Source organism: Paenibacillus rhizovicinus, assembly GCF_010365285.1.
In the GTDB taxonomy this organism is placed as follows: domain Bacteria; phylum Bacillota; class Bacilli; order Paenibacillales; family Paenibacillaceae; genus Paenibacillus_Z; species Paenibacillus_Z rhizovicinus.
The window spans coordinates 4590172-4647842 of the sequence record NZ_CP048286.1 but is presented as its reverse complement, the minus strand read 5'-3'; the positions used below and the strand labels follow the sequence as shown (position 1 = coordinate 4647842).

At 56.1% G+C, this 57671-nt stretch carries 46 protein-coding genes and 1 pseudogene (1 of these 47 running past the window's edge); 16 read left to right on the top strand and 31 right to left on the bottom strand.

The window, feature by feature from the left end:
• Nucleotides 1-143: 143 nt before the first annotated feature.
• A complete protein-coding gene (locus GZH47_RS20805) occupies nucleotides 144-422 on the bottom strand; it encodes a DUF6171 family protein (RefSeq protein WP_162642848.1) in 279 nt (92 codons plus the stop codon).
• Between the two features lie 6 nt (nucleotides 423-428).
• Nucleotides 429-1916 (bottom strand): alpha-N-arabinofuranosidase, encoded by a 1488-nt coding sequence (locus GZH47_RS20800; RefSeq protein ID WP_162642846.1) that lies wholly within the window; start codon nucleotides 1914-1916, stop codon nucleotides 429-431.
• A 300-nt stretch (nucleotides 1917-2216) separates the two neighbouring features.
• On the opposite strand from GZH47_RS20800, the gene GZH47_RS20795 reads away from it, so the two are divergent.
• The gene (locus tag GZH47_RS20795; protein WP_162642844.1) at nucleotides 2217-2996 is read left to right on the top strand and encodes a phytanoyl-CoA dioxygenase family protein; all 780 of its coding nucleotides are present in this window, start codon (nucleotides 2217-2219) and stop codon (nucleotides 2994-2996) included.
• A gap of 193 nt (nucleotides 2997-3189) precedes the next feature.
• Here the strand turns inward: GZH47_RS20795 and GZH47_RS20790 are convergent, their stop codons facing one another.
• Entirely contained in the window at nucleotides 3190-4068 is an 879-nt protein-coding gene (locus GZH47_RS20790) for a helix-turn-helix transcriptional regulator (RefSeq protein ID WP_404823698.1), read from the bottom strand.
• A 175-nt stretch (nucleotides 4069-4243) separates the two neighbouring features.
• Between GZH47_RS20790 and GZH47_RS20785 the strand changes: the two genes are divergently transcribed.
• Entirely contained in the window at nucleotides 4244-6286 is a 2043-nt protein-coding gene (locus GZH47_RS20785; protein WP_162642840.1) for an alpha-amylase family protein, read from the top strand.
• Nucleotides 6287-7500: 1214 nt separating this feature from the next.
• Here GZH47_RS20785 and GZH47_RS20780 read toward each other — a convergent pair.
• The 7 genes from GZH47_RS20780 to GZH47_RS20750 form a co-directional block, all read right to left on the bottom strand.
• Nucleotides 7501-8445 (bottom strand): SRPBCC family protein, encoded by a 945-nt coding sequence (locus tag GZH47_RS20780; RefSeq protein ID WP_162642838.1) that lies wholly within the window; start codon nucleotides 8443-8445, stop codon nucleotides 7501-7503.
• Between the two features lie 24 nt (nucleotides 8446-8469).
• On the bottom strand, nucleotides 8470-9543 hold the full coding sequence (locus GZH47_RS20775) for an ABC transporter substrate-binding protein (RefSeq protein WP_162642836.1): 1074 nt from the start codon (nucleotides 9541-9543) through the stop codon (nucleotides 8470-8472).
• Nucleotides 9540-10370 (bottom strand): ABC transporter permease, encoded by an 831-nt coding sequence (locus GZH47_RS20770; RefSeq protein WP_162642833.1) that lies wholly within the window; start codon nucleotides 10368-10370, stop codon nucleotides 9540-9542. Before GZH47_RS20770 ends, GZH47_RS20775 begins: the two co-directional genes overlap by 4 nt.
• A 6-nt stretch (nucleotides 10371-10376) precedes the next feature.
• Nucleotides 10377-11216, bottom strand: coding sequence for an ABC transporter permease (locus GZH47_RS20765; protein WP_162642831.1), 840 nt, complete (start codon nucleotides 11214-11216; stop codon nucleotides 10377-10379).
• The gene (locus tag GZH47_RS20760; RefSeq protein WP_162642829.1) at nucleotides 11213-12313 is read right to left on the bottom strand and encodes an ABC transporter ATP-binding protein; all 1101 of its coding nucleotides are present in this window, start codon (nucleotides 12311-12313) and stop codon (nucleotides 11213-11215) included. Before GZH47_RS20760 ends, GZH47_RS20765 begins: the two co-directional genes overlap by 4 nt.
• A gap of 136 nt (nucleotides 12314-12449) precedes the next feature.
• A complete protein-coding gene (locus GZH47_RS20755) occupies nucleotides 12450-13022 on the bottom strand; it encodes a hypothetical protein (protein WP_162642827.1) in 573 nt (190 codons plus the stop codon).
• The gene (locus GZH47_RS20750; protein WP_162642825.1) at nucleotides 13019-13531 is read right to left on the bottom strand and encodes a GNAT family N-acetyltransferase; all 513 of its coding nucleotides are present in this window, start codon (nucleotides 13529-13531) and stop codon (nucleotides 13019-13021) included. Before GZH47_RS20750 ends, GZH47_RS20755 begins: the two co-directional genes overlap by 4 nt.
• A gap of 246 nt (nucleotides 13532-13777) precedes the next feature.
• Between GZH47_RS20750 and GZH47_RS20745 the strand changes: the two genes are divergently transcribed.
• On the top strand, nucleotides 13778-14266 hold the full coding sequence (locus GZH47_RS20745) for a chromate efflux transcriptional regulator ChrS (protein ID WP_225446149.1): 489 nt from the start codon (nucleotides 13778-13780) through the stop codon (nucleotides 14264-14266).
• A gap of 253 nt (nucleotides 14267-14519) precedes the next feature.
• On the top strand, nucleotides 14520-15068 hold the full coding sequence (locus GZH47_RS20740) for a chromate transporter (protein ID WP_162642822.1): 549 nt from the start codon (nucleotides 14520-14522) through the stop codon (nucleotides 15066-15068).
• Nucleotides 15069-15219: 151 nt separating this feature from the next.
• Here the strand turns inward: GZH47_RS20740 and GZH47_RS20735 are convergent, their stop codons facing one another.
• From GZH47_RS20735 to GZH47_RS20710, 6 genes are all read right to left on the bottom strand, one after another.
• The gene (locus GZH47_RS20735) at nucleotides 15220-17880 is read right to left on the bottom strand and encodes a carbohydrate-binding protein (protein ID WP_162642821.1); all 2661 of its coding nucleotides are present in this window, start codon (nucleotides 17878-17880) and stop codon (nucleotides 15220-15222) included.
• Between the two features lie 77 nt (nucleotides 17881-17957).
• Complete coding sequence (locus GZH47_RS20730; protein ID WP_162642820.1) at nucleotides 17958-19724, bottom strand: alpha-L-fucosidase; 1767 nt, start codon at nucleotides 19722-19724, stop codon at nucleotides 17958-17960.
• 166 nt (nucleotides 19725-19890) lie between these two features.
• Nucleotides 19891-21513 (bottom strand): ABC transporter substrate-binding protein, encoded by a 1623-nt coding sequence (locus tag GZH47_RS20725; RefSeq protein ID WP_162642819.1) that lies wholly within the window; start codon nucleotides 21511-21513, stop codon nucleotides 19891-19893.
• A gap of 29 nt (nucleotides 21514-21542) precedes the next feature.
• Nucleotides 21543-22424, bottom strand: coding sequence for a carbohydrate ABC transporter permease (locus GZH47_RS20720; RefSeq protein WP_162642818.1), 882 nt, complete (start codon nucleotides 22422-22424; stop codon nucleotides 21543-21545).
• A gap of 24 nt (nucleotides 22425-22448) precedes the next feature.
• Nucleotides 22449-23369, bottom strand: coding sequence for an ABC transporter permease (locus tag GZH47_RS20715; RefSeq protein WP_162642817.1), 921 nt, complete (start codon nucleotides 23367-23369; stop codon nucleotides 22449-22451).
• Between the two features lie 908 nt (nucleotides 23370-24277).
• Nucleotides 24278-26581 carry a helix-turn-helix domain-containing protein gene (locus tag GZH47_RS20710; protein ID WP_162642816.1) on the bottom strand — a complete coding sequence of 768 codons (2304 nt, stop codon included), beginning with the start codon at nucleotides 26579-26581 and terminating at the stop codon, nucleotides 24278-24280.
• Nucleotides 26582-26873: 292 nt separating this feature from the next.
• On the opposite strand from GZH47_RS20710, the gene GZH47_RS20705 reads away from it, so the two are divergent.
• From GZH47_RS20705 to GZH47_RS20695, 3 genes are all read left to right on the top strand, one after another.
• Complete coding sequence (locus GZH47_RS20705; protein WP_162642815.1) at nucleotides 26874-27794, top strand: GH25 family lysozyme; 921 nt, start codon at nucleotides 26874-26876, stop codon at nucleotides 27792-27794.
• Nucleotides 27795-27909: 115 nt separating this feature from the next.
• On the top strand, nucleotides 27910-28239 hold the full coding sequence (locus GZH47_RS20700; RefSeq protein WP_162638436.1) for a helix-turn-helix domain-containing protein: 330 nt from the start codon (nucleotides 27910-27912) through the stop codon (nucleotides 28237-28239).
• Entirely contained in the window at nucleotides 28179-29072 is an 894-nt protein-coding gene (locus GZH47_RS20695) for an IS3 family transposase (RefSeq protein WP_162640031.1), read from the top strand. Before GZH47_RS20700 ends, GZH47_RS20695 begins: the two co-directional genes overlap by 61 nt.
• 133 nt (nucleotides 29073-29205) lie before the next feature.
• Here the strand turns inward: GZH47_RS20695 and GZH47_RS20690 are convergent, their stop codons facing one another.
• The 6 genes from GZH47_RS20690 to glpK all read right to left on the bottom strand — a co-directional run bounded on the left by GZH47_RS20690 (nucleotide 29206) and on the right by glpK (nucleotide 36074).
• Nucleotides 29206-29595 carry a YetF domain-containing protein gene (locus tag GZH47_RS20690; RefSeq protein ID WP_162642814.1) on the bottom strand — a complete coding sequence of 130 codons (390 nt, stop codon included), beginning with the start codon at nucleotides 29593-29595 and terminating at the stop codon, nucleotides 29206-29208.
• Between the two features lie 103 nt (nucleotides 29596-29698).
• Complete coding sequence (locus tag GZH47_RS20685) at nucleotides 29699-30580, bottom strand: aminoglycoside phosphotransferase family protein (protein ID WP_162642813.1); 882 nt, start codon at nucleotides 30578-30580, stop codon at nucleotides 29699-29701.
• Nucleotides 30581-30769: 189 nt separating this feature from the next.
• Nucleotides 30770-31342 (bottom strand): hypothetical protein, encoded by a 573-nt coding sequence (locus tag GZH47_RS20680; protein WP_162642812.1) that lies wholly within the window; start codon nucleotides 31340-31342, stop codon nucleotides 30770-30772.
• Between the two features lie 225 nt (nucleotides 31343-31567).
• A complete protein-coding gene (locus GZH47_RS20675; RefSeq protein ID WP_162642811.1) occupies nucleotides 31568-32521 on the bottom strand; it encodes a phosphotransferase family protein in 954 nt (317 codons plus the stop codon).
• 162 nt (nucleotides 32522-32683) lie between these two features.
• On the bottom strand, nucleotides 32684-34366 hold the full coding sequence (locus GZH47_RS20670; RefSeq protein WP_318653375.1) for a glycerol-3-phosphate dehydrogenase/oxidase: 1683 nt from the start codon (nucleotides 34364-34366) through the stop codon (nucleotides 32684-32686).
• A gap of 220 nt (nucleotides 34367-34586) precedes the next feature.
• Nucleotides 34587-36074: a glycerol kinase GlpK gene (gene glpK, locus GZH47_RS20665; RefSeq protein WP_162645350.1), complete on the bottom strand. Its 1488-nt coding sequence runs from the start codon at nucleotides 36072-36074 to the stop codon at nucleotides 34587-34589.
• 320 nt (nucleotides 36075-36394) lie between these two features.
• Here glpK and GZH47_RS20660 point away from each other — a divergent pair.
• A pseudogene (locus GZH47_RS20660) lies at nucleotides 36395-36568 on the top strand (H-type small acid-soluble spore protein); the annotation flags it as partial.
• A gap of 450 nt (nucleotides 36569-37018) precedes the next feature.
• On the opposite strand, the gene gap reads toward GZH47_RS20660, so the two are convergent.
• The gene (gap, locus tag GZH47_RS20655) at nucleotides 37019-38020 is read right to left on the bottom strand and encodes a type I glyceraldehyde-3-phosphate dehydrogenase (protein ID WP_162642809.1); all 1002 of its coding nucleotides are present in this window, start codon (nucleotides 38018-38020) and stop codon (nucleotides 37019-37021) included.
• 108 nt (nucleotides 38021-38128) lie between these two features.
• On the opposite strand from gap, the gene GZH47_RS20650 reads away from it, so the two are divergent.
• A complete protein-coding gene (locus GZH47_RS20650; protein ID WP_162642808.1) occupies nucleotides 38129-38989 on the top strand; it encodes a helix-turn-helix domain-containing protein in 861 nt (286 codons plus the stop codon).
• 712 nt (nucleotides 38990-39701) lie between these two features.
• Here GZH47_RS20650 and GZH47_RS20645 read toward each other — a convergent pair.
• Nucleotides 39702-41030 carry an arsenic transporter gene (locus tag GZH47_RS20645; protein ID WP_162642807.1) on the bottom strand — a complete coding sequence of 443 codons (1329 nt, stop codon included), beginning with the start codon at nucleotides 41028-41030 and terminating at the stop codon, nucleotides 39702-39704.
• Between the two features lie 464 nt (nucleotides 41031-41494).
• Here GZH47_RS20645 and GZH47_RS20640 point away from each other — a divergent pair, with 464 nt between their 5' ends.
• Nucleotides 41495-42379 (top strand): alpha/beta fold hydrolase, encoded by an 885-nt coding sequence (locus GZH47_RS20640; RefSeq protein ID WP_162642806.1) that lies wholly within the window; start codon nucleotides 41495-41497, stop codon nucleotides 42377-42379.
• 86 nt (nucleotides 42380-42465) lie between these two features.
• Here GZH47_RS20640 and GZH47_RS20635 read toward each other — a convergent pair whose 3' ends face one another.
• On the bottom strand, nucleotides 42466-42813 hold the full coding sequence (locus tag GZH47_RS20635; RefSeq protein ID WP_162642805.1) for a DUF805 domain-containing protein: 348 nt from the start codon (nucleotides 42811-42813) through the stop codon (nucleotides 42466-42468).
• 221 nt (nucleotides 42814-43034) lie between these two features.
• Here GZH47_RS20635 and GZH47_RS20630 point away from each other — a divergent pair, with 221 nt between their 5' ends.
• Nucleotides 43035-43595 carry a GNAT family N-acetyltransferase gene (locus GZH47_RS20630; protein ID WP_162642804.1) on the top strand — a complete coding sequence of 187 codons (561 nt, stop codon included), beginning with the start codon at nucleotides 43035-43037 and terminating at the stop codon, nucleotides 43593-43595.
• Nucleotides 43596-44295: 700 nt separating this feature from the next.
• Here GZH47_RS20630 and GZH47_RS20625 read toward each other — a convergent pair.
• The 5 genes from GZH47_RS20625 to GZH47_RS20605 all read right to left on the bottom strand — a co-directional run bounded on the left by GZH47_RS20625 (nucleotide 44296) and on the right by GZH47_RS20605 (nucleotide 50014).
• Nucleotides 44296-45078, bottom strand: coding sequence for a phytanoyl-CoA dioxygenase family protein (locus tag GZH47_RS20625; protein WP_162642803.1), 783 nt, complete (start codon nucleotides 45076-45078; stop codon nucleotides 44296-44298).
• A 115-nt stretch (nucleotides 45079-45193) separates the two neighbouring features.
• On the bottom strand, nucleotides 45194-46108 hold the full coding sequence (galU, locus tag GZH47_RS20620) for a UTP--glucose-1-phosphate uridylyltransferase GalU (RefSeq protein WP_162645349.1): 915 nt from the start codon (nucleotides 46106-46108) through the stop codon (nucleotides 45194-45196).
• Nucleotides 46109-46110: 2 nt separating this feature from the next.
• Nucleotides 46111-46515: a GtrA family protein gene (locus GZH47_RS20615; RefSeq protein ID WP_225446148.1), complete on the bottom strand. Its 405-nt coding sequence runs from the start codon at nucleotides 46513-46515 to the stop codon at nucleotides 46111-46113.
• Nucleotides 46512-47525, bottom strand: coding sequence for a glycosyltransferase family 2 protein (locus tag GZH47_RS20610; protein WP_162642802.1), 1014 nt, complete (start codon nucleotides 47523-47525; stop codon nucleotides 46512-46514). The genes GZH47_RS20615 and GZH47_RS20610 overlap by 4 nt, the downstream gene beginning before the upstream one ends.
• 20 nt (nucleotides 47526-47545) lie before the next feature.
• Nucleotides 47546-50014, bottom strand: a complete 2469-nt coding sequence (locus tag GZH47_RS20605; RefSeq protein ID WP_162642801.1) for an ArnT family glycosyltransferase — start codon at nucleotides 50012-50014, stop codon at nucleotides 47546-47548.
• Nucleotides 50015-50279: 265 nt separating this feature from the next.
• Between GZH47_RS20605 and GZH47_RS20600 the strand changes: the two genes are divergently transcribed.
• From GZH47_RS20600 to GZH47_RS20580, 5 genes are all read left to right on the top strand, one after another.
• Nucleotides 50280-50966 (top strand): response regulator transcription factor, encoded by a 687-nt coding sequence (locus GZH47_RS20600; protein WP_162642800.1) that lies wholly within the window; start codon nucleotides 50280-50282, stop codon nucleotides 50964-50966.
• The gene (locus GZH47_RS20595; protein ID WP_162642799.1) at nucleotides 50963-52600 is read left to right on the top strand and encodes a sensor histidine kinase; all 1638 of its coding nucleotides are present in this window, start codon (nucleotides 50963-50965) and stop codon (nucleotides 52598-52600) included. Before GZH47_RS20600 ends, GZH47_RS20595 begins: the two co-directional genes overlap by 4 nt.
• A 199-nt stretch (nucleotides 52601-52799) precedes the next feature.
• A complete protein-coding gene (locus GZH47_RS20590; RefSeq protein ID WP_162642798.1) occupies nucleotides 52800-54518 on the top strand; it encodes a methyl-accepting chemotaxis protein in 1719 nt (572 codons plus the stop codon).
• A 129-nt stretch (nucleotides 54519-54647) separates the two neighbouring features.
• Entirely contained in the window at nucleotides 54648-55373 is a 726-nt protein-coding gene (locus GZH47_RS20585; RefSeq protein ID WP_162642797.1) for an SDR family NAD(P)-dependent oxidoreductase, read from the top strand.
• 13 nt (nucleotides 55374-55386) lie between these two features.
• Nucleotides 55387-56100 carry a ThuA domain-containing protein gene (locus tag GZH47_RS20580; protein ID WP_162642796.1) on the top strand — a complete coding sequence of 238 codons (714 nt, stop codon included), beginning with the start codon at nucleotides 55387-55389 and terminating at the stop codon, nucleotides 56098-56100.
• Nucleotides 56101-56588: 488 nt separating this feature from the next.
• Here GZH47_RS20580 and GZH47_RS20575 read toward each other — a convergent pair whose 3' ends face one another.
• Nucleotides 56589-57671, bottom strand: partial view of an outer membrane protein assembly factor BamB family protein gene (locus GZH47_RS20575; protein WP_162642795.1) — the 3' portion only. Its footprint extends 630 nt past the window's final position; 1083 of the gene's 1713 nt are visible here — the last part of the coding sequence; its start codon lies beyond the right edge, outside the window — the gene reads right to left on this strand; it ends in the stop codon at nucleotides 56589-56591.

Genomic DNA, 57671 nt, shown 5'->3' with positions numbered 1-57671 from the left:
TCCACGATAATAGATGATTCGTGTGCAGGCAACCCCCGGCGAATCTCCTACGCAAAAATAAACCTTCACTTCCGCCAAGCCATAGCGGAAATGAAGGTTCAGATGACAGCTTCTGCCAAGCGTTCCGCTTCCGAAGCTCCCTCTCACTGCCAGCGGGAACCGCCCGGACGCGGACAATCCTTCGCAGCCAGCTTGGCGCGGACCCGGACGAAGCAGCCGCAGTGCGCGCAGGTCGAGCCGTACTGCAGCGAGGGACAGGCATCGCACTGTTCCAGGCGCGCTGCATATCCGTCGTCGCTCACGCAGTCTCCGGGATGCAGCGCCAGCTTGCCCAGCACCCGCTCGATCTGCTCGTCCGTGACGTGGACGGATGCGCTGCAGCCTTTGCAGGGCTCTTTGCCAACCGTGGACGCCTGCTGCATGGCTCGTTAACCGATGCGCAGCACGGCTACGGATGCCGGCGGGAGAACGACCTGGATCGTGCCGTCCGCCAGACGTTCCGCCCCCGAGAACGGTACCGGCTGGACGCGATCCGGTTGTTCCACCGTGTTATGCGCGTTCAGCACGTCGCCTTGCAGCAGCGTTCCGGCGATCGGCGCATCGTTCGCCGCCAGTCCGCGAAGCTCGAAGGACAGCACCGCATCCGCATCGTGGCTCAGGTTGCACAAGCTGATATGCATGCTGCCGTCTTGACCGCGCGAAGCCGAAATGCTCGTCTGCGGAATTTCCGCCCCGTCATAGGCATACGGCGCGGATTCGAAGACCAAGTCCAGCAGCTCCGCGTCATGATGCACTTTGAACATCTCGAACACATGGTACGTCGGCGTGACCGTCATTTTCCCGCCTTCCGTCAGCACGACGGCTTGCAGCACGTTCACCGTCTGGGCGATGTTCGCCATCCGCACCCGGTCGCTGTGCTTGTGGAAAATATGCAGCGTCGCGGCGGCAACGAGCGCGTCCCGCATCGTGTTCTGCTGGTATAAGAAGCCCGGGTTCGTGCCCGGCTCGACGTCGTACCAGGTGCCCCATTCGTCAACGATCAGGCTGATCCGTTTGCCGGGATCGTATTTGTCCATGATCGTCTTGTGCTTCGCGATCAGCTCGTCCATCACGAGCGATTTGCGCAGCGTCTCGAACCACGTCTTCTCGTCAAAATCCGTTGCCGAGCCTTTCGCGGCCCACACGAATGGAACCGTATAATAGTGCAGCGTCAGCGCGTCCATATACGGCGCGGCTTCGCGCATGAGCACTTCCGTCCAGTTATAGTTGAAATCGCTCGCTCCGCACGCGATTCTCGTAATCTTGTTATCGCCGTAATTGCGCACGTACGTCTGGTAGCGGCGGTACTCGTCCGCATAATACTCCGGACGCATGTTGCCGCCGCAGCCCCAGTTCTCGTTACCGACGCCGAAATAGTTGATCTTCCACGGTTTCTCGCGTCCCCCGGCCGCACGAAGCGCCGCCATCGGCGATTCGCCCTCGAACGTCATGTATTCCACCCATTCCTGCATTTCCTGCACCGTGCCGCTGCCGACATTGCCGTTGATGTACGGCTCGCAGCCGAGCAGCTCGCACAGAAGCAGGAACTCGTGCGTGCCGAAATGATTGTTCTCGACGACGCCGCCCCAATTCGTGTTCACCATCCGTTTGCGCGATTCCCGCGGACCGATGCCGTCCTTCCAGTGGTACTCGTCGGCGAAGCAGCCGCCCGGCCAGCGCAGCACCGGAATATTCAGTCCTTGAAGCGCTTGCAGAACGTCGTTGCGAATGCCTTGCGTATTGGGAATCTCGGAATCCTCGCCTACCCAGATCCCTTCGTATATACAACGTCCCAAATGCTCGGCGAAATGGCCGTAAATGTTGCGGTCGATGCTGCCGATCGGACGATCGGCGTTAATGATGGCGCGGTTAATCATGCTTGCGGTCAGCTCCTCTTTGAATAAGTATGATTAATATTTTTATTAATTAGTAAATAAAAATATGATATATACTCATTAAACAAGAAATCGGCCGATTTGACAATGCTATTCCGGCAAAAGAAATCGCGGCCCCGCACCGCAGCCAGAATCCGCTTGCCCTGGGCCCGGACATTCCGCCATGCCGGAAAAGCAAGAATTCATACTAAATGCGCAGGAATGCGCATTTATCTGTACCTTTATCGATGCTACGCTTGGCACATAGCCAAATTCCATATTTTTCAAAGGAGAGCCGCCTTCATGAATATTCAGGAGATGCTTGTCTCGCTCGGGGTACACGAGCAGACATTGAGCGAAACGGAGAAGCAAACGCTGAGCGAGCGGGGATTTATCGTCTTCGAAAGATTGATCGGCGAAGAACAGCTTGAAGCGCTGAGGGAGAGGTATGAGGCGCTCATGGCGAAATCGGCGGGAACGATTGCCCACCAGCGGGAAGCCGGAACGCGCCGGTTGTTCGATCTCGAGAATCAAGGTCCGGAATTCGACGCCATGTATGTCATGCCCAAGGTGCTTGCCGCCGTCTGGCATCTGCTCGGCCGCGATTTCCGGTTCGTTACGCTGAATGGCCGCGACGCCGTTCCCGGAGAAGGACTGCAAGCGCTGCACAGCGACTGGCCGTCGGGTCCGGACGGGCGGCTTAATGCGGTCACCTGCCTCGTCATGCTGGACGACTTCACTCCGACCAACGGCGCGACGCGCGTCGTGCCCGGCACACACCGGAGCGGCGTCAATCCCGCCTACGATTGGCCGAAAGGCAAGGCGCAGGAGGCGCATCCGGACGAAGTGCTCGTGCTCGCTCCCGCCGGATCGGTCGCCGTCATGTCCAGCCACCTGTGGCACGGCGGCACGCAGAACAGGACGGACGGTACGCGCAGGGCGCTGCATCCGTTCTACATGGGGAGAGAGCAGAAGCAGTCGGGCGCGCATCTGGATACGCGGGATTATATTCGAGTTAAAACATACAAGCGCCTCTCGCCCGCTGCGCGGTATCTGTTGAACGTGGAGTGGGATTCGATCTGAAACAGGCAGCGTGCAGAGGACGGCAATCGGCTGCCGGCGCGCGGTTGCGGCGCAGCCGGCGGGGCGATTGGCGGCGCGGTTGTAGCGCAGTCGGCTGCCGCTTGACCTCGCGGTTGCGACGCCCGACTGCGCCGCGTGTATGCGCCACTGGCGCTTGATCTCATCATCAGCCGCCGACACCGCCACTGTCCCCTTACGCTCTGGCCCGATGCATGGCCCGGTAAGCTCCCGGCGACGCTCCCATATGCTTATGGAACAGCCGGATAAAATAGTTCCCGTTCGGCTGGCCCGCCTGCTCCCCCACCTCCTGAACCGACAGGTCCGTCGTCAGCAACAGCGTGACGGCACGGTTCATTTGCAGGTGATGCATATACTGGAGCGGACTCATGCCGGTGAATTTTTTGAGGCAGCGGGAGAGGTAATCGAAGTTGTAATGCAGCGCGCCGGCCATCGCTTCAGCATCGAACGGTTCCAGCATATGCGCCTTCAAGTAATGCACGGCCCGCTCCGAAATTTGGTACGGCCGGCTGTTCAAGCCGCCGCTGATCGTCGATTGCAGCCGCTCGAACAGCTCGCCGACGAGCACGTTGAGCCGCAGCGAGTTGCGCAAGGTCAGCGTTTCGTGAAGCTCCGTCATCTCGTCCAGCAGCGGCACGAGCAGCGCGGGATCGATATTGGCATGCTTCGGCAGGTACATGTATTGATCCACCGGCGTCAGGTCCTTGTCGGTCCCTTTGCCCAGCAGCGTCGACCACATGATCGCTTCGTGCCCCTTCGTCACCGGCGGATGGGGATGGCTGAAATGCACCCAGTACAGCTCCGTCGGCTCCGTCACCGGCCGCTGCCCGAAATGCGTCCGCCCCGGTTCCAAAATAAGCAGGTCTCCCCGTTCCAATTCGTAAGCCGTATCGTCCTCCGTCATATAAAACCGTCCGCGAACGACGTACAGCATATCGTACACGCTGAACGACCGCTTGAAATGCTGCAGGCCATGCGGCCATACGGCATGTCCGATCATGAGCAGCTGGGGAAGCGGCGGAATGCGCAGCTCCAAACAATCCAACCTCGTCACCGCCTTCTATCGCAATAGTGGTGCCCGTTGCTTTTACCGTGTATTATACGGCATCGCCGGGCGGCCAACTAGTCGATATTGTGCTATTTTGGGCAGAAAACGGCGCTACCCAGCCTGCATTGCAATCCCTTACATTAAAGACAAGACATCTCTACCGAATGGGAGGAAGTTCACGATGCGTTTCCGCCAGGTCCATCTTGATTTTCATACGTCCGAGGCGATCGGCCAGATCGGCAGCCGGTTCTCCAAGGAACAGTTTCAAAGCATGCTGCGCAAAGGCCATGTCGATTCCATTACCGTATTCTCCAAATGCCATCACGGCTGGGCCTACCACCCTTCCGAAGCCAATGAAATCCATCCCGAACTGAAATTCGACCTGCTCGCCGCGATGATCAATGCCGCGCACGAGATCGGCGTCAACACGCCCGTCTACATCTCCGCGGGACTCGACGAGAAAATCACCCGCCGTCATCCGGAATGGCTGATCCGCGGCAAGAACGAAAGCACGACATGGGCGGGCGACTTCATGTCCCCGGGCTACCACCGGCTTTGCATGAACACGCCGTATCTGGATATCCTCGTCGCGCAGATCGAAGAGGTCGTGCAGAATTACGATACGAACGGCATTTTCCTCGATATCGTCGGCGTCGTTCCTTGCTATTGCCAAGCCTGCGTCGCCTCCATCCGCGCCGAAGGCGGCGATCCTCGCGACGACGACGCGATGCTTGCGCTGTGGGAGCGGACGTATGCCAACTACGCCGCGCGGACGAATGAAGCGGTGCATAAACACAACCCGGGTCTGCCCGTCTTCCATAACGGCGGGCATATCCGCCGCGGCCGGCGCGACCTGGCGCATTTCAACACCCATCTGGAGCTGGAATCGCTGCCGACGGGAGGCTGGGGCTACGATCATTTCCCGATGTCGGCGCGCTACGTGCAGACGCTCGGCATGGACTACCTCGGCATGACGGGCAAGTTCCATACTACCTGGGGCGAATTCGGGGGCTATAAGCATCCCAACGCGCTCCGCTACGAGACGGCGCTCAGCCTCGCGAACGGCGCCCGCTGCTCGATCGGCGACCAGCTCCATCCGGCGGGCGTCATGGACGAAGCGACCTATGCCCTGATCGGCGCGGCGTACAGCGAAGTGGAAGCGAAGGAAGCATGGTGCAGCGACGTCGAAGCCGCGGCGGACATCGCCCTGCTGACGATCGAAGCGCTCCATCCGGAGAAGGAAGAGCTTCACGGCCTGGCAAAAGGCAGCTCCGACGCCGGCGCCGTCCGCATGCTGCTGGAAGGCAAGTTCCTGTTCGATGTCGTGGATCGGGAAGCGGATTTCGCCAGCTACAAAGTATTGCTCCTGCCGGACCGCGCGATCGTCGACGACCGCCTGCAAGCGAAGATCGACAGCTTCCTCGCATCCGGCGGCAAGCTGCTCGCATCCGGCGAATCCGGCCTCAAGGCAGGCAGCGGCGCCCAAGGCGGCTCCGGCGGATCTGCTGCAAGCAGCGCTGGTGCTTCCGGCGAATCCGATCCGCTCGGCGGTTTTGCCTGGGATCTCGGCGCCGCGTATCTCGGCCGCTCCGCGTACAAGCCGAGCTACTTCCGGCCGGACTTCTCCGTCGCCGGCTTGCCTCCGGCATCGTTCATCATGTACGCGGATGGCCAGGAAGTGGAGCTGAGCGATGGCGGCCAACCGCTCGGAACGCGCGAAAATTCGTATTTCAACCGCGACATCTTCACGTTCTGCTCGCATCAGCATACGCCCAACACCGGCCAACCCGCGGGCCCGGGCATGACGGAAGGCAAAGACGGCATCTACATTGCCTGGAACGTCTTCGAGGACTACGCGTCCAAGGGCAGCCTCGCGCTGAAGGAAACCGTCCTCTATGCGCTGAACCGCCTGCTGCCGGAAAAGACGCTGGCGACATCGCTGCCCGCGCAGGGCATCGTTACGCTGCAGAAACAGGAAAGCCATAATCGCTGGGTGCAGCATTTGCTGTACGCAGCCCCGGTCACGCGCGGCGAAAACATCCAAATCATCGAGGATCTAACGCCGCTGTACAACACAGCGGTCACCGTGCGTGCGGATCGGCCGGTGAAGGCCGTTTATCTGGCGCCAAGCGGCGAGGCGCTTCCGTTCGAGCAATCGGGCGGCGCGGTCAGCTACGCCGTGCCGGAATTCACGTGCCATGCCATGGTCGTGCTGCAATTCTAAACGGGAGAGTACGGCCGTGGTTCCGCCAAGGAACGGCCGTGGTTCCGCCAAGGAACGGCCGTGGTTCCGCCAAGGAACGGCCCTGGTTCCGCCAAGGAACGGCCCTGGTTCCGCCAAGGATCGGCCGTGGTTCCGCCAAGGATCGGCCCCCTTGCCGGGGCCGTTAGCCAAACTGCTCACCACGACTCCGAAAACAGCCCAAGATTCTTATCAGGCAACGAGACGCTTGCCTGACTCAAGCGTAACGAACTCCAGACGCCTTATGAAGGGCTAAAATGGCAGATTCGGCGGCTAACGAACCGTACACACGTTATCTCCTGCAATATGCCGTTTATTAGGCTTATTTTCTCCTCTTGAGCATTCATAAGCGTTTCTGGATTCGTTAGAATAAGCAAGGACGCTAAAAAGCACAAATAACGCTATCCGGGTTCGTTACATGATCAAGCAACCGCCGTACGGTTGGAATTCGATGGCGGCACCGAATGTAGGCAGCTCGCATCACGGGCAACTCGCATTGCGGGCAGATCGTTATGCGGTCTGCTCGCTATGCGGACTGCTCGCATCGCGGGCAACTCCAACGCGGTCTGCTCGCTACGCGGTCTGATCGCTACGTGGTCTGCTCGCTACGCGGTCTGCTCGCTACGCGGTCTGCTCGCTACGCGAACTGCTCGCTACGCGAACTGCTCGCTACACGGACTGCTCGCTACGCGAACTGCTCGCTACACGGACTGCTCGCTACGCGAACTGCTCGCTACGCGAACTGCTCGCTACACGAACTGCTCGCTACGCGAACTGCTCGCTACACGGACTGCTCGCTATGCGGACTGCTCGCTATGCGGATTGCTCGCATCGCGGGCAACTCCAACGCAGTCTGCTCGCTACACGGACTGCTCGCTATGCGGACTGCTCGCATCGCGGGCAACTCCAACGCGGTCTGCTCGCTACGCGGTCTGCTCGCTACGCGGTCTGCTCGCTACGCGAACTGCTCGCTACGCGGACTGCTCCCATCGCAAGCGAGTACCACGCTACGCGAGCCCCTCGCTCCCATCCGTATGCAGCATCAGGCGCATACCATAAAAGGCAGGTCGGGACATCTCGTCCCGACCTGCCTTTTATTCATCGCCCGAGAGAATCGACCGGCGCGCGGCATTCGCCGACTTCCGGCAACGCCCCGCCGTATCGGCATAGTCCGATCGCCGCACGCTGCTTCAGCTTCACGCCGCTTCCGATAGCGTCTTGATATGCTGCATCACTTCCAAATGCACGTTGCGCACGATGCTCTTCGCCCACACGTTGAAGTACAGCGGCGGCTTCACTTTCAAGTCGTACCAGCTGTTGCCGATCAGCGTCGTCGTGCCGTCGCCGTTGTCCTTCAGGATGAACTGCCCCTTCTGCAGATCCAGATGCCCCATGATTTCCGGATCGTCCGGCTGCTTCGTAATGTCGAAGGTCAGCTTAACCCCCGGCTCCAGCTCCGCGATCCGCTCGTCGAATACGATGCCGTTCGAGAAGATGCATTTGCGCCATGCCCCGACGAAATCGCCCTCCGCCGTCGACTGTACCGGGCTCGGAAGGCCGATCCGAAACAGCCAATATTCCGGCTTCTCCGTAATCGGATCGAAGGCAACGACATGCTTCCATACTTCATCCGGACTGGCGTCGATGACGACGGTGTCGCTGACAAGCGTGCTGCCGCCAGGCGAAGCGGTGACGAGGTTAGCAACCAAGAGCACGCCCAATCCTGCCAGAATCGAAATATTGACCCGATGGTCGACCTTTCTGAACATGCCCCAGCCGATCAACATCCCCATCATGATGAAGAAGTAAATCAGCGGCGAGAGAATGAGTAAGCAAATATACCCTTCCCTCAAGAGCAAAGCCGCTCCCAGATTCACGACAAGCAGGTTGTACAATCCGTACAGCATATACTTCGGCGCGCCTACTTTCTCGCCCCGCAGCACATAAGCATTGACGATGCCGATGACGATCGGCACAACGATGAAATCCGCAAAGATGTAGACCCCGTTAAAATTCTCCTGCCACTTTAACGCAAGCATGCTGAGCAGCAACAGAATGACGGCGAGCCCGTTCCCGCAGGCAATACCGAGCCAAACTTTCGCCGTCCGGCTCTTCTCCTTGATGCCTGGTCCTTCTCCCATGAAAGTTCACGCCCCCAGTTTCTCTTACTTCCGGTGCATCTTGAACTCCAAGAACAGTTCGTTATAGTGAGCCAGCATCTTTTTACCCAAATTCTTGTACACTTCAAGCTTCGACGTCAGCTCCGGGGCCGGATAGAACCGTTTATCCCCCGAGATATCCTCCGGCAAGTATTCGAGCGCCTTCGCGTTCGGCGTGGCGTAGCCGACGTATTCGGCGTTCTGCGCGGCATGCTTCGGATCGAGCATGAAGTTGATGAACTTGTGCGCGCCCTCGACGTTCTTCGCCGTCTTCGGAATGACCATGTTGTCGAACCACAGGTTCGAGCCTTCCTCCGGCACGACGTAATCCAGCTTGTCGTTGGCGTCCATGATCTCCGACGCGTCGCCGGACCAGACGACGCCGACCGCCGCTTCTTCGTTCGCCAGCAGCATCTTGATCTCGTCGCCGACGATCGCCTTCACGTTCGGCGTCAGCTTGTTCAACTTCGCCTTCGCTTCCTGCAGATGGTCCTCGTTCGTATCGTTGAGCGAATAATGCAGGCTGTTCAAGCCGAACCCGATAACCTCGCGCGCGCCGTCGACGAGCAGAATCTGATTGCGCAGGCTCGGGTCCCACAGATCGTTCCAGCTCTTGAACGTGCGGCCTCCGAGCATCTCCGAGTTGTACACGATACCGACTGTTCCCCAGAAATACGGAATGGAATATTCGTTATTCGGGTCGAATGAGAGGTTCATGAACCTCGGATTAATATATTTCAAATTCGGCAGCTTAGACTTGTCGATCGGCAGCAGCAGGTTTTCTTCCTTCATTTTGCTGATCGCATATTCGGAAGGCACGCTGATGTCGAACGTCGTGCCGCCTTGTTCGATCTTCGTCATCATCGCCTCGTTGGAATCGAAGGTTTGGTAAATGACCTTGATGCCGGATTCTTTCTCGAATTCCGATATCAGATCCGGGTCGATGTAATCGCCCCAGTTATAAATCGTCAGCGTGTTCGCGCCGGAGAAGCCCTCGGACGAATTCAGCGCGGAAGCGCCGTACATTAGGGCAAATCCGAGGATGACGACAAGGAGCAGCATACGCAGCAGCTGGTTCATTCGTTCGGCACCTTCCAATCTACGGCCCGGCCTTTACGTCCCGCGCTGTTATTCTGACCGCGGCGGCTGATCATATAATACCCGACGACAAGCGCCAGCGTGAACAGGAAGATCAGCGTCGACAGCGCATTGATCGACAAGGATACGCCCTGTCTAGCTCTGGAATAGATCTCGACGGAAAGCGTCGTAAAACCATTCCCCGTGACGAAGAACGTGACTGCGAAATCGTCCAGCGAGTACGTCAGCGCCATGAAGAATCCTGCGAAAATGCCGGATTTGATAAACGGCAGCACGACTTTCCCTAGCACGTCCCATTCCGTCGCCCCAAGATCGCGCGCGGCATCCAGCAGCGTCGGGCTCATTTCCTTTAGCTTGGGCAGCACCATGATAACGACGATCGGCACGCTGAACGCGATATGCGAGATGAGCACGGACGCGAAGCCGAGCTTGATGCCGAGCATCGTGAACAGAATAAGGAACGAAGCGCCGATGATGACGTCCGGGCTGACGATCAGCACGTTGTTGAGCGACAGCAGCGCATTCTGATTTTGCAGCTTCCGCAGCCGATGGATCGCAATCGCGCCGATCACGCCGAGAATCGTCGAGATCACCGAAGAGAAGAGCGCAATGACGATCGTATTCATCAGGATGATCAGGAGCCTCGTATCCGCGAACACCTCCCGGTACCAATGCCAGGTGAAGCCCTCGAAACCGTGCATCGTCTCGCCGCTGTTGAACGAGTAGTACGCAAGGTACAGAATCGGCGCATACAGGATGATGAACACGAGCCACAGATATAAATGCGATACTTTAAACTTGGAACTCATGTCCGATCACCTCCTTGTCCGGCCGCGCGTACCGGTAAGCACCATAATAATCGCCATCGCGAGAATGAGGAACACCGCGATCGTCGCGCCCATGCCCCAGTCCTGCGTAACGAGAAAATGCTGCTCGATCGCCGTGCCTAGCGTAATGATGCGGCTTCCCGCGATGAGCCGCGTAATCATGAAGAGCGACAGCGCCGGGATGAATACCGCCTGGCAGCCGGACTTCACGCCGTTGATCGTCAGCGGGAAGATGACGCGGCGGAACGTCGTCCATGGCGAAGCGCCCAGGTCGCGCGAGGCGTCGATGAGCGACGGGTTCATTTCCTCCAGCGCATTGAACACCGGCAGAATCATGAACGGGATGAAGATGTACACCGATACGAAAATAAAACTGAAATCCGTAAACAAAATTTGCTGCTGCCCGATGCCGATTGTCTTCAGAATGGCATTGGCCGCGCCGTAGGTGCCGAACAATCCGATAAACGCATACGTCTTCAGCAGCAGGTTAATCCAGCTCGGCAGAATAATCAGGAGCAGCCATAGCTGCTTATGCTTCGTCTTCGTCAGCAGGTATGCCGCCGGATAACCGACCAGCAGCGAGAAGGCCGTAATGAGGAAGGCGTACCAGAACGAGCTGAACGTCATTTTCATATAGACGGGCGTGAAGAAATGCACATAGTTCGAGAACGTGAAGGCGCCCTCCACGTCGAACAGCGAATCGTATACGATCAAGAGGATCGGCGCGAAGACGAACAGCACCATCCAGAGCATATAGGGCACGAGATAGAGATTGCGCGAACGGGGCAGCGAACGGTTCTGCGCCAGCGCTTCCGCAGCCGGCCTCATGCGTACGCCTCCAGCCGCTTGTCGAACTCTTCTTCCGTCTCGTTAAACCGCATGACGTGAATGGCTTCGGGGTCGAACGTCAGGCCGATCGCTTCGCCGACCTCCGCCTTGCGCGTGGAGTGCACGAGCCAGCGGTTGCCCGCCTCGTCGGCGCATTGGATCTCATAGTGAACGCCGCGGAACAGCTGCGCTTCGACGCGCACCTGCAGCTTCGCTTCGCCCGCGCGCGTGATCTCGAGATCCTCGGGACGAATGACGATATCGACCGGTTCGTTCGGCTGCAGCCCTTGGTCGACGCACGTAAACGTTTTGCCCGCGAATTCAACCAGGAAGTCCGCCGTCATCCGGCCGGCCACGATATTAGACTCTCCGATGAAATCAGCCACGAAACGGTTGATCGGCTCGTCGTAAATGTCCGTCGGCGTGCCGCTTTGCTGGATTTTGCCCTCGTTCAGCACGAAGATTTCATCCGACATCGCGAGCGCTTCCTCCTGGTCGTGTGTCACGAAAATAAACGTAATGCCCAGACGCCGCTGCAAATCGCGCAGTTCCACCTGCATCTCGGTGCGAAGCTTCAGATCGAGCGCCGACAACGGCTCGTCGAGCAGAATGATTTCCGGACGGTTCACGATGGCCCGGGCGATCGCGACGCGCTGCCGCTGGCCGCCGGACATCTCCGTGATCTCCCGGTTCTCGTAGCCGGCGAGGTTGACGAAACGGAGCGCCTCCAGCACCTTCTCCTTGATGTCCGCCTGTTTCATCTTCTTGATGCGCAGGCCGAACGCGATGTTCTCGAACACGTTCAAATGCGGGAACAGGGCGTAGTCCTGAAACACCGTATTCACTTGACGCTTGTTCGCGGGCACGTGGTTGATCAGCTTGCCGTCAAAATAAATCTCGCCCTTCGTCGGTTCCGTAAAGCCCGCGATAAGGCGCAATATCGTCGTTTTGCCGCAGCCGGAAGGTCCCAGCAGCGTGTAAAATTTGCCTCGTTCGATCTCGAAGCTGACGTTCTTCAGTACGGCGTCGTCTCCTTCGTACTGTTTCGTGACGCCCCGGAAAGAGATGATCGTCCCCGGGCTCGCTTGTCCGTTCATAAACTGGCAACCCCCCCTATAAAATATCGAACAATGATGAATGGTGTAAAAAGAACCTCTATTGGATAGTATACCCATCCGGGACCAACACGATGATCTCAGTGCTCGTTAAACTCCGTGCGCGCTGCGCTTGTGCTTACGTTCCCGTTACGATTCGCCCGTCCGCATCGGCGCCTCGAACGACGAAGCTGCCGATTTCCTGTGCTTCCAGCTCCTCGACCACGATGCCGTATTGCTTCGCGACATCCAATTCGACGTACACGGACGCGTTCTTCTTCACTTCCGCACTGTCCTTCGGCGCATTCAGCCGATCGTTGCTGATGATCACTTTCCGGATGGCGGCATCCGATGACTCGGCGGCAAATACGATCTCACGCTTGCCGTCTTTGCCGCTCGCCCCCGTCGAAAACCAAGCATAACGAACACTGGACTGCCCATCCAGAGCAGCCATCTCGACGGATGTGCCCGGCTTGTGCAGGAAGCCGAATTTGTTATGCACGATCTGCACTCTGCTCTGGCTTCCGTTCGACATCATGACGATGACGTCACTGCCGAACGGCTGCTCGTACGCTTTCGTCAGCCCGTTATATACGCCTGCGCTGCGCAGCGCTTCCTTCTCCGTGAACGCATACCCCGTCTGATGGAAGGCGAAATAGGCGACCGCCACGACCAGCAGCAGGATCGCCAGTACCGCGTTTCTTCTCTTCATGCTTCAATCTCCTTCTCGTACCTCAGCTGGACAAAAGCATCCCCCCGCATAACGACGCGCTGTTGGCCGTCTGGCCGAAAGCCCCGCCGTTCGTAGAAACGCCTCGCCCCCGCGTTCTTCTCCAGCACCCACAAGCCGGCCGTCGTACAGCCCCGCTCCCGCAGCCGCTCCATTCCCCAACCCATCAGCCTCGTCCCTAACTTGTGTCCCCAGTATTCGCGCAGCAAATACAAAGCGGTGATTTCACCGTCTTCGCTCCGCGCATCGATTGGCAATCCCAGACTTATGTATCCTGCCGCCCTATTGTCGACGAGCAGCATCGCGGTATACTCCTGATTGTCTCTCAGCCGCTCCCGGCAACCGGCTTGCCGGTTCTCCGCGGTCACTTTGCTCAAGAAATCATTCGGCAGCAGTCTGCGGTAGGCATCGTGATAGCTTCTTGCCTGCAGCTCGCCGAGTTCGAACCAATCGGCCGGCAGCGCCTGCCGGATTACAGCCGCTTTCAACACGTTTACGCAGCTCCTTCTGTTGGGAATGATTTTGCGTAGGCCTTCTTTCTGTTGAATCGATTGAGGCCGCATATGCATCTAAGGCAGTTCTACAGCCCGTCTTTCACCGATTATACCAACCGTCCTACTTTTTGAAAATAAGTGAATTCGTTTCCGTTCCAATCCGAAACCGAATGAAATATTTTCATTCCGTTTCGAAATCTTTTGTGTTACGATGATTGCAAAATGAAAGCAAGAGGTGGAATCTTGTCTACTAAAACACCGCATCCGTTCACGCTGCCCGTCGTTTCGTTAGACGAAACCGACCGTAAAATTCTAACCTCGCTCCACGAGAACGCGCGCATTTCCTATACGGAGCTGGGCAAATTAGTCGGCCTATCGCGCGTCGCCGTCCAGACACGGATCGCCGCGCTGATGGACGAAGGGGTCATCGAACGTTTTACGGCCGTGATCAACCCCGCCCGCATCGGCATCGAGGTATCCGCCTTCTTCAACGTCGAGGTCGAGCCGCAATTTCTGGAGGATGTCTCCAGCAAGCTCGCGGACGAACCGGAAGTGACAAGTCTATACCATATGAGCGGACCGAGCAAGCTGCATATGCACGGCATTTTCGAGACGATTCAAGGGATGGAACGTTTCCTCGTCGAGAAGGTGTACGCGATGCCGGGGATCGTCAGCGTGGACAGCCAATTGTTGTTGAAGCGGTATAAGTCCCGTATGGGCATGAAATTGTAAAAACGTTGCCTTAGGGCATGTGACCTGCGGTCAGTATGGGTCTCCGCTCGCTGTTGTATTTCGGATATCCTCGATTAGATACGTGATTAGAGGTTGATATCCGAATACAAAGGCGAACGCTCGCGCTGCTCCGAGTTCATCTTGACCTCCGGTCACACTTTTTTACACGCTTTTACAATGGGGGAGAAGAAGAAAAGAAAAAGAAGAAACAAAGACAGCTATAAAGAAAGAAACCGAAGGGTAGGAGAAAACCATGCTGACGGAATTGTGGAAATTGTTTCTTTCTTTTGGCCGGGCGACGATGCTTGGTTATGGGGGCGGGCCTTCGATTATACCGCTCTACGAGAACGAGGTCGTGGGCCGGATGTCTTGGATGTCGACGGAGGATTTCGGGCATGCGCTGGCGTTCGGCAATTCGCTGCCGGGACCGATCGCCACGAAGCTTGCGGCTTATATCGGCTTCAAGGTAGCCGGCTGGCCGGGCGCCATTGTTGCGCTTGCCGCCGTCGTGCTGCCGACCGCGCTGCTCATGATCGTGCTCGTCGGGGTCATGAACAAATTGCAGAACAACCCGTACATTAAAGGGATGATTCGCGGCATTCAGCCTGTCATCTTCGTCATGATGGCGATGCTGGCGTACGATTTTGCCAAATACGCGATGAAGACGACGCCGGGCTTCATTACGTTCATTCCGTTTCTGCTGGCCGTGGGCTACTTCGTTCTCGTATATTACTTGAACCTGAGCGCACTGTACGGCATCATCGGCTCGCTCGTAATCGGGGCCTTGTTCCTGCGAGGATAGCTTGGCTGCGCTCCGGACTGACGCCGTAAACCAACCATGAGACCAACCAACCAACAAGAAGACCAGCATCCCGCGCATGAACATGAGCGCGGAATGCTGGTCTTTCCTTGTTATGCCCTCATGCGCCGCCTTAATCGAACAGGCGCATCCGTCAATAAACCGAGATCTTGTCGAAGTCCGGCGCCCATACGCCCGCCGCGTTCGTGTAGAATTTCAGCGTATTGCTGCCTGCGTTCAGCGATACGCTGACAGTGATCGTCCCGACGGTGCTGAAGCTGCCTGTCGGCGGGAAGCTTAACGTCACGGCCGTACCGCCGTTGACGCTCAGCAGCGCGCTGCGTGCCGACGTATCGCCGTTCAAGTACGCGATCGTCAACGTGCGCGTGCCGGCGCTGCTCATCGTCACGTTGTTGAACTGCAGCGTGCCGGCGTTGTTGCCCACGTTCTTCACGTCGCTGCCGCCCGAACATGCCGTGCACGCGCTCACGGACGCGCCGCCCGCAAGCGTGTTGCCCGTCGCCTCGGCTTCCGCATCCGTCGCGAGCAGCGTGATTTTGTCAAAGTCCGGTGCCCATACGCCCGCCGCATTCGTATAGAACTTCAGCGTGTTATTCCCCGCATTCAGCGTAATATTCACCGTGATCGTTCCGACCGTGGTGAAGCTGCCTGTCGGCGGGAAGCTCAGCGTCGTCGCCGTTCCGCCGTTGACGCTGAGCAGCGCGCTGCGCGCCGAAGCATCGCCGTTCGCGTATGCGATCGTCACCGTCCGCGTGCCGGCGCTGCCGGCATTGACGTTGTTGAATTGCAGCGTGCCGGCATTATTGCCCACGTTCTTCACGACGCTGCCGCCCGAGCAAGCCGTGCACGCGCTCACGGACGCGCCGCCGGCAAGCGTATTCGCCGAGGCTTCGGCTTCATAGCTGAGCGCAGGCGTCGAAGGCGGGGTGCTGCCTTGCACGCCGGCCGTCCAGTCCGTGCCGCCGAATTCGTAAGCGCCTTTGTCCGGCGCGGAGCCCGCATAGCCGTTCGTCCACGGCGCATGCGCCGTGCCCGCGTTAATGGCGCTCGAACCGGATGCGAGACGGAAATTATGGTTCGCCGCGTCGACGAAGTTCGAGGAAGCCGCGTTAAGCAAGTTGTTGTCCTGCGTGAATGCCGGCGTGCCCGCCATCGTCACGAGCGTCGATGGAACGTTGTACGCGGTGTTGTTGTAGATATACCGGCCGCCGTTCGTCGGCGCGTTCATGCGGAATGCCGCGTCCTGGCCGATGTTGTAGATGACGTTATGATGCGCGATCGCGTTGTCCGTGCCGTTGTCCATGTAGATCGCCGGCACGACGCCGGCCCGGGTTCCGCTCTGCCAATAGATGTCGTGGATGTAGTTGTACGCTACCGTCGAGTTCAGCAGGTCGCCTCCCAGATAGACCGGCGCGCCGTCGTCGGCGACGATGTTCGTGCGGTAGACGTCGTTATGCTCGAAATAGCCCGGCCGCGTGAAATGAATCGCCGATCTGCCCGTATTGTAGATCGTGTTGTACGTGATCGTCGTGTAATTGCGGTCGTTATAGCCGTTGTCCTCGAGCCGCACCGGCGCGTCGTAGCTGCCGTTCTGGTCGGCGTCGTGGATGTAGTTGTTCGTAATGACGTTGTTCGAGCCCTTGTCGATCAAGAAGATGTTGCCGTCGCTGAAGCCGAAATCGCCGTTCTTCACCGTGTTGTTGCTGCCCATGATATGAATGCCGTCATCCGTGACGGGATGCGTATGATACAGGCCGCGCGCGTTGTGGGAGAAGATATACGTTGCGGTCATGCCGTCGATGACGTTGTTGTCGCCGGTGATTTTCATCTCCGCGCCTGTGATGTCGATGCCCGTGAAACGGATGTTCGACTTGCCCGTCAGATCGATCGCCTGCCGCCTCGCCTTGACCTCGACCGTCTTGGTCGAAGGGCTGCCGCCGCCCGGCGCGTACAAGTACAGCTTCGATGCCGCCGAATCGTAGAACCATTCTTTCTCGGCGTCGAGCAAGCCAAGCTTTCCGGCCAGATAGTAATAATTCTTGTCCCCGCGCGTCGTATCGCCCGGATTCGTATAATCGCCCATATCGCCAGGGATGGCGAAATTCACGGTGCCGCCGCCGCTGCCCGTCACGGTCGCGCCCCAGGCCGTCCATTTCGCGGCGGAAATCGACCATACGATCGCGCCGTTATACCAGCCGGACGATTGATTCGGCATCGCGGAATCGGTAATGCTCGTCAGGCTGCCGCTTCCGATGGCCGCGCCGTCGTTCGTCATCGGGCTCGCGCCGGTCTTGTTCGGCCATCGGGCATACGTCATGTTGCTGCCGTTCACGAAGACGGCATTCTCGTCGCCCAAGCCCATCGTGAGATTCGTCGAATAAATATTCCCGCTGTAAGCGGTCCAGCTCGTAGTCACCGGATCCAGGCCGGAGATCAGCACGTCTTCGCCTTGGTACGCTTGGTAATTGATCGGACTGCCCGTCGTCCCGCTGTTGGCCGGCGTGACCGTCTCGCGGTAGGTGCCTCCTCGAATGTAGACCGTATCGCCCGCGGCCGCGACGGAAGCCGCCTTCTGGATCGTCTTGAACGGCGTGCCGAGCGAGGTGCCGTTGTTGCTGTCGCTGCCTCCCGGAGCGACGTAATAATTCGAAGCCGCATGCGCGGCTTGCGGAGCAACTACACCGGCTGAAAGCGCTGTCAATAATGCGGTGGATAAGAAAAACCCTGCAAATCGCTTGCGTTTGCCGTGCCGCTCTGCATTTCGAATTCCTTTGCTTGACCAGCCAATCTTCATAAAAACCCTCCTCAGATCGTATAAATATGCGTCCGGCAAAGGCAACGCATTGCCGGACGCCTTCATTCCCGCGCAGCTTAATGCTTCAGCAATTCCGCGCTAATCAGTTGAAACGTACCCGTCCCTCCGAAATTATTCTTCGCCGTCAACCGCAAGTACGATGCCGATACCGATGGAAACAGAATGACCTGCTTGCCGCGCTGATTGCGCAGTTCGCCGGATGCAACCGCTTCGCCCCACGTCTCTCCGTCATCGCTGACATATATCTCGTACGCCTTGATTCGCTCGCTGACCGGAGCCGCGTAACCCCCGCCTTCGCCGGCCGCGCCGGTCTCGGGCTGCACCAGGCTGATTCCCCTGAGCTCGGTCTTGTCAGCCAGGCTGAAGGTCAGCGATTGCGGCCATTGGCCCGCCATCGCGCTCCTGAAGTAGCGGTCGTAATGGCTGTCGAGCACGTTGGAAGCCGGCGCATACGGCATCTCCCATCTCGTGCTGACGGTGATCTCGTTCCGCGGCACGACGCCGACTTCGGCGGAGACGGTCAGCTTCAACACCCGATCCCCGTCCCGGTCAACCGCGTCCCACGAAGGCGAGGAGATTGTCAGCCATCCGTCCTGCTGCGAGAATGCGAGCGGCTCGGCGGTCTTCAAATCCAGCACGCGCTCCACGGCATAACCCGCGTCGGGCAGCGTCAGCTGCGAACCGCCAGGTGGCGTAAGCACGTGCAAATAGTGCACGCGTTCGCCGGGAACGAGCGTCGTCACGCCGTAAGCGCCGTCCTGCCAATACCCCGGCGGGAATCCGCCATGATCGTAGCCGCCGCCGTACGTGCCGTAAATCGATTCGGACGCCCAGGAAAGGTACTGTTCGAAATGAGCGGTGAAGCTGTTCACCACTTCCGGGAAATCGCCGCCGATCTTCGGGCCATAACCCAAATGGGCATTCCAGGACGATCCCGCGATCGTCACGATCCGTTTCACGAACTCCTGGTCGCTGGCGACATTCGCATAGTTCAACTCATAGGCGCCCCAGTCCGGCTTGCCTTCTCCAAGATAGAACCAGTCCCATTTCATCTTAAAAGCGAACTCCTTGTCATGAGGGCCTACCCACGTGCCGCTGGCATAGTCGAACTCCGGCGTGCAATCCTTGCCGAAATCCTCCAGCGCCATCGCATCCTCGTCCGCCACCGGAGCGTCGCTGAAATCGTTATTGATCAGGATCAAATCCTCGCGCCGCGCATGGAGCCGGGCGAATACGTCCTGCGCCTCCAGCTTGTCGTGGTAGCCGTCGAACCAGAAGCCGGCAACTTCCGGATAGCGGTCCAGCAGCTCGAACATGACGTCCATGCTGTAGGTCAGCCAGCCGTCGCGGGCGATAATATCGACCTGCTCGTCGCCTTTGTACGCGCGGTAGGCTTCGCGATCCAGCCATTGAATGCCGTGATGGAAGGCATGCTTCGAATCCCTGTTGATGTAGATGACGATGCGGATGCCTTCAGCCGTCGCGGCATCGATGACTTCACGCAAATAGTCGCGCTTCGTGCACGGACTGCCCGGCACGTCGGAAGGCCATATTTTCAAATAGCCCATGTCGCAGTGGAACGTTGCAAGCGTAATATATTTGGCTTTCAGACGCACTGCGGTAGTCACCCACCGCTGCGCGCTCCAGCCGTTGTCCGCGGCCGCCTGCTCGAAATCTTCGACCGTTTCATAGGCATAGGGCGTCTCGGAATCGAACGGATCCTTATCATAATCGCCGGTGCGCATGCCCCAGTGGAGGAACAATCCGATGCGCGCATCGCGGTACCATGTCCGAAGCCGTTCTTCTGTCGCTGCTGAATTCATTGCTTCATGCACCTTCCCTTAATAAACGTTTTGAATGGATAACGGATTCGCGAGGCGATACGCGAACTAGCTTGCCAGCACGCCAGCAAGCTAGGTTCACGCCTTCATTCGTTATTGCACGGTCAAGCACAATCTGATTGGTTCAGCTCGTTGCTTGCTTGGGTTATTACTTGTTCGCTTTCCAAGCGTCGACTTGCTTCTGCGCTTCGGCAACGATTTTGTCGAGGCCCGCTTTTTGCAGACGGTCGAGCATGTCAGGCAGCTTCTTCGCAGGGTCGACAGCGCCGGTGCTCAGACCTGGCATGTACTCGTCGAGAACGGATTGCACGTTGGCGATTTCCGCCGTCAGGCTGCTCGTGTCGAATTTGAAGCCGACGATCTTCGTTGGCGTCGCGGAATCGTTCGTTTGCTTCTGTACGTCGAACGTGTCAGCCGCTTGGCCGTCTTGCAGGTAGCCGTTGAACGTATCGCCGAATACCCATGGATTGTTGTTGTTGTAGCCGCTGTCCGGAATCGCTTTAATCGTGTTGTCGTTGACTTTCGTATAGTGCTTGCCTTCGATGCCGAACGACAGCAGGTTGTAGAGATCTTTGTCCGTGTTGACCAGGTTCAGGAACATCATGGCGCGCTCGGGGTTCTTGGAGTTCGCGCTGATCGAGTTAACCGTGGCAATACCAGGATTGGAGCTGATCAGGAAGTTCGTGAGCGGTGCGAACACGACCGGCTTGGCGTTATAGCGGTTGTTCGACATGGACACTTCGGAGCCCGGGTTCAGACCGTTCGAGTACGTGATGTAACCTTGGCCGGCCTTCGTCACGTCGTCAACCGATTTGTTCGTCGGCGCGTCCGGATTGATGTAACCCTTCTGGTACCAGTCGCGAACGACTTCCGTGTAGTGCTTGAATTCCGGCGTAGCATACACGTTGAACAGCTTGACCGAATCATCCGTGTTGTAGAAGCCGACCGGGTTCTGGCTCGTGACCGGAATCGAGTCGATGCCTTGGGAATTGATCAGGTAACCGAACATGCCGTTGCGGTCCATGACGATCGGCGATTGTTTCGGCTCGGCCTTCTTGATCGTGTCGAGCATCGGCGTGATGTCTTCGAATTTCTTGACCGTCGAGAGATCCAGCTTGTATTTATCGATGATTTCCTGCGGGAAGACGTAGCCTTCGCGGCCGGTTACGCTCTGGTAGTTCGGTACGCCGTAAATCTTGCCGCCTACTTTTACTTGCTCCCACATGAATTCGGGCAGGGATGCTTTGAGCTCGGCGCCGTATTTGTCCAGCAGGTCGTCGAGCGGCAGGAATACGCCTTTGTTGGCGTTGCCGACGTAGTCGAACAGCCAGTTCGCCGTCCAGCTGATATCGTAGGCTTCGCCGGAAGCCGCGATCGTGTTCATGCGTTGATTGTACTCGCCGCCGTCGATCGGTTTCAGTTTGACCGTCGCGTTGATTTTCTCTTGCGTGATTTTGTTGACGGCATCTTCGACCGAGCCGATATCGGCTTGCCCCGCAGGTCCGAGGTAGTACCACGTCAACGTGACCGGATCGAGCTTCGCGGCGTCCGAGGATGCATCGGTTGCATTCGCGTTATTCGATGCATTCGCAGCGTTGCCTTTGTTCGCCGCGTTGTTCGTTGCGTTGCCCGCATTCGCTGCATTGCCTGCATTCGCTGCGTTGCCGGAATTCGAGTTGTCCGAATTGCTTCCGCATGCCGTTAGGCCGAACATCAGGCACGCAACCAAAGCCGAGCCCCATAATTTTTTGCCCACTGACGAATTAACCATTTCCTAATCCCCCCAAAAATGTGTTTGAATTATTCCTTTATGGCCCCAACGGTTAATCCGCCTACGAAATAACGTTGGAAGAACGGGAATACAATCATCATCGGCCCTGCAGCCAGAATGGTCATCGCCATCCTCGAGGACAGGCTCGGCAGCTTGGATACGTCTATATTGAGCTGCTGCGCGATGGCCGTGGTTTTCAGAAACTCAATCGCATTCATATTGCGGTAAAGCAGCAGCTGCAACGGCACCTTGTTCGGGTCGTCGATGAAGAGCAGACCGTTGAACCAGTCGTTCCAGTAGCCGAATGCCAGCATCAGGCCGACCGTGACAAGCGCCGGTTTCGAGAGCGGGAGGATGATCTGGAAGAAAATCCGCCATTCGCTCGCCCCGTCGACTTTCACCGATTCGATGATTTCGCCGGGGATCTTGCCCAGAAACCCTTTCATGATCATCACGTAGAACGGGCTGATCAAGAGCGGCAGGATAAGCGCCCAAATCGAATTGCGCAGATGCAAATATCTGGTCATCAGGATATATACGGGGACGATGCCCCCCTGGAACAACATGGTGAAGAACACATAGAACGTCATCGGCTTCCGATAGCGAAAGTCTTTGCGCGAGATCGTATAAGCCGTCATCGCCGTCAACAGCAATCCCGCCAGCGAACCGACGACCGTGATCAGGATCGTGATGCCGTAAGCATGAACGATGGCGTGCGAAGAGTGAAGCATGACTTGATAACCGAGCGTGCTGAACTTCTCGGGAAACCATTTGTAGCCATGCTCGATGAGCGACTGTTCGTCGGACAGTGAAATCGAGATGACGAGGAGGAACGGAATGATCATCGCGATCGAGAACACGCAGAAGATCAGGTTCACTATTGCTCGTCCGCTATTGAGCGTTTGCTTCATTACGTTTACTTCCTTTCATGCCGACTACCAGAGCGCGTTTTCTTCGTTGATTTTTTTGATGATATAGTTCGTGACCAAGACCAGAACCAAACCGACGACGGATTGGTAGAATCCTACCGCGGTCGACATGCTGACGTCGCCGATGGTTCGCAACGACCTTACCACGTACGTATCGATAACGTCCGTGACCGGGTACAAGAAGCTCGAATCGTTCGGCACGTAGTAGAACAAGCCGAAGTCCGCGCGGAAAATGCTGCCTACCGCCATGATTAACAGGATGACGACGAGCGGAGTCAGAAGCGGAAGCGTGATCTTGCGAATCATCTGCCACTTGGTCGCGCCGTCGATGCGGGCGGCTTCGTAATAACTCGGGTCGATGGCGATAATGCCGGCATAGTAAATGAGCGCCTGAAAGCCGACTGCCTTCCACAGCTGCACGACGATCATAATGGTCGGCCAATAGCTCGCTTTCTGATACCAATTCGTCGGATCGACGCCGAACGATGCAAGCACCGTATTCAGCGCGCCGTGCTGATAATCGAAAAATCCAGTCGCGATGTAACCGACGACGACCCACGATAAGAAGTAGGGCAAGAACATGACCGTCTGATGCACCTTAAACCAGCGTTTGGACAATTCGTTCAGCAGCAGCGCCATGACCAGCGCGAAGACCGTGGTCAGGACGATGAACGCGACATTATAGAAGATCGTGTTGCGCGTCACCCGCCATGCCAAATCGGAAGTGAAGAAAAATTTGAAATTGTGCAGGCCGACCCATTTGCTTCCGAACAAGCCCTTCGTGTAGTTATAGTTCTGGAATGCAATCACAAGGCCCACCAGCGGTAAATAATAAAAAATGAATTTGTAAATGAAGCCCGGGAGACTTAGCAGCAGCAGCTCCCTGTTCTTCTTGACATGCTTCCACTCTCGTGCAAGCCACTGCATTTCCTTCACCTCCTTCCTGACCACAGTATGCCATCCCGGAAGGCCGACTCCCACTGCTGGAACGTCAAAAAGCTGAACAAACGGACTGCTCAATGCTCGTTTTTCTGCTTGCAGCGCGTTTTGAACCTGAAGCGGACGAAATGAAATCCCTCATTGCGTCTTGACTAGGTCCTTGGACGCAATGAATTTGAACGAGCGGCTGCGCCGGTGGCGATTCGATCGCGGCGGCGCGGGGCGGCTTTAACGCAGATTGCGCCTCCCGCGCGGCCACAATTGACGCTCTCACCTCTCCCTGGAATCCTAACGAACCCAGGAAGCCTTAATCGGGGCATTTTCGCCTTTTTAATTGGCTAACGAATCCAGGAAACGCTATATTTTAGAATTCGGCGAAAATCCGCCTCATTTCACCTCTTCGCTTACCCATAAGACTGCTGAGGTTCGTTAGAATGAGATTGGCGCCATTTTCGAAGCAATAAGCACTCTACGATTCGTCTAGCTTTCCGACAGCAAGTACCACTACCGCGTTAGTTTGTGAGAATAGCCTCGGTTGGTCCGTCGAGAGCTCCTGCGATTACCGTTTCCGTCATTCAGCTGGACCATACCGATGCCATTGGCCGGATCAACGTCGGACCATCCCGCGCCCCCCTCGGATTCGGCCCTACAAAAAAAGAGACGGGATATTCTCCCGCCTCGATTCATTAATCCCTCGCCTATCGACTCTTGTTCAGCCCTCGCCTATCGTTCCTCTTTCATTCCTCGTTCGGCCCTCATTCAGCACTCGCCTATCGGCCGGCCCTCGTTCGGCCCTCATTCAGCCCTCACCTATCAATCCTCATTCAGCCCTCGTTCCGTCCTCATTCAGCCCTCGCCTATCAATCCTCATTCAGCCCTTGCCAATCTCCCCTAGTTCATCCCTTGTTCAAAACATGATTCGTCCGGAATTCACGCGGCGTCACGCCGAGCGTCTGTTTGAAGATCTTGTAGAAATAGCTTTCGCTGACGAATCCGACGTTGAACATAATCTGGGCGATCGTGGCATCGGTGTTCTGCAGCTCGGATACGGCTTGCATGATCCGCACTTTGTTGATGTAATCGTTCAGCGACTCGTTCTCGCACTGCTTGTACACTTTGCTGAGATGCGCCTTGCTCATCTTGAGCTTCGTCGCCAGGAACTGCAAGCTCAAATTCGGGTCCGAATAATGCTTCTCGATCGCTTCCTTGAGCGCCGCCGCCAACACCCGGTTCTTGTCGTCGGTGCTCGTCTGCCGCGGCTCCGTCGCCTTCCCGAACAAATCGATGTATTGCAGAAGCACGTCGTCCAGCGTCTCCTGCTCCATCACCCGGCGGTTAAAGGAAAGCAGCGATGCCTTGACCGCGTGCGTGCCGTCCACGTTCATTTCCTTCAATTGATTGATCGTGATCGCCGTCAAATATTGCAGCGATTGCAGCAGATGATCGATGCGGAAGTCCGACAGCCGCTTGAACATCTTCACCAGCTGCGGCTCGATGTTCTTCATATTCGCCGTGCGGATCGACTCGAGCCACTTCTTCTCCAGCTGATCGTCCAGCTGCGTCTCCTCGCTGCGCTCGTTCACGGCCACCAGCTCCGAAGTGATCACGGCTGTCCGTCCGTAGATCATCCGGTATTCGGAAAGCATGAGTGCCTGCTCGTACGCCGCAGGCAAATTGTCGTGATGGCGAACGGCGGAGCTTATCGAAGCGCATAGCCCGATATGATAGTAATTGTGCACGACATCCTGCAGCTTCGCGATCGCCCGCGGCAGCTCGTCCAGCCGCTGCTCGTCCGCTTGGGGCACGGACAATAGCAGCGTGACGAATTCGTTGCCGAGCATTACGTTCTCGACGACCGCGAATGGATGAAACATTTCTTCGGCAATATTTTGCATGGCGAATTTATGCAGCTCGGACGTCTTTCCCTTCCCCTGGTTGTCGGTGCGGAGCAGACAGACGAGATACGTACCGTCCGCTTCCGTCAGCTTCAGTCCGTGCAGCCGGACCTGCTCCGAGAACTCCTCCCCGCTCATCCGCTGCCGTTCGATCAGCAGCCGGCGGAGGAAGTAGTCCCGCGCAATGCTTTCGGACGCTTTGTTGCCCAGCTCCAGCTTCGCCATTTCCTCCAGCATCCGATGATTGAAGTTGGTCAGGAAAGCCAGCTCGTCCTTGCCGCTGCCCACGCCGTCAAGCCTTCCGGGAACCGCCCGCAGCGATTGCATCAGGCTGCCGATCGGTTTATACAGCTTCATGGAGATGAACGTCGAAGCGAACAGCGTCAGGACGATGAAGCAGCCGAGCAGCGTGTACAAGAACGTGCGAATCTTGTCCAGTCCGCCGAAAGCGACCTTATACGACTGCATGCCGACAATCCTCCAGCCGGTCGTGGACGACGTGCTGTACATGACGATTTTCTTGCTGCTCCCGCTTCCGAGCGTGAAATTGCCTTCCGGCACCTTCTTGGCGTCGATTTGCCGGATAATGGCCAGTTTCGTATCGCCATCGACCGCATCATCCGTGTCCATGGCAAGCAGATTGCTGTCCGCATCGAACATCATGACTTCGCCGAGCGCGCTGTCGGCCAGGTCGTTGATCGCGCGCACGTTATCGAACAGCCATTGCGGCTTGACGTTGACCATCAGAATGCTTCCCGACTCCTGCTTGAACAACGTCAGCACCGTGCGCGTAATCCCGTTCTCCGTCGCGACGAACGGGAAGAACTTCATGTCCGGGATGTTGGCTTGCAGGCTTCGGTACTGCATCAATATATTGGATTGCCGGCCGTCCATGCATTGAACCGGCACCGATTGCGGCGATATGTAGTAGCATCCGTTATGCGCATTGTAGATTACGATGGAATCGAGGAACAGGTTAGAATTGACCATGTAATCGAACTTCTGCAGCCGATTGTACAAGTCGAAAATATCCATGTCCTTGTTCTGCATAAGGACGGAAATGTCGCGGTCCGAGAACGTCGATACGGTGAAATTCAACACGGTGTCGTACAAATTATCGATATTATAGTTGACCTGCTTCAGTACTTTGCTGGTCGATTCCTGCTGCAGCTTCATGGCGCTGTTCTGGGCGTAGGAATAAAACAGCGTGCCGAACACGATCAGAATGATCGAACCAAGCAGGGCAAAGGAGATAACCAGCCGCACGAAATATTTCCGTGACCGATAAAGATCTAATAGTTTCATCGTCATCACCATCCAGTTGTATGCGCTATCACCTGATTCTATTATGGATCATATGATTTGGGAATCCTCCTCGATCCCGCAATTGCTTCACAAACGCGTTTTGGACGGAAAAATCGCATATGAGCAGTAAAAAATGAGCAGCAAACAAGCTTTTCAGCAGTGCAAAGGCAGCAGGCGCCCTTATGCGATTAGGCCTTGCTGCGCTGCGCAACAGGCTCTTATCCTAGCACGCCGTTCCTCTCGCACTCATAAACTATTACGAGGAATATCAGAGAGAAGGAGCCGTGAATCGATGCAAGCACGAAGCGACAGTAATGTAAAGGTCATCGACGTCTCTCATTATCAAGGCACGATCGATTGGAAGAAGGCGCACGCGGACGGCGTCATGGGCGCGTTTATCAAAGCGTCCGAAGGCACGGGGATCACGGATTCGGCGTTCGCCACCAACGCGGTCAATGCGCCCGCAGCCGGGCTGCGCGTTGGATTCTACCATTACAGTCATCCGGAGAAGAACGACGCGAAGTCCGAAGCGGCTTATTTCGCCTCCGTCGTTGCCGGCCGCAAAGCGGATTTCCCGCATGTCCTGGACGTCGAGGGTCAAGCTTCGCAAGTCCCTTCCGACAAGCTGACGGATTGGTGCGTGCAATGGCTGAAGGAAGTTACCCGGCTGACGGGTCATGATACGATGGTCTATACCGGAGCCAGCTTCGCCAAGAGTTACTTGGGCAAATCGCTCGGCGCTTGGCCGCTATGGGTTGCCCACTACGGCGTCGACCAGCCGATGGCCAACGATACGTGGGACGAATGGGCGGTCTTCCAATATACGTCGTCCGGCTCCGTGAAGGGCATCAACGGCAACGTGGACATGAATGCGATGGAGAAAGCGTTCTATGACCACTATTCCGGCGTCGTCGTCGTGAAGCCGATCAATGTCGAGGACACGATCAAGGTCGTCGTCAACGACGTGCTCGTGGCTTACGGACGGAACGTGAACGGATCGGTATACGCGCCGCTGCGGCAGCTTGGCGAATCGATGGGCGCTACCGTCACTTGGGATCCCGTTACGCAGATGCCCTATGTCAACGGAACCCCGGTCGCGCAATTCATTCTATTCAACGGTTCGGCCTACGTCAGCGTTCGCGCCGCAGCCTTGTTCCTTGGCGGCACGGTGACCTGGGACGGGAAGACGCAGAAGGTTTATATTTACTATTAGGCCGGCAGGGAATAAGACAAAGACCCGTAAGACAGACACTGCAGTGCACCCCTTAGAATAGACATTGGAAAAACCCCTAGGTTAATCCGATGAAATTCTAGGGGGTGCTTTTTTTATGGCGATTAAAGGACAAAAATTTCATCATTATCCGGAATCGATTAAGGTTGAGGCTATTCGACTGCATGTTGAGGAACGTTGGAGTTACAGTCGGATTACAGCACATTTGGAAATTCAGGATAAGGATCGAGTGAAGCGCTGGATGAGGAAGTATCGCGAAAAGGGAGTCTCTGCATTCGAGGACAGACGAGGTAACCCACATCGAGATGAAACGAAGCAAGAACGTGAGCTCAAGCGGCTCTACATGGAGGTTGAGGTGCTAAAAAAGTGGTTACAAATCTTGAATCGGGAGGGCTGCAAAGCAAACACATCGTCATCGACGAGTTGAAAAGTAAACGAACTGTCAAGGAATTGTGTGCATATCTGGGGATCAGTCGAAGTGGTTACTACTCCTATCTAAACCGCAAAGACCACGATCCTGATGAAGATCTGAAGAACAAAATCAAAGCCATCTACGAACAGCGCGACAAGACTGTAGGGTACCGCCGCATACAGGATGAACTATCTCGTCAATATGGCCTCATAGTGAACCATAAGAAAGTATTACGCTTGATGCAGGAGCTTGGCATAAAAGCGATTATACGTCGTAAATATGTCCATCGAACAAGCTATGAAGCAGCTGTTTCAGATGGCAGAATAGCAGCAAACATGTTACAAAGAAACTTTAAGGCGGATAAACCCAATCAAAAATGGGTAACAGATGTGACGCAATATCGCGTATTCGATGAGAGAATTTACTTATCGGCGATCAAGGATTTGTGGAACAACGAAATCGTCGGATACCACATCAGTCGTCACAATGACAATCCGCTTGTGCTAGAGACGTTTAGGAAGGCGTTTGAAAAACATAAAGACGTGACTGGGCTGATCGTTCACAGCGATCAAGGAAGCCAGTACACGTCCCATGCTTACCACGACATGCTGCCACAGGTTGGCGCCCAAATCAGCATGTCACGCCGAGGCAATTGTTATGACAATGCCTCAATGGAGAGCTTCTTCTCTCATCTGAAAGTAGAAGCACTCTACCCTTATGATATACGATCCATCGATGAGGCACAAAGAAGAATTGAGGAATACATCCGCTTTTACAATGAAGATAGGGCTCAACGAAAACTAAACAAGCTGACTCCGGTCGAATACCGGCGTCAGCTTGTTGCCTAGGGCTTTTTCCAATGTCCACTAAATGGGGTCTTGACCACACTTTAGCGGTGTCCGTCATACGGGTCTTTTCAAGACTGGGTTAGTTACGGGTCATAGCCCTTTAGCCGTCTTACGGAGGTCGCTCTAACATGTTTTAATCACCATTCCTCACAACCTCTAGCGCCGCGATCCGGTTAAACAATACCTCCAGATCCTGTTTGGTTACAGGTTTGGCCGCCTCCGTAAGCCCATAGCCCGGCTCGCCGTTCGTCTCAATGGCTCCCTGCTTGATATCGTCTATAGAGGAGATGCCTAGTTGGCGAAGCCGCATCTCAAGTTGATTCACCGTAGTGCGGAGCTTCCGCAATGCCGGCCTATTCAATTGGCCATCTCGGATGACAACAACAGCCTCTCCCGTGATCAGATTTTGAAACCTGCCGTAGCGAATTTCAAATAGTTCCAAAACGATCAGCACGGCTAGAAACAAAGCGACCGCTGCAATCGCCCGCCAGATCGTTTTCTCGATAATCCCTTGCGCGATCAACTCACCTATGGAGACTGCTTTCCTTACATAATCCTCCTCTAGTTTAGAGGCAAACAAAAAGCCGCATTTTATGCGACTGAGGCATGAACCATTTCGAGGGAGCTCAACTTACCACATATGAAAAATCACTGTTAAGAGTCCATTCTAAACGTCGTAACCATTCCTTTTTCACTTCTGGAGTTGCATCACGAACTCTATAAATTACATTCCACGCCTTATACAAACTACATGCTTTAAGTTGATTCGGAGTAATAGGCATAGGGTTATGCAAGATATATTCGTCGATAAACGTTCTATTCAAGATTGGTGCTAGTAAGGGATAGTGAAGTTTTGTGAACCAACAGACCCAAGCCACATCGTTTAGCGGATTTCCCCACTCAGCCCATTCCCAGTCTAAGACACTGAAATTATTTTTATCATCAGTCAAAATGTTATGTGGACCGTAATCACCATGAGTTAAAACCCAGTTCTGTTCGTTAACATCTATGCTTGACAGAACAATTCTTGATTGACTAATCAGGTTTTCAGGTACGAATTCTGCCTCTAGATTTAATTTTAGGTTTTCAATATTACTCCTACGAATCCCATGATCGCTGTCAGCTAGCGGTTTCGAATGAATTCGAGAAGCAAGAAATTGACCCAGTTTCTTATAAACAATCTTCATTCGATCTAAATTACCTGAGTCCAAGATCGACTGACCATTTTCCCCTATTCTGTACTCCATCAATACGATGCTCAAATTAGCGATATCAAGTACGTCATGGATGATGGGGGTAATTCCCGATTTTACGAGAAGATTCAATGAACTGATCTCATTCAAAGTATCAGGATACAGTAGCCCTGTTACCTTTGCTACTAATAAGGGGCTAGTTCCCTCCAATAAAAACGTCATATTAGTATATCCACCGTTTAGTCGTACCAATTTACAACCATACCTGGATTGTAAAACTGTACTTATTTCACCAAGCGCTGATGTATTTTCCATTAGCAATGATTTACCCCCTAATTGAATCCATTCCAAATGAACAGGAAATCCGCTTAATTTTAGCATACGGATCACCGCAACTAAACATTGGATTAATTAACTAAATTCACGTTAGGAGTTGAACGAAGGCAGCTGATCATTTTCCATGACCAGCTGCTTTCGAAAGTTGAGTTATCGTCTCCAGTTAGGTTAATCAAGAACGTATTTTTCCTGTAAATCTTGAAGTCTCTGTTGGAACAATGCTTTAAGATCCTGAATGTAGGCAAATACCCCTACAATTTCGGGGAGTTGAATATGCTGCTCGATGGCTGATATGACAGTCTTCTGCTCCTCTTCGTGCTCTAGGATTCCCTCTTCAAAATTTTCTTTATAGTGCTGCACAAATTCCTCTTCAGTCTCGTAGCTCGGTAAACACTCGAAGAGATAGGGTTCTTTCAATTGTACATAAAGAGCTAGAAACTCCTTTATGTTTCTCGCAACAGGTTTATAGGGGTCATCAAAATCCATCGGCTGTATAAATAAAATAGGCGCATCTTCTAACGAATCTACAGTTACTCCATCAGTAAGAAAAGCGAAGTGATCCCCGTCAACCCCCGTCCACAAGAAGACAATTGCTTCATCTGGCGTACAATCATACCCCTCCTCTCCAAAGCATAGCTTAGCCCCCAAAAACTCGTAGCTTTCTCCATACTGTGCTTTCAATTGCTCGTCTATCTGAAACAATCGCTGTAAAGTTTCGGGCATTTGATATCCTTTAAGCATCTCTTTTCCCCCTGCATTCCGGTAGTTGGGCCAAGCATCGATTAAATTCCTTGCTCTTCATAACTTCCTAATTATACCATTTGTTTTAGAGAAAGTGCATTAGTGCATACTGACCGTTTAGCGCCAGATCCTAAATATAAAAAACCGCGTTAACCGCGGAATCTAATGCATATATGCGCTTTGGCAATTCAATGCCCTGTTTTCGAGTCCAGCATAGTACTTCTTCTAGTCTCCTGTTGACCATGCAGCTTCAATCTGCTCCAACCATGACTTGGCGCTAGCTTTGAACCTCTGGTAGGATTCCTCTCCCCAATGCAGATAGGCCACCGAAATGAGCTCGACTGTTTCAAAGAGCTGATAATAGAGCTGCTTGGTATCGAATAAAGGTGACAGCTTGCGCAGGGTTGAATAACCTGCCATGAATGCCTGCTGCATCTCCCATGCATCCGCGAATACATCCTTGGGATTCAGGGATTTGAAGTCGAACTCCGGATCGCCGGCAATCGACCACTCCATATCTAGAATAGCCGTAATCTCTCCGTCTGCGCACAGTACGTTCGCAAAGTGATAATCGTTGTGGACCAACGATGCTGCCGCTATTCCACTGAACAATCTAGTCGCTCTCTCGAATACGCCGACATAACGCCCGGCTTCCTCGGGAGTTACAATTCCAAGCTTCAGGCAACGATTGGTTCTTTGCTTCATGCCTGTTACCAAATACTCCTGCCAGCTGCCATATCGATTAGCAGACGAGAGGGCGAGCTCTCCAAACTTATCTTGTTGAATGGCATGAATTTTGGCAAGCAAAACGCCCGAGTCATAGGCCAACTTGATTGTTGATTCAGCGTCAGCCGTCTCCAACGCTTTCCACATATCAATGCCCGGCATCTTGCTTGTAATCAATATTTCATACGGTAAATGGTCATGGCTGTTATCAAATACATAAACATCCGGAACCGGTATGCCTTCGGATTTCATCATTTGAAGCGCTTGCTGCTCATTGTCGAATTTCGGGAGTTCCACGTCTCTAGCATTTACTCTTACTACATAATTATCGTTAATAAAAACACAAGGATTCACGATCCCCCGATCCGAATATTCGATACGATCAATTCGTCCGAGACTATGCTTATCGAAGATCGCTTGAATCGTTAAGCTATCAAATCTCATAGATTTCATGGCATGTCCTCTCATTATTTCATAGTAGTCAATAAATGGAATCGCTTTCAACAAACAAATCATAGCATGCGTCAGCAAGCTATGGAATCACTACACGCACTATAAGCCCGAGAGGTTCGACTGTACCTGCCCAACCATGCATAGAAAGGGAGAAGCTCTATCCTACTCCTCCCCCGGCTGCACCGCTTCCGCCAGCTTCCGCTCCACCTCAGCGGCGTATGCCGCGCGCTGCTCGGCCGTCCACTGCAGCCGCTCCGCCATCGCGGCGACGACGGCATCCTTCCACTTGCGCACCTCAGCGATGCGGAAGTACATGTCGCCAGTCCGGCGAACGAGGAAATCGGCCGGCTTCGCCGCCATTTCCGCGTCCATCGCATACCGCAGCCGGACCGCCAGCGCTTGCGGCAGCCCGTGCTTCGCGGCCCATTGCCTCGTCGGCGCGGCCAGCGCGAACAACTGCGGAGCATTGGAGCCATAGCGCCGCGCCAGAAACTCCGCTTCGAGCGGCGTGAAGCCCTGCCGCTGGCCTTCGCCCGTCTTCGTGCGGACGAACGCTTCGAAATTGCGAGAGCCGCCAAGGTCGCCGCCGGAGACCGGGATCGTTTTCGTTCCGCTCGCCGGCAGCGGACGCTTGCCTTCCTGCCGCAGCAGCTCGGAGATTTTGTCCACGACCGTCTCCGCCATCTTGCGGTAGCCCGTCAGCTTGCCGCCGGCAATGGAGATGAGGCCCGACGGCGACACGAAGATTTCGTCCCGCCGCGAGATTTCGGACGGCGACTTGCCCTCCTGCTGGATGAGCGGACGCAGGCCGGCCCAGCTCGATTCCGCGTCCGCCTCGGTCAAAGCGAGGCTCGGGAAGATAAAGTCCGCCGCCTCGATCAAGTAGCGGCGATCCGCCGCCGACATCGTCGGATGCTCCGTATCGCCGGCATAGTTCGTGTCCGTCGTGCCGAAATACGTCTTGCCTTCGCGCGGAATCGCGAACACCATCCGTCCGTCGGGCGTATCGAAGTAGACCGCCTGTCGCAGCGGGAAGCGGCTCCCGTCGAACACGAGATGGACGCCTTTCGTCAGCCGCAGCGTCTTGCCCTGCTTGGAGCCGTCCATCTCGCGCAACTGATCGACCCAGGGTCCCGTGGCGTTGACGATCTTGTCGGCTTGAACCGTATAGCTGCCGCCGCCGATCAAGTCCCGGACGACCGCGCCGGTCAGTTGCCCGTTCCCGTCATAGCGCAGCTCTTCCACCTTGGCGTAGTTGACGGCTCCGGCGCCATGCTGAACGGCCTTCTTCATCACCTCGATCGTCAGACGCGCATCGTCCGTCCGGTACTCGACGTAGTAGCCGCCGCCCTTCAACCCTTCCCGCTTCAGCAGCGGCTCCTTCTCCAGCGTCCGCCGCCGGCTCAGCATCTCGCGGCGCTCGCTCCTTTTGACCCCTGCCAGAAAATCGTACACGCGCAAGCCGATGCTCGTGGACAGCTTGCCGAACGTGCCGCCGGCATACAGCGGCAGCAGCATCCATTCCGGCGTCGTCACGTGCGGACCGTTCTCGTAGACGACGGCGCGTTCTTTGCCGACCTCGGCTACGACGCCGACCTCGAATTGCTTCAAATACCGCAGTCCGCCATGCACCAGCTTGGTCGAACGGCTTGAAGTGCCGGCGGCAAAATCCTGCATTTCCACGACCGCCGTCCGCAGCCCCCGCGCCGCGGCATCCAGCGCGATGCCCGCTCCCGTTATGCCGCCCCCGATGACGAGCACATCCACGGGCTTCTTCGCCATATCCATCAATAGAGACAACCGGTCTTCCGCGGCAAACCGGCCATTCCTCGTCATTGTCGTCATGATTCTGCTCCTGCCCTTCCCGATCAGTGTACGCCGGAGACGTCGATGCTGCTCATCAACGCCTGCTGAACACGGCTGTTCATGCAAGAAAACCACGACAAACCGCAGCTCCCCGGACACCTGTACGGCATCCGAGGAACGGCAGCAATACTCGTGGCTTCCCCATTCCTATCCCTAGTACTATCCCTATCCCTGTCCCTGTCCCGAGCTATCCGGCCGCTCATTCGGAGAAAGCCATGGCCGCTTTCACCGCGCGCAGCCACCCTCCGTACAGCCGCATCCGCCGCTCCTCTTCCATAGCGGGCCGGAAGAGCCGATCCACCTGCCGCAGGCTGCGAATTTCGCTGCGGTCCTGCCAATAGCCGACGGCAAGGCCCGCCAGGAAAGCCGCGCCGAGCGCCGTCGACTCGTTCACGACCGGACGCTCGATCGGCACGCCGAGCAGGTCGCTCTGGAACTGCATCAGCGGATCGTTCGCCACCGCTCCGCCATCGACGGACAGGGAATGAAGCGTCAAGCCCGACTCCGACTCCATGACCGTCAACACATCCTTGGTCTGGTAAGCAAGCGACTCCAGCACCGCGCGGACGATATGAGCCTTCGTCGTGCCGCGCGTCAAACCGAACATCGCCCCGCGGACGTCGCTGTTCCAATACGGCGTTCCCAAGCCGACGAAGGCGGGAACGACATACACCCCGTCGCTTGAAGGCGCCGCAATAGCCGCCGATTCGGCGGACGAAGCGATCATGCCAAGGCCGTCGCGCAGCCATTGAATGGCCGCCCCGGCAACGAATACGCTGCCTTCCAGCGCATATTCCGCACGTCCGTCCAGCTGCCATGCGATCGTCGTCAGCAGGCCGTTCCGGGACGCCACCGGCGTTTCGCCGGTATTCATCAACATGAAGCAGCCCGTGCCGTAAGTATTCTTCACGCTGCCTTGGTCGAAGCAGGCCTGCCCGAACAGCGCTGCCTGCTGGTCGCCGGCCACGCCCGCGATCGGAATCGGCCGGCCGCCGAACAGCGCTGGCAGCGTATGCCCGTAGACCTCCGACGAGGACCTCACCTCCGGCAGCATCGCTTTCGGAACATTCAGCATCGCCAGCATCGTATCGTCCCATGCCAGCTCGTAAATATTGTACATCAGCGTGCGCGACGCGTTCGTCACGTCCGTCACGTGCGCGGTTCCGCCCGTCAGCTTCCAGATCAGCCACGTATCGATCGTGCCGAACAACAGCTCTCCGGCCTCGGCCCGCTCGCGAGCGCCTTCGACGTTCTCCAGCACCCAGGCCGCCTTCGTGCCCGAGAAATACGGATCGATCCGCAGCCCGGTCCGTTCTCTGACCGCATCCCCGTGCCCTTGCGAAGTGAGCCGTTCGCATATCTCTGCCGATTGGCGGGACTGCCAGATGATCGCCGGGTAGACGGGCGTTCCCGTTGCACGATCCCATACGACGGTCGTTTCGCGCTGATTCGTGATGCCGAGTCCGGCGATCCGGTCCGCCGCGACGCCCGTATCCCGCAGCAGCTGCCGGATGACGCGAAGCGACGATTCCCATATAAAATCGGCATCCGCCTCGACCCAGCCGGAATGCGGATATTGCAGCGGCAGCTCCTGCCGCGCCATGCCCGCGATCGCGCCATTGCGATCTACCAGCAGCGCGCGCGTGCTCGTCGTGCCCTGATCCAGCGCCAGCATGTATGTCTCCATCATTGATCGCCTCCCCGGAATGAGTCCGCAATTCCCTTGATTACTCCCAATATGCCAGATTTTCCGGGCATTGACAATACGACTGCAAGCGCTCCCGAAACATCTGAGGCAAACCGAAAGCCGAATCCTCGTTCTGAAATGCTTTTCCAGCGTAATGTATAATCCCGCACCGCGAAGCGGCAAATTAAGCTGTACGCACATGCCGTCTCGCGATTCTTGCGATTGCGGCATGATGGATTCCGACTCTGCCGATCAACAACTTCAACAACTCCCGATATCCGCATTTTCGACTGAACAACCCACTTACAGGAGGCCGCAGCATGAACAAACAACGCGCGCAAGAAATCGCGGAATCATCCGTCATGGCCGACGTCACCTGCGACGGCGTTCCCGTCTATATCCAGCATGTCGACGCCGAGAACGATACGGCCCGGATTTATCCGCTTGACCAGCCGGACAAGGAAGAAACCGTCTCGCTAAACAGCCTGACCGAAGCCTCCCCGTTCCAATCGGACGGCATTCACATGATGTGTCCGCCGTCGCAGCAGCAAGAGCAGCCATAACCCAAAACAACAAAAAAGAGACCCGCAGCAACGGGCTGCGGGTCTGAAGTCAATCTATATAATAGGGGGTTGAGACTTATTATAGGCACCGAAGATTAAAAGAACATGAAAATGGCATTGCAGTTCCGTTACAATTCAATGTCAATCCACCCATAACGAATCGCTGGTAAGGGAAAATAAAGTTCTTTAATTGAAAATAAAGTTCTTTAGCGTAAAATATAATTCTTTAATGAAATGCCTGAAAGGTGTTATTTGTTAAAAATAAAGATCTTTAATCGAGATCTTAACATGGAGGGACACGAAACGCTGACATAAAAAGACGCTTTGGAGTTGAACATCCAGAGCGTCTTAATTGTTTATGCAGAAATGGCCAGCTTACCATCACAATTCAGCAAGATATTTGGCGGTGCGGATCATTTGGCTGGTAAAGGAGTTTTCGTTATCATACCATGCAGCTAATTTCACCAGAGTATCTGTTCCTAGTTCCATTACATTTGTTTGCGTGGCGTCAAACAAGCTGCCGTAGGCCATACCAATAATATCGGACGAAACAAGCTCTTCCTCTGTATATCCGTATTGCTCCGACTGGGACTGCTTCATCTTCTCGTTGACCTGCTCCGCAGTTACCGGTCCGTCCACGACTACTGTCAATTCTGTCAGGGAGCCAGCCATAACCGGCACTCTTTGGGACACACCATCCAGTTTGCCATCCAAAGAAGGGATGACGAGCCCTATTGCTTTTGCTGCCCCGGTTGACGTTGGGATGATGTTACCAGCCGCAGCGCGCGCCCGGCGCAAGTCACCTTTGGAGTGAGGGCCATCAAGGGTATTCTGGTCGTTTGTATAAGCATGTATCGTCGTCATAAAACCTTTTTTAATCGGCGAAAGCTCGTTAAGGTAATAGACCATTGGAGCCAGGCAGTTCGTGGTGCAGGATGCGGCCGAAACTATAGTATCCTCTTTAGTTAGTTCGTGTTCATTAACCCCATATACAATAGTAGGAATATCTTTCCCGGCAACGGTTGAGATGACCACTTTTTTTGCACCTGCTTCAATATGAGCTGTAGATGCTTTTTTTGATGCGAAAAGGCCTGTACACTCCAAGACTAAATCAACTTGCAATTCTTTCCATGGGAGTTTGCCGGGATCTCTTTCGGCATAAATCGGAATATCCACATCTTTCACGGTCAAGCTGTTATCACTGTAATCAATCGTTTCATCATAATTTCGCTGCGTTGTGTCGTGTTTTAGCAAATGCGCAAGCATCTTTGGACTTGTCAGGTCATTGATAGCGACAATCTGGTATCCTTCTGCACCAAAAAGCTGCCGAAAGGCAAGCCTGCCAATTCTACCAAAACCATTTATCGCAATGTTGATTGCCATAATAATAAACCACCTTTCTTTGTCTCAGTCATCAGTATATCGTTCTTATCTTTGTGGTACACTGTTATAAGTGAAGTAATTGACTATACTATTTGTCAGGAGAGAAACATGCCGCAAATTGACCGTCACAAAGACAGGACTGTAAATATTGAATTTATTACCGCTGAGGATTTGAACGGCCTTCCCTATCCGGAGCGTTTTACTATAATCTTTATTACGTCCGGCAGCATCAACGGGGTACTCAACGATAGACCAATAGCGATTACTGCACCCGGCGTTCTCTGTTTGTCCGAAACTGATACGATACAAATAAATGAAAAGCATAATGCTTCTGCGCAATCATTCAGTTATCATCCAGACTTTCTTAATACCCCACGCGTACCGATTTCTGAAACAGAAGACTATTTTCCTAGCCATTTCAAAATACAAACAGGTCTTACGTTTTTTCAGAGCAATCCAACACGCACTGAAGTACCTTTTGTTACCGAGAAAGCCTACCCGCAATTATTTGAGTGGTTTTTTGTGCTTGGGACTGAAGTGTATGCGCAAAGCGATGCAGACTGGGTGTGTAGAATCAAAAAATATCTTATCCAGATATTGGGCTTGCTTGAGGATTTGAACCGTCACAGCGAACAATCCCCTGTTGATTTAGTGTTGGAATATATACATACCAACTATGCCGATAAAGTCACCTTGGAAGGTTTAACGAAATGCGCACATTTGAATCGTGTGTCGCTGAATAGGATGTTTCAGGAAAGATGCGGAAGTACAGCAATGGGATATTTGTTACAACACCGTTTGAAAGTTGCGGGGAATCTTCTCACCCATACAGGTATGAGCTTGAACGAAATTGCGCGTGCCACCGGATTTGAGTATGACACTTACTTCATCAAACAATTTACGGCTAAGAGAGGGTTGTCTCCAACCGTATACCGAAACATCTCCCGCCAATTCGCAAGTGCTCAATAAGGGATTGCATTACGATGTAGCCAATTTTATGCCGGTTGAGCTTTATCCTCCTTCAAATTACCTCCTCTAAATGAGTAAATCCCAAATAAAACTGAGCGTTCATTTAGGGAGGAGACCTCACCAGCCAAACGTTCTATAAAGAGGTTATCTGAACTAACTGAAAATATGCTTGCTCTTGTAACTATGTCTTGGCAAAACGAGAAGTTGTTAATTTATTGGACCGCAGCCTGATTCAGCTGTTAGTTGCTCCGATGGGAAAGTGTTTAGTCCAACCACGGCTGATCACACGAAACAAAAGTGCCCAACCTTGCTTTATTGCAAGGGTTGGGCACTTTTGTTTGTTTTGGTCCGCATGATGTTCTGGCTGCCATTTAGCATTAAACAACTTTACATTTAATTTGGGCTTATTACTGCCCCTGATTAATCAACTTTATTTTCACAATTTCAGCCGAGTTGTTGGTTGAATCTCATTTTCATTAAACAACTTTAAATTTTTGTCGCCGGTTTTGAACCCAATAAAACCCTTGATTTTACTGGATTTCCGATAAAGAACTTTATTTTCTCTCACTAATCGCGGCCGCGCGACATAAACTGTTGTTGTACTCTCCTCACTCGGATCTTCAATGCTGAAGATCTCTTTTTTTTTTGTGCTTCTTTCTCTATATAGGGAGCATCCCTCCTTCCCTTCCCGTCCTCTCCCGTCCTCTCCTTTTTAGAATAACCACGACACCCAGAAGGACAACAGCGCCAGCGTGACGATGACCGTAATCGGAATCGCGATGATCGTAACGCGCAAATATTGCAGCCAGCTGATCTTGACGCCGCCTTTCCTCACGATATGCATCCACATTAACGTAGCGAGCGTGCCGATCGGCAGCAGCAGAGAACCCATGTCGCTCCCGATTACGCTGGCAAGGTAGGAAATTTTCAGCGTAACCGGATCCAGCCCCATATGCGTCAGCGTCAGCGTGCCGACCATCAGCGCGGGGTGATTGTTGAATACGTTGGACAGCACGGTCAGCAGCGCTCCCATCATCACGCTCGCGTTCAGCAGGCTTCCGGTGACGATCGGATGAAGCAGCTTGATCAGATAATCCGTCAGACCGATGTTGTTCAAGCCATAGATAATGACGTACATGCCGAAGGCGAAAATCAGAATATACCACGGTGTTTTCTTCAGCATGTCCAGCGGGGTGATCTTCAGATGGAACCACCGCCAAGCCAGCAATACGGACGATCCGATCACCGCCATCAGCGATACGGGAAAACCGACGTAGGAAGCGACGAAGAGGCTTACCCGAACGCAAAAGACGAAGATCAGCACGTTGCGCATGAATTTGTTGCGGTTCTTGCTTTGATACACGTCCTTCAGCGGGTGACTGCCCGGCATAAAGCCGTGCGCCGCCGTCGGCACCTTCTTCGGCAGCGTCTTGTAGAATGTCAGATACAGCAGCACCGACAAGAGCACCAGTCCGAGCGACGCGGGAACGAACATCATGGCCGTGTGCATGTAGAGGCTCATGTGAACGATTTTGAGCGCGATCAGATTAACGATGTTACTGACGCCGATCGGCGCGCTGGAAGCCGTCGCGATGATGGCGCCCGAGATGAGATACGGGAGCTTCTGGTGGTTTTTCAGCCCCATATTCTTCAGCAGCATAAGCAGAATCGGCGTCGTGATGAGAATACTTCCGTCGTTATTCACGAACAGCGTCATCAAGAAGCAGAACAGATTCGTCAGCCAGAACAGCCGGATGCCGGAACCTCGTGCTTTGCGGGCTAATATTTCCGCGGCCCAATAGAAGAAGCCGAAGCTCTCCAGCACGATTGCCATGACGATCGTCGCTATGATTGTAATCGCAGCGCCGCTGATCGTTTCGGTTATGCTCCCGAGATCGGACAGGGAAACGCTGCCGCTCAGGAGGACGAATAATGCGCCGACGGACGCAGGTATCGCTTCGTTAACGTTCGGACGCAAGAAGATGAAGGCGATAGTAAGGAAAAACGAACAAATCGTCGTCATAACCATTAAATCATGCATGACTCAACCTCTCTTTCCGTTTAAGAATGGTTTCGTCCATTGCTGTCTGCGCTAGCAACATAATGACTGTACTACGCAGCGGTTTTCATAGATTCCCTCTCCGGGATGCGCAGAAAACAAGGATGTACTGTATTTATACGTGCATGACATATAGCTCGTACTGGTCAATCACCCTAACTCTATGAAAACCATCTCCTATCAATTGCTGGCAAATATCCCGGTGTGACGTTTGATAGCTACGGCTGAATGCCTATTCGAGCGGCTGCGGCTGATGGCTTTCGCCCGCGCCGGAATTTGCTCGCAAACGCAAAAAAAGCCCCGACCGGTTGCGGTCAGGGCTGCGGGGGATTGCAGTTCTCGGGATGGATCTTCACAAGCAGGATCACACTCCTAGGCGGCTGGGCGTATAGTAAACACGGTGAAACTTATACATTCTTGTGTTTAGGAAAGGAACATCCGATCACATGATTCCTTATTCGACGATCCCGTACAATCCGTACGCCCAATATGGAGGATATGGAGGCTATTATCCTCCGATGACGTACTATTACGTTCCGCAAGTGCAGCCCTGGGCAACGGATTACCGCGGTGAAGCGGTTCGCCGCAAAGAACAGCCGCTGACGTTCGTGCTCGTCCACGGCGCCTGGGCCGACGCCGGCTTCTGGGACGGCGTCGCCGCGGAGCTGCGCAAGCAAGGCCATAGTGTCTACGTCCCTGAATATCCGGGGCATGGTGCGGACTTCGCCAACACGACGGCGACGCACGGCATGATGTCGCAAGCCGTGGCGGATGACATCGAAGCGCTTGATCTGCATAACGTCGTGCTGGTCGGACACAGCTTCGGAGGCTCGGTCGTCCAGAAAGCCGCGGAGCTCGTGCCGGATCGGCTCAAGCGGATCGTCTTCATCGACGGCTTCGTCGTCAAGGACGGCGGCAGCCTCATCGATGAATTTCCGCCCGAAGCGCTCGCCTTCTTCGCCCAGCTCATCAAGGCGTCCGGGAACAACACCCTCCTGCTGCCGTTCGCGTTCTTCCGCGACGCTTTCGTCAATTTGGCGAGCTTAGAGTTGGCGCAGCAGCTATACGCCGGCATCAAGCCGGAACCGGCCGGGCCGTTCTTCGAAAAACTGGATTTGAAGAAATTCTACAGTTTAACGACGCCGAAGAGCTATATCTATCTGACGGTGGATAACGTCCTGCCGCAAGGGCTGGGCTACGGCTGGCATCCCCATATGTCGAGCCGTCTCGGCCAGTTCCGGCTGATTCAAGGCTACGGCGACCATATGACGACGTTCAAGACGGAACCGAAGAAGATCGCCGAGCTGCTGTACATGGCCGGAAGAGACTAAGCTGCCGCTGCGGGCAAACAGCCGCACTTGTGAATAGAGAAGAAGCCATCCTTAGGGACGGCTCCTTCTCTTTGGACTGGCGGCGCTTAATACCCTTTCGGGTTCGGCCCGTATTTGTTCATGCCCGGCTCGCTGTCCAGCAGCGTAAAGACGAGAATCACGATGGCGCCTATGACCGGAATCAAGATGATGAGATACCACCAGCCCGATCGCCCGATATCGTGCAGCCTGCGTACGACAACACCCAGCGATGGCAGCAGCACCGCCAGCGAATATAACCACGAGAGCAGCCGGTCGGCGCCGAGTATGGCGTCAATGATAGCCAGTATGATCGATACGACGAAGCTGATCAGAATGTACATCCAATACTCCGTGCGCCTTGCCCTTCCGGAGAAATTCACGTATTCCCGCAGCACCTTCAGGTACCATTCCATGCCCGCATCCCCCTACGAATAATAGCTTCCTTATTCATTAGGGTATTGTCCTCCACTGTCATTCATGACGGCGGTTTCGGCCTAAATTCCCGCTGCGGCGACCGCCTTCATCGGAATGAAAGCTTCCTGTATTCGCCATAATAGCGGTATTATGAATGACGAGAGCAATAAAGCGGCGTTCAGGCGAGATTTGCCCTGATCCATGGGAGGACGAGAAGAGAATGAGCACGCGAAGAGCCGCGTTAGATGACGCGCCCGAAGTCATCCCGCTGCTGCAAGAGGCGATCGGCTCGATCGCCTACCTGCTTACGGGCGCTTCGGACGATGCCGATGCTGCCAGACGGCTGACGGATTTCTTCAAGCAGCCGGGCAATCGGGTCAGCTGCGACCATATTATCGTGGAGGAACGCGACGGCCGGATCGCCGGCATGCTCGTCGCCTATTCCGGCAATGACGCGCAGCTGCTGGACGAGCCTTTCCTCGCGCGGATGCGGCGGGATTTCGGAGAAGCGGAGCGGCATATCGTCCGGGAAGCGATGGACGGCGAGTTTTATCTGGACGCGCTGGCCGTCGACGAAGCCTTCCGCGGCCAAGGAATCGCGAAGGCGCTTATGGCCGCGGCCGAGCAGCGGGCGAAGGAGCTTGGATTCGAGCGGACGGCACTGATCGTCGAGTCGTGCAACGAGCGGGCGCATGGCATTTACCTGCGCAGCGGTTATGTCGAGGCCGACGTCATTCGCATCGGCGGCAGCGATTACCGGCGGATGGTCAAGGAGCTGTAGGACCACGCGAATGACTCATGCTGATGATGCTGATGACACTTACAGGATTCGCCTAAGCACTCGGTGCTCTTGCTTCGCGCTCGATACTAGTTTAGTACCCGGCCCGGCGTTGATGCTGGTGCTAGGCGCTTCGCGCTCGATGCTTGGCGCCCGGCTGACTCAGATTGCTAGCCTCCGCTCTAACGAATCCAGTTAGCGCTATTCGTCCCTTTTGTGCCCATTTTGAAACGTAACGAATCTCAGCGTTCCTATTGGGCTGATCTACGCTAATATGTACCTTTTTGCATGCAGACTCACTAAATAAGGTGCCTCAGATTCGTTACTTGGAAAAAGGCGTGCTTTTCCGGCAATTAAGGCGTTTTGGATTCGTTAGCGGTTCGTTGGTGGCCCGTTAACGGTTCGTTGGCGGCCCGTCGGCCGTTCTTTGGTGGCCCGTTAACGGTTCGTTGACGGACCGTTAACGGTTCGTTGGCGGTGACGACGGTTCGTTATCGGTTCAGTGTGCCACTCCGTTAAGTTGGTCAGTTGCGGTCCATTGCTGACTCGTCGGCGGTGTCAGTCCAATGCCGGATCGATCCGGTTCGTTGGCAGTCTGTCACCCAGCACCAGCCGTGCAGATCGCAAGAAAGCCGAGCCGATCATCGCTGATCAGCCCGGCTTTCTGTTTGTTCATGTGATTATCTATTTGAAATGCTTGCCGTTAAGCCAGCTTCGGCATCAAGCCGCCGCCCAGCGTATCGTCCTTCTCCAAGCCGAGTCCGTCGGTGATGACGTGATTCGCGCCGCTGTACGTCGTGCCGTCGGCCATGAAGATGATCGCCAGCGCCCGGCGCGGTTTGTCCGTCTTGTTGGCATGGGCGTAATGGAACGTCATGCCGTCATGGAAGGTGGCGCTGCCCGCTTTCATCCGGCATACGACGGCCGTATTGCGGTCGACGTCCTTCGCGCCCTCCTGCCCGAAGATATCTTCCGGCGACACGAGGTCGACGCTCTTCAAATTGCGGATGCGCTGCGATTTCGGCACGAACATCATGCACCCGTTGTTCTCGTCGACGTCATCGAGCGCGATCCAGATGGAGAACGCGTTCATCTCGTTCATCGGCCAATACGGACGGTCCTGATGCCACGGCGTCACTTTGGAGTCGCCGGGCATTTTCAGCAGGGCATGATCATGAAACAAGCGGATGCCCGCGAAGCCCGTCAGCTGCTTCCCCAGATCCGCGAACCGCTCGCCGAGCACGAACCGCGCCATGCCCCCGTGATCCCGCCACGTATTCACGCGCTGATTCAACACTTTATAGTAAGCGCCTTCCGCCTTGTCCGTTTGCAGACCGCGGGAGCCTTGATTGTTCATCGTCTCGTCCATATATTCGCGAAGCTCCGCAAGCTCCTCCGGCGATAGAATGTTATCGACCTGCACGAAGCCGTTTTCCCGGTAAAACGCTACTTTCTCTTCGCTGAGCTGAATGTTCGCACGCAGCATATTCGTCTCATTCCCCTTCACTGATCGGATACCTTAACCATACACCCGATCCGCAACGCCTTCTTGGACGATAAGGGGAAAAACACGGACGATCTGCCAAAATCACGCCCTCGGCTTACCTCAAGAACGCCTTCTCGCCGATTAGCTCTTGCAGGAACGGCTGCTCGCCTACGATTTGGCGCAAGTAGGGCAGCAGCACGTCCCGCAGCTCCTCCCGCTGCAAACCGACTTCGATGATCGCCTTCATGTAGCCGATTTTATCGCCGATATCGTACCGTTTGCCGCCTAGCGTAAGCGCGAGCGACTCGTCCGATGCGCACATGGCGTGCAGGGCGTCCGTCAGCTGGTACTCGCCGCCCGTCCCTCTCTCCAGCTGTTCCAAGACGGGGAAGATGTCCGGCTTCAGCACGTACCGTCCCATGATCGCAAGGTTGGAGGGCGCTTCGTGCGCGGACGGCTTCTCGACAAGGCCGCCGATGCGATAGACGCCATTCATCGACGCCGACGCCGGCTTCACGATCCCATACTTGCTGACGTCTTCGTTCGGCACCTCCCTTACGCCTATGACCTGCCGGTTCGTCTGCCGATAGACGCCGATCAATCGAGACAGCGCCGGCGGCTCCGATACCATGATGTCATCCCCGAGCAGCACCGCGAACGGCTCGTCGCCGATGAATTGTTTCGCGCAAAGGATCGCGTGCCCGAGGCCGAGCGGCTCCTTCTGGCGAATGAAATGAATGCTGGCCATGCCGCTGATCGCCTGCACTTCCTGCAGCAGCTTGTGCTTGCCTTTGTCCTCCAGCAGCTGCTCCAGCTCGACCGATTTGTCGAAATGATCCTCGATGGACTTTTTGTTGCGTCCCGTGACGATGATGATGCTTTCAATGCCGCTTTGGACGGCTTCTTCCACGATATATTGAATGGCCGGCTTATCGACGATCGGCAGCATTTCTTTCGGCTGCGCCTTCGTTGCGGGAAGGAAGCGGGTTCCGAGTCCCGCAGCGGGGATAACGGCTTTGCGGATTTTCATGTTCATGGGGCGTCACTCCTTGTTTCGGATGAATAACCGCGAGTGCCGAATACCCAGAAACGGCTGCCCGCGTAATTGACCAACATGCCTGCGCCCGTGGCTGCCAGCTTGCTTGTCAGAAGTGACATGCCCGCTCCCGAATGCAATAGCTCCAGCAGCCAGGTCACGCAGGCCAGCACGACAAGATTGAGCAGGATGAAACGCGGCATTTCGCGGGACCGGCTGGCGTTCGAACGAAACGTCCAGCTGCGGTTGAGCAGATAGCTGTTCAGCATCCCGCAAGCATAAGCGATGATTTGCGCCGTCACTACGTTGCTTCCCGCTGCCGTCAGCATGGTGAACACCAGCAGATCGGCGCCGGTATTCAACAGCCCGACGGCGCCGAATTTCAGCAGCCGGCCATTCATAGCTGCGCGCCCCCGGCCCTCGGCAGCACCGGTTTCCCGCCAACGCCGACGCCGGCGCTATTGGCCGTTTCGGCCGCGAAGCCGTAGGCGTCCCGGACGATGTACAACGGGCGCCCTTTCGTTTCATCGTAGATACGGCCGACATATTCGCCGAGAATGCCGAGCATGACCAAGATAAATCCGTTGAAAATAAGCATGATGCCCATAAGCGACGGCCAGCCTTTCATCGTCGCATGGGTGAAGATCGCCAGGTACAGCACGTACAGCAGGAAGAGAAACCCGATGCCCGACAGCGCCGCGCCCATGTAGCCCGCTAGTTTCAGCGGCTTGTAAGAGAAGGACGTAATCCCGTCCAGGCACAGCTTGATCATGCGGCGCAGCGGATATTTGGTCTCGCCGGCCAGACGCTCATCCCTCTCGTACATGATGGAGGTTTGGCGAAAACCGACCCAGCTGACGAGTCCGCGCACGAACCGGTTGTTCTCCGGCAGCCGTTTCATCTGATCGACGACCTTCCGGTCCATGAGGCGAAAATCGCCCGTGTCCACCGGAATGTCGATATCGGTAGATGCCCGCAGGATGCGGTAAAACGCGGACGCCGACCAGATTTTGAACCGGCTCTCGCCATTGCGCTTGCCTCTCGTGGCATAGACGACTTCGAAGCCCTCCTGCCACTTCTCGATCATTTGCAGGATCAGCTCCGGCGGATCCTGCAAGTCCGCGTCGATGATGATGACGGCATCGCCGGAGGCGTAATCCATGCCTGCCGTAATGGCGATCTGATGCCCGAAGTTGCGGGAGAAATCGATCAGCTTCACCGTTTCGTCCCAGTAGCCGTATTCCTCGATAATCTTGGCGCTGCGGTCCTTGCTGCCGTCGTTGATGAACAGCAGCTCGTAGGTTTGGCCGGTGCTGCTCATTACTTTTTTCAGCCGCCGGTACGTTTCCTGAATGACGGCCTCTTCGTTATACATGGGGATGATAATGGAGAATTTCACTTTTCTGCTCATTGACGATCCCTCCTTTGGAATTATTGCAGTTTCACTTCGTAAAGGGTCATGCCGCCGCCTCTGCCGCCCATGCCGCCCATCGATTTCTCGCTTGCGCCGCTGTCGCCGCTCGACTGCCATTCGCTCGTCGGAATGACCGTGCCGTGCTCTTCGATCCAAGCCGTCACTTCGGAGCTGCCGCCCCGGCCGCCGAAACCGCCGCCGCCGGAAATCATGAAATATTTCAGCTTGCCGCTCTCGACGAGCTTCTGCAGCTTCTCGACCGAGTAAACCGGATCGGAGCCGGAGAACCCGCCAAGCGTAACGACCTTCTCGTTCTCGTCGATGATGTACGGCGCGGCCGAGGTATAGGTGGAAGTCGCGAACAGGTATTCTTCGCCCGTGTTATGCGCCTTCAAATAAGCGAGCGTCTTCTGGTCGATCGTGCCTTCGCCCATGCCGCCAGGCATGCCGCCTCCTCCGCCGAATGAAGGCATGGAGCCGCCTGCCGATTGGCCGTCCTGACCGGGGAAACCTTGCTGGCTTTGATCCTGATTGTCTTGGCCGCCTGCAGCCGCGCCGTTCTGATCATCCGTCGAAGCGCCCGCGGCGTTCTGCCCGTCTTGGCCTTGTTGGCCGTCTTGGCCGGGGAACATGCCGCCCGTGCCATTCATTTCGGCCATCGCCGGGAAGCCGCCTTTGCCGCCTCCGAAGCCCATCGAGTCGCCTTCGGGGCCGACGATCGGCGTCATGCTGCTTTGGCCGTACGTAATCGGCGTCAGCGACCAGAATGCCGGGCCTATCAGCATCACGAACACGCTGACGACGCCGATAACGCGTTTGAATTTGAATTCGCCGCCGTTTTTGAGCGTGAAGAGGACCATCGTCGTCAGTACGCCGGCTGCCGCGACGCCGATGGACCAGCCTTTGCCGATCGTATCGTCGTCGTTCTGCATGACGTACCATTGCAGCGCCGCCGTTACCGTAATGGAAATCGGCAGCAGATACGACGTCCAGCCTTTGCCCTCGCGATAAGCGTGCCACAATTCCACCCAGCCCGCTCCGGCCAATGCCGCGATGGGTGCCGCAAGCATAATCAGGTAATACTGATGGAAGAAGCCCGCCACGCTGAAGAACATCATGGCCGGAATGAGCCATGCAAGCCAGAACAGCGCCTCTCTGTGCTTCTGCGTGAAATGCATGTGCTTGAACGATTTGAAGCGGAAGCTCGCGAACAAGCCGACGCAAGCGAAGAATACGAACGGGATCATCCAGCTTGCTTCGCCCGACAGGCCGGATTGGAACAATCGCAGGATACCCGGATTGCCTGTGCCGAACATATTCCCGCCGCCGCCCGGACCGCCGCCTTGGAAGCCTCCCCGTCCGGTGCCGCCGTCTTGACCTGGGAATCCGCCGCCGAAGCCTCCGTTCGGTGCCGCCATGCCGCCGATCGCGCCGTTGCCGGATGCGGTTCCGTCGCCGTTTGGCGCTGTGCCGTCACTGTCCGGCGCGCTGCCGCCGGCATTCGGCACGGTGCCGTCATTGCCCGGCGTGCTGCCGTCGGCGCTTCCGGCCGCCGCTTGTCCCCCGCCGTCTTGGCCGCCGTTCGCGGCCGCGCCGCCGGCACCCGCTGCCGCAAAACCGGCACCTGCCGCCGAGCCGCCATCGCCTCTTCCGTCCTGCATGCCGCCGCGGCCGCCGCCCCCGCCGCCAGGCGCTTGATCGCCAGTCAAACGGGATACGCCGTTATAACCGAAGGCCAAGTTCATGACCGAGTTCGTTTCGCTGCTGCCGATATACGGCCGCTTGTCGGCAGGAATCGAATCGACGACGACAGCCCACGAAATCGAAATGACGAACATAAGCGCCGTAGCGCCGGCGAGTACCGCCGTCTTGCGTTTCCAATTGACTTTTGCCGCCAAAATATAGAGCAGATAGAACGCCGGCAGTACCATATAGGCCTGCAGCATTTTCATATTGAACGCGACGCCGATCATGGCGAAGGCGCCGATGACGGTGCGCGTCCGTGAATTCCGGATGCCTTTGAACAGCAGCCATGTACCGATCAGCAAGGCGAATACGAGCATGCTGTCGATGTTGTTCGTCCTGCTGATCGACGGCACTACCGGCGTGAGCGCCAGGACGAGCGATCCGATCCGCGCCGCTTTGACGCCGAAGGTCGGTTTAAGAATGAAGTAGATCAGCAGCACGCTGCCGACGCCGGCCAATGCCTGCGGCAGAATGACGCTCCAGCCATGCAGGCCGAATACATACGCGAACGCCGTCTGAATCCAGAATGTGAGCGGCGGCTTATCCACCGTAACGGAGCCCGCCGAGTCTAGCGATCCGTAGAAGAAATTCGAGAAGCTTTGCAGCATGCTCCCGACCGCCGTCGTGTAATAGGTATTCGCGTACTTGTCCTCCCAGATGTTGTAGCCGTTCAAGAACATTGACATGACCGCGATGGCCAGCAAATACAAATCGATTTTGACCTGCTTAAATCCCTTCATGGGATGAATCACTCCTCTTCTCGTTCCCTTTTCATGTTCGCTTGGTTCTGTTTACTCCCAGCGTGCCGGCGAACCGATGCCCCGCTTGCGATGTCTTAATCATGGGTTTTCAATCTGAACTGTAAATGAACCTCGGCTGAATGTTTGCTGAATGCTCGCTGAAGGCTTGCTGAATGCACTCGAATGCGCGCCCATTATGTGCAATAATGCATAATGAAAAGCACGTGCACGAGGCCGAATGAACGGAAGGGGCGACGGAGCGACAATGAAACCGTCCAAAGAAATCCGCATCCTGCTTGCGGACGACGAGCCGCATATCCTGCAGTTTCTGGAGATGGGACTCGTCAATGAAGGATACACGGTGCAGACCGCGCCGGACGGAATGAGCGCCTACAGCCTGGCGCTGGATTTCCGCCCGCACGTGGCTGTGCTGGACGTCATGATGCCGGGCATGGACGGCTTTCACGTATGCCGCATGCTGAAGGAAGCGGGCAACGCGATCGCGGTTATCATGCTGACGGCCAAGGACGAGATCGATGACCGCATCAAAGGACTGACGCTGGGCGCGGACGATTATATGGTGAAACCGTTCAGCTTCGACGAGCTGCTGGCGCGGATCGGCGCGCGTCTGCGGAATCAATTCCCGGATTTGCTGGGGGAAGTGGCGCTAGGGCCGTTCAAGGTCGACGACCGCAGGGGCGAAATCCGTTACGAGGACAGGCTGTTGGAGCTGTCGCCGACGGAGTACGAGCTGCTGAAATATCTCGTGCTGCATCACGGAATGGTGCAGAGCAAAGCGGTCATTCTGGACAAGGTATGGGGCTACGATTTCGGCGGGGAGGAAAATATCGTCGAGGTGTACATCCGTTCGCTGCGGGATAAACTCGGGGACAAGGAGCATCAGCTGATCCGCACGCTGCGGGGTGCCGGTTACCGGGTGGATCTGCCATGACGGGGGCTGCGGCATCCAAGCGCGGCACAGACGGCAGCCGGTTTCTCCCCCGCTCGCTCAGCGGCCAGCTGCTGGCTCGGTCGCTGCTCATCCTCGCCGGGCTGCTGGTACTGATCGGGTTCATGCAGAGCTGGCTGATGAAGGATTCGCTCTACCAAAGCAAAGCCGACTCCCTCCGGTCGCAGCTCATGACGGTGCCGATGGGCTGGTTTGTCGACGACGGCAATGCGGACGGCATGTCCGGAGATCAGCATTCGCATCAAGGCAATGCCGCTGCTAATCCCGGCAGCCTTGGCGGGAACGGCAACGGCGGCGAGGGGCGACGGCCGGATCGGAACGCTCCGTTTCTCTTCGCGCCCGGAACTTCTTTGGCCTACGTCGGTACGGACGGTTCCTTCACGGATTTGTCCGGTGCATACAGCGTGCCGTCACCGCAGGTCGCCCAGGCTAAATATACGGAGATCACCAATCGGTTGGTCGCGGACAGAGGCAGAACGAAGAAGGCCGATTACTCGCTGCTTAAGGATTCCCGGGGTGTCCAGCAGATCGTCATCTACCGGCTCGCGGGTCCGCCTGACAAGCCGAACGGACTGCTGCAGATGGGGGCGGAGACGTCTCAGCTGACGGACGTGATGACGCGTCAGCTGCTTATTTTCGCAAGCTTGTCCGTGCTTGCGCTGACCGCGGGACTCGCGTTGTACATGCCTGCGCTGCGCCGCACGCTGGTCCCGCTGTCCCGCATGGTGGAAGCCGTGAAAGGCATCGACGCCGGCAATTTGAAGCAGCGTCTTCCGGAGCTGCAAGGCCAGCAGGAGATCGACCGGCTGTCCGTCGGTTTCAACGGCATGCTGGAGCGCCTCGAAGCATCGTTTCGCGCCGAACAGGAAACGACCGAGGCGATGCGCCGGTTCATCGCGGACGCTTCGCATGAGCTGCGCACGCCGCTCACGTCCATTCACGGGTTCTTGGAAGTGCTGCTGCGAGGAGCGGCGGCGTCCAACCCGGAACAGCTGCAAACCGCCCTGCGGAGCATGCATGGCGAATCCAAGCGGATCAACAAGCTCGTCGAAGATCTGCTGACGCTCGCCAGGCTCGACCGCGCGCCGCAGCTTAAGCTCGCCGAGCTGTCCTTGGACGGGCTTGTCCGCGGCATGGAGCCTCAGCTGCGCATGCTTGCCGTCGATCGGTCCGTCACGTTCCAGTTGACGGCCGGCATCCGCGTGCAAGCGGAAGGCGACAAACTCAAACAGGTGCTGCTGAACCTGTTCCAAAACGCCGTGCAGCACACGGAACCGGGTTCCGGCGCCATCACCGTCTCGCTGATGGCTGACTCCGGCAGCGGCGGGAACAATGGTGGGAGCGGTGGGAGCAATGGTGGCAGCAGTGGCAGCGGTTCCCGCCGCGCCTTCGCCGAGCTCGCCGTGAGCGATAATGGGATCGGAATCGCCGACGATCATCTGCCGCGGCTATTCGAGCGTTTCTACCGCAGCGACGCATCGCGCGCGCGCAAATACGGCGGCTCCGGCCTCGGCCTCGCGATCACGCAATCGATCGTGGAATCGCATGGCGGCTCCATAACCGCGCGAAGCAAGCTCGGGGAAGGCAGCATGTTCATCGTCAGGCTGCCTATCTAGTCCGGATAATTCAATAGCTCACAGAAAACCGGTCCCCTTGGGAGACCGGTTTTTGTTTTCGCCGAACTGCGCCTCCTGCTCACACAATTCAAACGCTTATCCCTGCAATTTGCTAACATTTCCTCGTTATGATGAAGAATATCATTGACATATGGAGAGGTGCATCCCCTTGCTACGCTGGTTAAAACGGAAAAGTCTCATGTTCAGCAGTTCGTTGATTCTATCGCTCGTATTTCTGCTGCTCATCGCCATCATGTCGTATCTCCTCTATGCTTCCCAGAAGGACGCCGCATTCGAGAAGTTCACCGAGATCGGCGACAAGCTTCGCGCCCAAGCGCAAGCGAATGTAAATCTCATAGAGCCGCTGGCAGAAGCGGTCGACGCCAATGGCACGCCGCCGGATAACGAGACGCAAATCCTGAAACGGCTGCTAGACGGAATGACGGATAAAGACATCATGACCAACGCTTATTATCTATCCGCGAGCTCCGCGTCCAAAGACGACGGCACTTACTTGCGGAACATGCTGGCCAGCGAAGCGATCAGCGCCGCAGGCATGAAGCCCGGTACCGAATACAACCCAGACGATGCGATGCTGAAAGCCTTTAACCGCGCGGTCGAAGGAAATCCCGCCCTTTCGGCTACTTACAAGGATGATTACGGCACCTGGATCTCGTACCTGGCACCGATCGTCGACGCTCAAGGCAAGCCGATCGCCGTGTTCGGGCTGGATTACGATTATGCGCAAGTTCAGGACCGGATGAATCTCATTCTGGCCAAAGCCGTCGGCGCCGGCCTGCTCGTCGCCCTTGCCGCGGTCGTGCTCGTCCTGCTGCTCGTTCGCATAGTCGTAAAGCCGCTTCGCTTGCTGGCGCAAACGGCGAAGATCGCCGCCCAAGGCGACTTGACGGTGGCCATGCCGGCATTCGGAGCGAACGAAATCGGCCAGGCGGCGAGCTCGTTCAGCGAGATGATCGCCAGCCTGCGCGCATTGACGGTGCATATCAAGCAAACTGCCGGCGAGGTCGCCTCGTCTTCCGGCAGTCTAAAGGAAACCGCCGGCCAAACGGCGCTCGCCACGAACGAAATCACGCAGGCCATTCAACAGGTGGCGGAAGGCACGCAAACGCAATTGGCAAGCACGGAAGAATGCCTCCGGGCGATGACCGAGATGGCGATCGGCATTCAGCGCATCGCGGAATCGTCTTCGTCGGTGTCGGAATTGGCAGCGGAAACGACGGAGCAAGCCATGAATGGCGAACGGGTTATTTTCCGCACCTTGGACCAGATGCGGACCATCGAGAATCAAGTCGTACAAGCGGCAGGAACGATGGAGGAGCTTAATGCGTCCAACGGCCAAATCGGAAACATCCTCTCGCACATAGCCGACGTTGCCAATCAGACCAACCTGCTTGCGCTGAACGCCTCCATCGAAGCTGCCAGAGCCGGCGAGCACGGCAAAGGCTTCGCCGTCGTCGCGCAGGAAATCCGCAAGCTGGCCGAGCGTTCCAAGCTCTCGTCGGAAGAGATCGCCGGCATTCTTCATGCCATCGGCTCCCGGGCCGAGGAGGTCAGCGCCGCGTTGACGTCGTCCGCCAGACAGGCGCGCATCGGCACCGAGCTGGCCGGTACTTCGGGCGAATCGTTCCGCGCGATTCTGGCATCGGTGAAGGAAGTATCGGAGCAAGTGCAGGAGGTATCCGCCGCTTCCGAGCAAATGTCTGCCTGCAGCGAACAGATTGCCGCATCGCTGGAAGAGTCTGAACGCATCGCCGAAGCGGCTTCCGGCCACTCGCAGCAGGTTGCCGCCGCATCGGAGGAACAGCTGGCTTCCGTAGAGGAAGTCGCAAGCGCGGCCGAGCAGCTGCGCTCGCTCGCCGGCGAACTGAACGAAGGCGTCAGCCGGTTCCGCGTATAACGGCGTACGGCGCGAGCACGCACGATTTTCATAGGAATGCTGCTTCGTTTTCACTATAATGAAGCTGAAGCATAGACAACCTTATACGCCGTTTACCTCTGCATGAACACATGAAATGGAGGAGCTCCTATGGCACAGAATCGACAGGTTTGCATTACGGGTACCGACCGCGGGATCGGGCTCGAATTGGTGAGAGGCTTGCTGCAAGCAGGCTGCACCGTGTACGCGGGCGGCATCGTCAGCCCGAATCCCGAGCTGGAACGGCTGAACGAACAGTTCCCGGGACAGCTTCATGCCTTCCTGCTGGACGTCGGCAGCGACGCCAGCGTACAGGAAGCCGCGGAGTGGATTCGCAGCCTTACGCCGGCGCTCGACATGCTGATCAACAACGCCGCACTGCTCGGGGACACGGAGAAGACGGTGGCGGACGAGCTCGATTTTAGCGAAATGCAGCGGGTCTACGACATCACGGCGCTCGGCGCCATTCGCATGGCCAACGCGCTGCTCGAACCGATCATGAACGGCGGCAAGCTGATCGTGAATATCACCTCGGAAGCCGGAAGCATCGGGAACAGCTATCGCGAGGCCTGGTTCGGCTACTGCATGGCCAAGGCCGCCCTGAACATGGGCTCGACCATCATCCATAACCGCATTCGCGGGGACGGCGGACGCGTGCTGCTGCTCCACCCCGGCTGGGTCAAGACATCGATGAGCGGCACGTGGAATGACTCCGGCACGCATACGCCGCAGCAATCGGCAGCCTTTATTCTGGGCCGGATCGAAGAGCGCCGTAGCGAGCTCCATGACCGGCCGCTATACCTCGAAGCGGATACCGGCAACGAGTTGCCATGGTGAGGAGCGTGCGACAATGAGCGAAATCAACGACAACTCGGAAGCTGCCGGCAGCAGGCAAGCCGGCGATAACGGACAAGCCAACAGGACAACGGGAAACGCCGGCCCGATTCAAGCGCTGCTGCTCGGCGACTTCACGGAAGCCCCTTGGCATCCGCTGGAGCCGGCGCGCGCCGAGATTCAGTCTATTCTAGCTCCTGAATTCCTATTGACCGCGACCGAAGATTACAACGTCTTGAACGAGCTGAACCAAGCGGAATACCCGTTATGCATCTCTTATACGGACTGCTGGAATCGCGCGCTGGCGCCGGAGCAGACCGCAGGCTTGCTTCGTTACGTGGCGGGCGGCGGCGGACTGCTCGTCATTCACAACGGCGTTTCCCTGCAAAGCAGCCCTGAGCTGGCACAGCTGATCGGCGCGCGTTTTACCGGCCATCCTCCTTATCAATCTCTTAACTATCATCCGGTTTACGGACACCATCTGCTGGACGGAGTCGAATCGTTCGCGCTGGACGAGGAGCCGTATCTGTTCGAGCTCGATTCGCTAGCTGCGCGGACGGAGTTCCTGACCTTCGAATTCGAAGGCGAGCGTTATCCTGCGGGATGGGAACGCGCCTACGGACTCGGCAAGCTCGTCTATTTGCAGCCTGGGCATCATGCCCCGTCGTTTAAGCCTGCATCGTATCAGCGGCTTGTGCGCAATTGCGCGCGTTGGGCGTCCGGACGTTAAGCGCGGCATCCGGTCTTTCGCCGGGTCTCCGCATGTACAGAGCCGGATCGGCATGTCATGCGCTTATTGCGCCTATACGAGCCGGCCAAGGATTGCGCGGCTGCGACACGATTCCCCTGCTCTCTGCATGCATAAAGCCCCCGTTCCCGCTCCTGCGAGTGGAAATGGGGGCTCTTTTTATCTGGTGCATGGCAATAGGCCACGAGAGGCGCGGTGGATCATTCAAGTGATCATTCACATTCAATGGATCATTCATATTCAATGGATCATTCACATTCAAATTCGGCGGACAGGAGATCCGTTATTCGCGCATTTCTGCCCCATTTTAGCTTTTGGCGGACTCGGGAGACGCTATACGCCTCAAATCATTACCGATCCAGGCCATCGCCGCCGGATAGCGGAACGCCCGGCCGCTTTGACTTGCCAATAGCCCCAAATCGCCATATTAGCGGATCCTGCGGCCGCGAACGGCGCGACTCAACTTCTTTCTATGCTCCTGCCGCCGCCGTCGTAACGACCACTGTCCGCGGGCCCGGCTCCCAATTGACCGCAATGCCCAGCAGCTTCCCGACATCGCCGATCGGCACGTACAAGCTGCCGTTCAGAATCGTTGGCCCATAAGTCAAAGCAACCTGTTTGCCGTCCTTCACGGCGAAGGCCGAATTCTCGGTAAGGGTGAAAGCGGCTTTCCCGTACGTAATCGTGGTTTGCTTATTCGGCGCGTCATAACTGACTTTCGCCCCGATCTCCTGCATGAGGAATCGCATCGGCACGAACATCCGGTCGTTCAGCGTCATCATGCTCGGCTGGAATTGCTTCGTCTTGCCGTCGATGATCAGGCCGGCCTCCGCTTTCACGAACGCGCCCGTCGGTCCCGTGGCCAGCGGCTTCGTCAGCTCTTCCGGCAGCCGGAACGCATAGAGCTTGCCTTCGGCCTGCACGATCAGCGTGCTGCCCGCGACCTGGAACGGGCCGTAATTCCGAGCTTGCGTCTGGAAGCGGAAAGCCGCTTTGCCCGTCGTCACGTTCAGCGCGTACACCTCGCCGTCCGTCTGACCGACGTACATGCCGGCATTCTTGAAATCCACCCGGCTTGCCGGATTGTCCAAGCCTTCATAGAACAGCGAAGACTGATCCACGAGCTTGCGGGCATGGAAGCCCAGGTTGTCGACGTTCTGGAAGAACACTTTGCCGTTGTAGGGGCCGGCTATGAAACTCCCGCCATCGGTCACGTACCTCGCAACAGCATCCGTGCCGTCGTTCAAGTTATACGAGAACAGTTTGTTGTCCTGCGTCAGAATATAAACGTCATTGCCGTCGACCGTCACGTATTTCGGAGCTTGGTACATCGCGGGCAGCGCCGTGCTGACCGCGACGAACGGCTTGCTGCCGGTTACTTTGCCCGTCTTGGCGCTGACGATATCGATCGTCGCCACATAGGCGGATTCGTCGGTATGCGGCCAGTCGTTATTGAAGTACAGCGTATCTCCGTCCGCCTTCAGCAGCTTGTCGTGGCTGCCCTCCAGCTTCCACAGCGTCTTGCCCGTCGCCTTGTCGATGGCATAGAACGT

What these genes read in the sequence shown, in the direction of transcription:
- GZH47_RS20710 (WP_162642816.1), bottom strand. Translation starts at nt 26,581, where the DNA reads ATGAAACTATTAGATCTTTATCGGTCACGGAAATATTTCGTGCGGCTG.
- GZH47_RS20785 (WP_162642840.1), top strand. Translation starts at nt 4,244, where the DNA reads ATGCGTTTCCGCCAGGTCCATCTTGATTTTCATACGTCCGAGGCGATC.
- GZH47_RS20765 (WP_162642831.1), bottom strand. Translation starts at nt 11,216, where the DNA reads ATGAGGCCGGCTGCGGAAGCGCTGGCGCAGAACCGTTCGCTGCCCCGT.
- GZH47_RS20725 (WP_162642819.1), bottom strand. Translation starts at nt 21,513, where the DNA reads ATGGTTAATTCGTCAGTGGGCAAAAAATTATGGGGCTCGGCTTTGGTT.
- GZH47_RS20600 (WP_162642800.1), top strand. Translation starts at nt 50,280, where the DNA reads ATGAAACCGTCCAAAGAAATCCGCATCCTGCTTGCGGACGACGAGCCG.
- GZH47_RS20720 (WP_162642818.1), bottom strand. Translation starts at nt 22,424, where the DNA reads ATGAAGCAAACGCTCAATAGCGGACGAGCAATAGTGAACCTGATCTTC.
- GZH47_RS20670 (WP_318653375.1), bottom strand. Translation starts at nt 34,366, where the DNA reads ATGACGACAATGACGAGGAATGGCCGGTTTGCCGCGGAAGACCGGTTG.
- GZH47_RS20625 (WP_162642803.1), bottom strand. Translation starts at nt 45,078, where the DNA reads ATGCTGCGTGCGAACATTCAGCTCAGCGAAGAGAAAGTAGCGTTTTAC.
- GZH47_RS20630 (WP_162642804.1), top strand. Translation starts at nt 43,035, where the DNA reads ATGAGCACGCGAAGAGCCGCGTTAGATGACGCGCCCGAAGTCATCCCG.
- GZH47_RS20580 (WP_162642796.1), top strand. Translation starts at nt 55,387, where the DNA reads ATGAGCGAAATCAACGACAACTCGGAAGCTGCCGGCAGCAGGCAAGCC.
- GZH47_RS20680 (WP_162642812.1), bottom strand. Translation starts at nt 31,342, where the DNA reads ATGCTTAAAGGATATCAAATGCCCGAAACTTTACAGCGATTGTTTCAG.
- GZH47_RS20705 (WP_162642815.1), top strand. Translation starts at nt 26,874, where the DNA reads ATGCAAGCACGAAGCGACAGTAATGTAAAGGTCATCGACGTCTCTCAT.
- GZH47_RS20595 (WP_162642799.1), top strand. Translation starts at nt 50,963, where the DNA reads ATGACGGGGGCTGCGGCATCCAAGCGCGGCACAGACGGCAGCCGGTTT.
- GZH47_RS20770 (WP_162642833.1), bottom strand. Translation starts at nt 10,370, where the DNA reads ATGAGTTCCAAGTTTAAAGTATCGCATTTATATCTGTGGCTCGTGTTC.
- GZH47_RS20700 (WP_162638436.1), top strand. Translation starts at nt 27,910, where the DNA reads ATGGCGATTAAAGGACAAAAATTTCATCATTATCCGGAATCGATTAAG.
- GZH47_RS20740 (WP_162642822.1), top strand. Translation starts at nt 14,520, where the DNA reads ATGCTGACGGAATTGTGGAAATTGTTTCTTTCTTTTGGCCGGGCGACG.
- GZH47_RS20755 (WP_162642827.1), bottom strand. Translation starts at nt 13,022, where the DNA reads ATGAAGAGAAGAAACGCGGTACTGGCGATCCTGCTGCTGGTCGTGGCG.
- GZH47_RS20645 (WP_162642807.1), bottom strand. Translation starts at nt 41,030, where the DNA reads ATGCATGATTTAATGGTTATGACGACGATTTGTTCGTTTTTCCTTACT.
- GZH47_RS20795 (WP_162642844.1), top strand. Translation starts at nt 2,217, where the DNA reads ATGAATATTCAGGAGATGCTTGTCTCGCTCGGGGTACACGAGCAGACA.
- GZH47_RS20585 (WP_162642797.1), top strand. Translation starts at nt 54,648, where the DNA reads ATGGCACAGAATCGACAGGTTTGCATTACGGGTACCGACCGCGGGATC.
- GZH47_RS20650 (WP_162642808.1), top strand. Translation starts at nt 38,129, where the DNA reads ATGCCGCAAATTGACCGTCACAAAGACAGGACTGTAAATATTGAATTT.
- GZH47_RS20800 (WP_162642846.1), bottom strand. Translation starts at nt 1,916, where the DNA reads ATGATTAACCGCGCCATCATTAACGCCGATCGTCCGATCGGCAGCATC.
- GZH47_RS20675 (WP_162642811.1), bottom strand. Translation starts at nt 32,521, where the DNA reads ATGAAATCTATGAGATTTGATAGCTTAACGATTCAAGCGATCTTCGAT.
- GZH47_RS20590 (WP_162642798.1), top strand. Translation starts at nt 52,800, where the DNA reads ATGTTCAGCAGTTCGTTGATTCTATCGCTCGTATTTCTGCTGCTCATC.
- GZH47_RS20760 (WP_162642829.1), bottom strand. Translation starts at nt 12,313, where the DNA reads ATGAACGGACAAGCGAGCCCGGGGACGATCATCTCTTTCCGGGGCGTC.
- galU (WP_162645349.1), bottom strand. Translation starts at nt 46,108, where the DNA reads ATGAAAATCCGCAAAGCCGTTATCCCCGCTGCGGGACTCGGAACCCGC.
- glpK (WP_162645350.1), bottom strand. Translation starts at nt 36,074, where the DNA reads ATGGAGACATACATGCTGGCGCTGGATCAGGGCACGACGAGCACGCGC.
- GZH47_RS20730 (WP_162642820.1), bottom strand. Translation starts at nt 19,724, where the DNA reads ATGAATTCAGCAGCGACAGAAGAACGGCTTCGGACATGGTACCGCGAT.
- GZH47_RS20735 (WP_162642821.1), bottom strand. Translation starts at nt 17,880, where the DNA reads ATGAAGATTGGCTGGTCAAGCAAAGGAATTCGAAATGCAGAGCGGCAC.
- GZH47_RS20775 (WP_162642836.1), bottom strand. Translation starts at nt 9,543, where the DNA reads ATGAACCAGCTGCTGCGTATGCTGCTCCTTGTCGTCATCCTCGGATTT.
- GZH47_RS20640 (WP_162642806.1), top strand. Translation starts at nt 41,495, where the DNA reads ATGATTCCTTATTCGACGATCCCGTACAATCCGTACGCCCAATATGGA.
- GZH47_RS20635 (WP_162642805.1), bottom strand. Translation starts at nt 42,813, where the DNA reads ATGGAATGGTACCTGAAGGTGCTGCGGGAATACGTGAATTTCTCCGGA.
- GZH47_RS20615 (WP_225446148.1), bottom strand. Translation starts at nt 46,515, where the DNA reads ATGAATGGCCGGCTGCTGAAATTCGGCGCCGTCGGGCTGTTGAATACC.
- GZH47_RS20805 (WP_162642848.1), bottom strand. Translation starts at nt 422, where the DNA reads ATGCAGCAGGCGTCCACGGTTGGCAAAGAGCCCTGCAAAGGCTGCAGC.
- GZH47_RS20780 (WP_162642838.1), bottom strand. Translation starts at nt 8,445, where the DNA reads ATGGGAGAAGGACCAGGCATCAAGGAGAAGAGCCGGACGGCGAAAGTT.
- GZH47_RS20685 (WP_162642813.1), bottom strand. Translation starts at nt 30,580, where the DNA reads ATGGAAAATACATCAGCGCTTGGTGAAATAAGTACAGTTTTACAATCC.
- gap (WP_162642809.1), bottom strand. Translation starts at nt 38,020, where the DNA reads ATGGCAATCAACATTGCGATAAATGGTTTTGGTAGAATTGGCAGGCTT.
- GZH47_RS20715 (WP_162642817.1), bottom strand. Translation starts at nt 23,369, where the DNA reads ATGCAGTGGCTTGCACGAGAGTGGAAGCATGTCAAGAAGAACAGGGAG.
- GZH47_RS20610 (WP_162642802.1), bottom strand. Translation starts at nt 47,525, where the DNA reads ATGAGCAGAAAAGTGAAATTCTCCATTATCATCCCCATGTATAACGAA.
- GZH47_RS20605 (WP_162642801.1), bottom strand. Translation starts at nt 50,014, where the DNA reads ATGAAGGGATTTAAGCAGGTCAAAATCGATTTGTATTTGCTGGCCATC.